The sequence below is a fragment of the Prevotella sp. P5-126 genome (assembly GCF_002251185.1).
Lineage (GTDB): Bacteria > Bacteroidota > Bacteroidia > Bacteroidales > Bacteroidaceae > Prevotella.
On record NZ_NPIZ01000055.1, the window covers coordinates 1 to 48210 of the forward strand.

At 45.7% G+C, this 48210-nt stretch carries 43 protein-coding genes; 36 read left to right on the plus strand and 7 right to left on the minus strand.

The genetic code is table 11. From position 1 onward, the window contains the following. Positions 1-823 precede the first annotated feature (823 nt). A complete protein-coding gene (gene htpG, locus CIK90_RS06520) occupies positions 824-2878 on the minus strand; it encodes a molecular chaperone HtpG (RefSeq protein WP_094389888.1) in 2055 nt (684 codons plus the stop codon). A 171-nt stretch (positions 2879-3049) separates the two neighbouring features. On the opposite strand from htpG, the gene CIK90_RS06525 reads away from it, so the two are divergent. Genes CIK90_RS06525 through CIK90_RS06535 form a run of 3 tightly spaced genes read left to right on the plus strand, consistent with a single transcriptional unit; the run spans position 3050 to position 5505 of the window. Further along, positions 3050-4291, plus strand: a complete 1242-nt coding sequence (locus CIK90_RS06525) for a hypothetical protein (RefSeq protein WP_094464647.1) — start codon at positions 3050-3052, stop codon at positions 4289-4291. A 45-nt stretch (positions 4292-4336) separates the two neighbouring features. Further along, entirely contained in the window at positions 4337-4825 is a 489-nt protein-coding gene (locus CIK90_RS06530) for a DUF4494 domain-containing protein (protein ID WP_094436156.1), read from the plus strand. A 5-nt stretch (positions 4826-4830) separates the two neighbouring features. Next, positions 4831-5505 (plus strand): YggS family pyridoxal phosphate-dependent enzyme, encoded by a 675-nt coding sequence (locus CIK90_RS06535; RefSeq protein WP_094464659.1) that lies wholly within the window; start codon positions 4831-4833, stop codon positions 5503-5505. Between the two features lie 21 nt (positions 5506-5526). Here the strand turns inward: CIK90_RS06535 and CIK90_RS06540 are convergent, their stop codons facing one another. Beyond that, positions 5527-6300 carry an EFR1 family ferrodoxin gene (locus tag CIK90_RS06540; protein ID WP_094389891.1) on the minus strand — a complete coding sequence of 258 codons (774 nt, stop codon included), beginning with the start codon at positions 6298-6300 and terminating at the stop codon, positions 5527-5529. A 450-nt stretch (positions 6301-6750) separates the two neighbouring features. Here CIK90_RS06540 and ftsY point away from each other — a divergent pair, with 450 nt between their 5' ends. The 5 genes from ftsY (at position 6751) to CIK90_RS06565 (ending at position 12798) form a co-directional block, all read left to right on the plus strand. Further along, positions 6751-7707, plus strand: coding sequence for a signal recognition particle-docking protein FtsY (gene ftsY / locus CIK90_RS06545; protein WP_094389893.1), 957 nt, complete (start codon positions 6751-6753; stop codon positions 7705-7707). Next, positions 7700-9001 carry a 30S ribosomal protein S12 methylthiotransferase RimO gene (rimO, locus tag CIK90_RS06550; RefSeq protein ID WP_094389894.1) on the plus strand — a complete coding sequence of 434 codons (1302 nt, stop codon included), beginning with the start codon at positions 7700-7702 and terminating at the stop codon, positions 8999-9001. The genes ftsY and rimO overlap by 8 nt, the downstream gene beginning before the upstream one ends. Beyond that, positions 8998-9282, plus strand: a complete 285-nt coding sequence (locus CIK90_RS06555) for an HU family DNA-binding protein (RefSeq protein ID WP_094389895.1) — start codon at positions 8998-9000, stop codon at positions 9280-9282. The genes rimO and CIK90_RS06555 overlap by 4 nt, the downstream gene beginning before the upstream one ends. Next, the gene (locus CIK90_RS06560; protein WP_094464648.1) at positions 9279-10511 is read left to right on the plus strand and encodes an HU family DNA-binding protein; all 1233 of its coding nucleotides are present in this window, start codon (positions 9279-9281) and stop codon (positions 10509-10511) included. Before CIK90_RS06555 ends, CIK90_RS06560 begins: the two co-directional genes overlap by 4 nt. 76 nt (positions 10512-10587) lie before the next feature. Beyond that, the gene (locus CIK90_RS06565; RefSeq protein WP_094464649.1) at positions 10588-12798 is read left to right on the plus strand and encodes a bifunctional (p)ppGpp synthetase/guanosine-3',5'-bis(diphosphate) 3'-pyrophosphohydrolase; all 2211 of its coding nucleotides are present in this window, start codon (positions 10588-10590) and stop codon (positions 12796-12798) included. A 27-nt stretch (positions 12799-12825) separates the two neighbouring features. On the opposite strand, the gene CIK90_RS06570 is transcribed toward CIK90_RS06565, so the two are convergent. Then, entirely contained in the window at positions 12826-13200 is a 375-nt protein-coding gene (locus CIK90_RS06570) for a hypothetical protein (protein WP_094436166.1), read from the minus strand. After that, positions 13197-14657: an aminoacyl-histidine dipeptidase gene (locus tag CIK90_RS06575; RefSeq protein ID WP_094389899.1), complete on the minus strand. Its 1461-nt coding sequence runs from the start codon at positions 14655-14657 to the stop codon at positions 13197-13199. Before CIK90_RS06575 ends, CIK90_RS06570 begins: the two co-directional genes overlap by 4 nt. 306 nt (positions 14658-14963) lie before the next feature. On the opposite strand from CIK90_RS06575, the gene CIK90_RS06585 reads away from it, so the two are divergent. From CIK90_RS06585 to CIK90_RS06660, 16 genes are all read left to right on the plus strand, one after another. Continuing rightward, on the plus strand, positions 14964-15581 hold the full coding sequence (locus CIK90_RS06585) for an OmpH family outer membrane protein (protein WP_094389901.1): 618 nt from the start codon (positions 14964-14966) through the stop codon (positions 15579-15581). Between the two features lie 59 nt (positions 15582-15640). Further along, on the plus strand, positions 15641-16960 hold the full coding sequence (locus CIK90_RS06590; RefSeq protein ID WP_094436204.1) for a DEAD/DEAH box helicase: 1320 nt from the start codon (positions 15641-15643) through the stop codon (positions 16958-16960). Between the two features lie 161 nt (positions 16961-17121). Then, positions 17122-18189 (plus strand): 3-phosphoserine/phosphohydroxythreonine transaminase, encoded by a 1068-nt coding sequence (serC, locus tag CIK90_RS06595; RefSeq protein ID WP_094436168.1) that lies wholly within the window; start codon positions 17122-17124, stop codon positions 18187-18189. Between the two features lie 11 nt (positions 18190-18200). Then, entirely contained in the window at positions 18201-19118 is a 918-nt protein-coding gene (locus tag CIK90_RS06600; RefSeq protein ID WP_094464650.1) for an NAD(P)-dependent oxidoreductase, read from the plus strand. Positions 19119-19466: 348 nt separating this feature from the next. Then, on the plus strand, positions 19467-20714 hold the full coding sequence (locus CIK90_RS06605) for a DUF1015 domain-containing protein (protein ID WP_094389904.1): 1248 nt from the start codon (positions 19467-19469) through the stop codon (positions 20712-20714). A gap of 49 nt (positions 20715-20763) precedes the next feature. Then, the gene (locus CIK90_RS06610; protein ID WP_094389905.1) at positions 20764-21342 is read left to right on the plus strand and encodes a YigZ family protein; all 579 of its coding nucleotides are present in this window, start codon (positions 20764-20766) and stop codon (positions 21340-21342) included. An 87-nt stretch (positions 21343-21429) separates the two neighbouring features. Next, positions 21430-24864, plus strand: a complete 3435-nt coding sequence (gene ileS, locus CIK90_RS06615; protein ID WP_094464651.1) for an isoleucine--tRNA ligase — start codon at positions 21430-21432, stop codon at positions 24862-24864. Between the two features lie 27 nt (positions 24865-24891). Continuing rightward, a complete protein-coding gene (locus CIK90_RS06620) occupies positions 24892-25275 on the plus strand; it encodes a molecular chaperone DnaK (protein WP_094389907.1) in 384 nt (127 codons plus the stop codon). A gap of 4 nt (positions 25276-25279) precedes the next feature. Further along, positions 25280-25912, plus strand: coding sequence for a lipoprotein signal peptidase (locus CIK90_RS06625; RefSeq protein ID WP_254046301.1), 633 nt, complete (start codon positions 25280-25282; stop codon positions 25910-25912). Positions 25913-25952: 40 nt separating this feature from the next. Further along, a complete protein-coding gene (locus tag CIK90_RS06630) occupies positions 25953-26921 on the plus strand; it encodes a DUF4296 domain-containing protein (protein WP_094389908.1) in 969 nt (322 codons plus the stop codon). A gap of 65 nt (positions 26922-26986) precedes the next feature. Beyond that, a complete protein-coding gene (locus CIK90_RS06635) occupies positions 26987-28282 on the plus strand; it encodes an MFS transporter (RefSeq protein WP_094464652.1) in 1296 nt (431 codons plus the stop codon). 17 nt (positions 28283-28299) lie between these two features. Further along, on the plus strand, positions 28300-29031 hold the full coding sequence (locus tag CIK90_RS06640) for a 16S rRNA (uracil(1498)-N(3))-methyltransferase (protein ID WP_094464653.1): 732 nt from the start codon (positions 28300-28302) through the stop codon (positions 29029-29031). Positions 29032-29033: 2 nt separating this feature from the next. Continuing rightward, on the plus strand, positions 29034-29678 hold the full coding sequence (locus CIK90_RS06645; protein ID WP_094447291.1) for an ATP-binding cassette domain-containing protein: 645 nt from the start codon (positions 29034-29036) through the stop codon (positions 29676-29678). A gap of 20 nt (positions 29679-29698) precedes the next feature. Further along, positions 29699-31009: a phenylacetate--CoA ligase family protein gene (locus tag CIK90_RS06650; RefSeq protein WP_094436180.1), complete on the plus strand. Its 1311-nt coding sequence runs from the start codon at positions 29699-29701 to the stop codon at positions 31007-31009. A 24-nt stretch (positions 31010-31033) separates the two neighbouring features. Continuing rightward, positions 31034-31591 carry a DUF3256 family protein gene (locus tag CIK90_RS06655; protein ID WP_094464654.1) on the plus strand — a complete coding sequence of 186 codons (558 nt, stop codon included), beginning with the start codon at positions 31034-31036 and terminating at the stop codon, positions 31589-31591. Positions 31592-31792: 201 nt separating this feature from the next. Continuing rightward, positions 31793-32989, plus strand: a complete 1197-nt coding sequence (locus tag CIK90_RS06660; RefSeq protein ID WP_094440060.1) for a uracil-xanthine permease family protein — start codon at positions 31793-31795, stop codon at positions 32987-32989. A gap of 252 nt (positions 32990-33241) precedes the next feature. On the opposite strand, the gene CIK90_RS06665 is transcribed toward CIK90_RS06660, so the two are convergent. Then, positions 33242-34132, minus strand: a complete 891-nt coding sequence (locus tag CIK90_RS06665) for a glycosyltransferase family 2 protein (RefSeq protein ID WP_094389915.1) — start codon at positions 34130-34132, stop codon at positions 33242-33244. Between the two features lie 126 nt (positions 34133-34258). On the opposite strand from CIK90_RS06665, the gene CIK90_RS06670 reads away from it, so the two are divergent. The 3 genes from CIK90_RS06670 to CIK90_RS06680 all read left to right on the plus strand — a co-directional run bounded on the left by CIK90_RS06670 (position 34259) and on the right by CIK90_RS06680 (position 36886). Next, entirely contained in the window at positions 34259-34897 is a 639-nt protein-coding gene (locus tag CIK90_RS06670; protein ID WP_094464655.1) for a lipocalin-like domain-containing protein, read from the plus strand. Positions 34898-35058: 161 nt separating this feature from the next. Then, positions 35059-35595 (plus strand): 30S ribosomal protein S16, encoded by a 537-nt coding sequence (locus tag CIK90_RS06675; RefSeq protein ID WP_094389916.1) that lies wholly within the window; start codon positions 35059-35061, stop codon positions 35593-35595. A gap of 133 nt (positions 35596-35728) precedes the next feature. Continuing rightward, the gene (locus CIK90_RS06680) at positions 35729-36886 is read left to right on the plus strand and encodes a glycosyltransferase family 4 protein (protein WP_094464656.1); all 1158 of its coding nucleotides are present in this window, start codon (positions 35729-35731) and stop codon (positions 36884-36886) included. Positions 36887-37044: 158 nt separating this feature from the next. Here CIK90_RS06680 and CIK90_RS06685 read toward each other — a convergent pair whose 3' ends face one another. Both CIK90_RS06685 and CIK90_RS06690 read right to left on the minus strand, forming a co-directional pair. Continuing rightward, the gene (locus CIK90_RS06685; protein WP_094464657.1) at positions 37045-38706 is read right to left on the minus strand and encodes an AMP-binding protein; all 1662 of its coding nucleotides are present in this window, start codon (positions 38704-38706) and stop codon (positions 37045-37047) included. A 30-nt stretch (positions 38707-38736) separates the two neighbouring features. Then, entirely contained in the window at positions 38737-40395 is a 1659-nt protein-coding gene (locus CIK90_RS06690) for an AMP-binding protein (protein ID WP_094446306.1), read from the minus strand. A gap of 368 nt (positions 40396-40763) precedes the next feature. Between CIK90_RS06690 and atpD the strand changes: the two genes are divergently transcribed. The 9 genes from atpD to CIK90_RS06735 all read left to right on the plus strand — a co-directional run bounded on the left by atpD (position 40764) and on the right by CIK90_RS06735 (position 48087). Then, positions 40764-42290, plus strand: a complete 1527-nt coding sequence (gene atpD, locus CIK90_RS06695; RefSeq protein ID WP_094464658.1) for a F0F1 ATP synthase subunit beta — start codon at positions 40764-40766, stop codon at positions 42288-42290. A 5-nt stretch (positions 42291-42295) separates the two neighbouring features. Continuing rightward, the gene (gene atpC, locus CIK90_RS06700) at positions 42296-42544 is read left to right on the plus strand and encodes an ATP synthase F1 subunit epsilon (RefSeq protein ID WP_094389921.1); all 249 of its coding nucleotides are present in this window, start codon (positions 42296-42298) and stop codon (positions 42542-42544) included. Between the two features lie 13 nt (positions 42545-42557). Then, positions 42558-42989 carry a hypothetical protein gene (locus CIK90_RS06705; protein WP_144007235.1) on the plus strand — a complete coding sequence of 144 codons (432 nt, stop codon included), beginning with the start codon at positions 42558-42560 and terminating at the stop codon, positions 42987-42989. Between the two features lie 10 nt (positions 42990-42999). Next, a complete protein-coding gene (gene atpB, locus CIK90_RS06710) occupies positions 43000-44061 on the plus strand; it encodes a F0F1 ATP synthase subunit A (protein ID WP_094464660.1) in 1062 nt (353 codons plus the stop codon). A gap of 66 nt (positions 44062-44127) precedes the next feature. After that, positions 44128-44382: an ATP synthase F0 subunit C gene (atpE, locus tag CIK90_RS06715; protein ID WP_094389923.1), complete on the plus strand. Its 255-nt coding sequence runs from the start codon at positions 44128-44130 to the stop codon at positions 44380-44382. Between the two features lie 22 nt (positions 44383-44404). Continuing rightward, positions 44405-44914 carry a F0F1 ATP synthase subunit B gene (gene atpF, locus CIK90_RS06720; RefSeq protein WP_094389924.1) on the plus strand — a complete coding sequence of 170 codons (510 nt, stop codon included), beginning with the start codon at positions 44405-44407 and terminating at the stop codon, positions 44912-44914. 23 nt (positions 44915-44937) lie between these two features. Then, complete coding sequence (locus CIK90_RS06725; RefSeq protein ID WP_094389925.1) at positions 44938-45474, plus strand: F0F1 ATP synthase subunit delta; 537 nt, start codon at positions 44938-44940, stop codon at positions 45472-45474. 51 nt (positions 45475-45525) lie between these two features. Beyond that, complete coding sequence (gene atpA / locus CIK90_RS06730; RefSeq protein WP_094389926.1) at positions 45526-47112, plus strand: F0F1 ATP synthase subunit alpha; 1587 nt, start codon at positions 45526-45528, stop codon at positions 47110-47112. 6 nt (positions 47113-47118) lie between these two features. Next, the gene (locus CIK90_RS06735; RefSeq protein ID WP_094389927.1) at positions 47119-48087 is read left to right on the plus strand and encodes a F0F1 ATP synthase subunit gamma; all 969 of its coding nucleotides are present in this window, start codon (positions 47119-47121) and stop codon (positions 48085-48087) included. The last annotated feature ends 123 nt before the right edge of the window (positions 48088-48210 follow it).

Below are 48210 nucleotides of genomic sequence, written 5' to 3' on the forward strand. Positions count from 1 at the left end.
CTCGAAATTTTGATTTTGGTTTTTCAAAACTGTTATATTGTTATATTGTAACGCTGTAACGCCATTTTTGCGTTTCACTGAAAAATACCGTTTTCGGCTCTTTTCTTTACAGCGTCTAATTCTCACCCATGATCTTACCACAGGTTCAAGCCCAATAAAAGTATAGTGCTCCACCTATCTTCCTTATATTCAGCAATATACAATAACCGCCAAGATTTATACTCCAAATTTCGGCTTTGTAACGCATTGATACACAGATAAATGTAACAAGCCGTGGGAAAAATGGTCACAAGTTGACGGACAAATGGGTGAACCTATTGTTTTTCTTTGTACCTTTGCACTGGCGTCCAAGATAGGCGGCACCGTGGTTCAAGAGAGAATCACTCATCGCACTGAACATTCCGTCCGCACACAGACGTGGGCAACTTCTAAGTAAGTCACCAGTGAATCCGCACTAAATCCCAAAATTAGGCGGACAACGATGGGACAAAATGGGAGGAACATGGGAACTGAAAAGGAGAAACCGACGATGTGGGAATGGGTGCGATATTGCTAATTTATTGCTACAACAAACTAATCGAAAAAACGGGAAAACGACTTGCCATTTTCCAATGGGACGCATCAAGGACATGTTAACGCAGTGTGACAATATAAGCGTGACAATATAACAGTATAACAGTTTTTGAAAAGCAAAAACGGGTGGCAATGGTAGGGGGGCGAGGTCGATAAAAAGATAAAAACCGACGGGAAGAAACAAAAAAAATCCCGACCACACCGGTTGAGAGCGGGTCGGGATTGTGATCATGGAGCGTATGAAAACGCTTTATTTGATGAGCTCAACGCTACGCTGCAAGAACTTGTCGAGCGCTTCGCCCTTGAGCATGCCGTTCTGCAGGAGTGCAAGGTCGATGAGCTGATGTACGACAGCGTTCTGCTTGCCAAAGTCGGCAAACAACTGCTGCTTCTTGTTTTTCTGCTCGGCGATGGCCTTCTCGGTGTTGGCTTTGTCGTCTTTCTCCTCCTGTGAGAGTTCTTCGGGCTTCTTGCCTTCTTGCGACTGGCGCAGGGCAGCCAAACGAGCCTCTTGTCCGCGCAATTCGCTCTCGATGGGTTTGAGGGCATCGGCAGTAGATGAACCACACTCGTCGAGTACGCGTTTCACAAGGGGATGGTCGCTGTTGAGCACGAGGTTGAACGAGTCGGGCATCTGGGCATAGAAATTCATGCCAGCCTGGAAGCGGCTCATCTCCTTCATACGACGCATGTATTCGTTCTGGGTGATCATGACAGGGCGGGCATTGGCACCGAGCGCCTGCACTTCGACCATAAACTCGGTCTTGTCGAGATGGGGAAGCTGAGAACGGAATACAGATGACAAATTGGCAGACTCGTCGTCGCTCAAGGTACTTTTTGGCGCATCGTCTTTCACGATGAGGCGGTCGATGATGTCAGCATCGACACGGGTGAAGCGACTCTTCTCAAACTTCTGTTCGAGCATCTGGATGGCAGGCACGTCAAGCTGTCCGTCGAGCAGGAGCACGCTGTAACCCTTGTCTTTGGCTGCCTGAATGTAGCTGTACTGCTCTTCGCGGTCGGTGGCATAGAGATAGACGAGGGTGTCATCCTTGTCTTTCTGAGTGCTCTCGATGAGTTGTTTGTATTCCTCGAAAGTGAAGTATTTGCCTTCGGTATCTTTGAGCAGGGCAAAGTCTTTGGCGCGGTCGTAGAAGTTTTCGTCGCTCAACATACCGTAGTTAATGAAGAGTTTCAGGTCGTCCCATTTCTCCTCATAGCCCTTGCGGTCTTCTTTGAAGATGGCTTGCAAGCGGTCGGAAACCTTCTTGGTGATATAGGTGGAAATCTTCTTCACCTCGCGGTCGCTCTGGAGGTAGCTGCGGCTGACGTTCAGAGGAATGTCGGGTGAGTCGATGACGCCATGGAGCAGGGTGAGAAACTCTGGCACGATGCCTTCCACCTGGTCGGTGACAAACACCTGGTTGCAGTAGAGCTGAATCTTGTTGCGCTGCAGTTCGATGTTGGACTTGATGCGTGGGAAATAGAGAATACCCGTGAGGTTGAAGGGGTAATCCACATTGAGGTGAATCCAGAAAAGGGGTTCGTCGTGCATGGGGTAGAGGGTGCGGTAGAACGACTTGTAGTCCTCATCCTTGAGGGTTGAGGGAGCCTTGGTCCAGAGGGGTTCTACGCTGTTGATGACATGGTCTTCATCGGTATCCTGCATCTTACCGTCTTTCCACTCCTGTTTCTTGCCGAATACCACGGGCACGGCCATGAACTTGCAGTATTTATTGAGCAATTCTTCAATCTTGTTCTTCTCCAGGAATTCCTTGCAGTCGTCATCTACATGGAGCACGATGTCGGAACCGCGGTCAGCCTTGTCTGCCTCGTCGATCTCGTAGGCAGGACTGCCGTCGCATGACCATTTGACAGCCTTTGCGCCATCTTTGTAGCTCTTGGTGATGATATCCACCCGCTTCGCCACCATGAACGAAGAGTAGAAACCGAGTCCGAAGTGTCCGATGATATTGTTGGCATTGTCCTTGTACTTCTCCAAGAAGTCGTTCACGCCAGAGAATGCAATCTGATTGATGTATTTGTCGATTTCCTCTTCGGTCATACCGATACCGCGGTCGCTGATGGTGATAGTGCCTTTCTCGGTATCGAGGCTGACACGCACGGCAAGGTCGCCCAGTTCTCCCTTGAACTCACCCTGCTGAGCGAGTGTCTTGAGCTTCTGAGTGGCATCGACAGCGTTGGACACCATTTCACGAAGGAAAATCTCATGATCGCTATAGAGAAACTTTTTGATGACGGGGAAGATGTTCTCTGTAGTAACCCCAATATTACCTTTTTGCATGATAGTATATCTTATGTTTTGTTTGCTATGACATACACTTTGCAAATTGCGTGCCAATCTTCTGATGCTGTCATCGATTTTTGAGAAAAGGGATGAAAAAAACAGCACTATTGTTGTTCGGTTCAGAAATTATGATTACTTTTGCGCCACATAATTCTAAAAGTATCAACGATGAACTACGAAGAACTTCTGGCCACACGCCGACAAGGACGACTCTATCAGACAGAACTGCCGATTGGCGAATTCTGCCGCATGCAGATCGACGGTAAGTATCGCAGTGTGGTCCATGTGCGAAAAGAAATGCTCGACAACATCAAGTTTGGTGAAGCTCTGAAAGCCGAGTGTGACCGCAACCTGTCACTTGCTGACAGTCACATCATACACTTCCGTCCTGTGGTGGAACAGGGGGAGATTACACGACTCGACTTGGAACCTGGTCAGTATGTGCCTTTGTGTCATGTGCTCAATGAGCATCCTGCCATTGTGGCTGAACCCCATTTCATGGAGCAGTTTACGCGCGGACTGCTGGAGGCTGCCGCCTTCCTGCACAGTCACGGACTGCACTATGTGTGCTTCTCGCCACAGACCGTATTCCTCCGAAAGGGCGATCAGGCCGTCATGCTCCTCTCGTGTGGTTCCTACTATCAGGCGCTGAGCGACCAGAAGGCTTTCTATGCCGACGGAAAAGCTGACTATGTGGCACCGGAGGTGCTCGAAGGGGGAACCGTGGACGAGCGTTGCGACATCTATTCGATAGGAAAACTGTTGGAGACGGTCTTTGCCGATGCACAACTGCCGTTGGCTTACCGGAAGGCTTTCAAAAAAGCCACCGCACAGATGCCGGAGGACCGCTATGCCTCGCCAGAAGACATGCTACGCAGCATAGACCGCAGACGGGGAACCTATCGGTCGCTGGTGACGCTGGCTGTGGCTGCCGTGGTGGCGTTGCTCGTGGTAGGGCTCTATTTCGACCTCATGCCCGAACAGGAGAATATCGAGTTTGTCAAACCAGCCCCACATACCGCCGTCGACGACTTGATAGACGATGGATTCAGACCGGAAGACCTCGGAGTGGTGCCTGCCGACTCGATGTCGGAAGAGGCTGTGGCTACCCAGCGTGAATACAATGCCAAGGCGGAAGAGATATTCCGCAAGCGCTATGAAAAGGAAGCCGACCGCATACTGTCCAAGATCTACAACAGCAAGAATATGGGCAATACGGAGAAAAACTTCAGAGCGATGAGCGAATCAAACGTGAAAGAACTGCTCAAAGCACAGGAGGAGCTGGCTGCCGATGCTGCCATCGACCCCGCCAGAAGTCACGCCATCGCTACGGAAATCATCGAACGGCTGACCAATCAGAAGAAAGCTGCCATTGGCATGGGATCTAATGCCAACGGGGTGCAGAAATAATAGAATTTTTCATACAATTACACATATAAATAATAATCAGAAAAAATGAGAAGCAGAACAGCAATTTGGTTTGAATGTAAGATTCAATACGAAAAAACCATGGAAGATGGACTTCAGAAGAAGGTGACCGAGTCGTACACCGTTGATGCACTCAGTTTCACCGAAGCTGAGAAACGCATCATGGAGGAAATGTCCTCATACATCAGTGGCGAGTTTACTATCAAAGACATCAAAATAGCTCCATATAAGGAAATCTTCTTCAGCGACGAGGAAATGGCTGACAGATGGTATAAGGCTAAACTGCAGTTTATCACCATCGACGAAAAAACGGAAAAGGAGAAGCGTACAGCTGTCAACTACCTGGTGCAGGCTGGAACGCTGAAAGGCGCTGTGGGCAACATAGATGCCGTGATGGGCGGAACCATGATCGACTACGTCATCGCATCGGTGGCTGAAACAACCCTGATGGATGTGTTTGAATACAACAAGACAAAGGTGGACGACAAACCCGAATACGAACAGCAAAACGCATAAGAATGATGGATTACGATGTGAAAGGTCATCTTCGCGAGGTGCGCTCACGACTGCCCGAAGGAGTGTGTCTGGTGGCTATCAGCAAGTACCATCCCGTGGAGTATCTCCAGGCTGCCTACGAAGAAGGACAGCGCGTGTTTGGCGAAAGCCATGAGCAGGAGCTCCGACAGAAGGTGGAGGTGCTGCCCAACGACATACAATGGCATTTCATCGGACATCTGCAGACCAACAAGGTGAAATATATCGCTCCGTATGTGTCGATGATAGAAGCGGTGGATTCGCTCAAACTGCTCATGGAAATAGAGAAGCAGGGTGCTAAAAACAACCGCGTGATTGACGTGCTGCTCGAACTCCATATTGCCGAAGAGGAAACTAAATACGGACTGACACTCGATGCCTGTCGCCAACTGCTCGAAGAGGACGAATGGCGCAATATGGCGCATGTGCGCATCTGCGGTCTCATGATGATGGCTTCCTATGTGGAGGACGAAGCGCAGATACGCCAGGAATTTCGTACCGCACACAACTTCTTCGATGAGGTGAAGCAACGCTATTTTGCTGAATCGCCATACTTCACACAGCGCTCATGGGGCATGAGCCACGACTATCCTATTGCCGTGGAAGAGGGAAGCACGATGGTGCGCGTGGGTACTGCTATTTTCGGTCCAAGGGTCTATTGACCACCTGGGAACAGCCCACGGTTATTGGTCGGACTTGAAATAATACTGGCCACGCTTCCGCGTAATGCTGCCGTAATTGATGGCATGCGTGGGACAATGGTGGTAACAAGACAAACAACAGGTGCATTGTCCGTTGTGCAACCACACGGGCGGTGCACCTTCTATATCTCCCACAGGACAAACCTTGGCACAAAGACCACACTGGATGCAGGACTGACTATCGACAGTAAATTTGCGGTCGGTTATCATCCAACGGTTGAAAAACGCACCAATCACATAGGAATAGAGGCGGGGAGTGGCACCACGCTCCAGTTCAACCACACCGGTCTCGCAACGCTTGACGGTCTCGGCAATACGCTCCACGACAGTGCGTGCCTCGGCAATCTTCTGATGCTCGCGCGCTGGTGTGTCGGTCAACATGAAAGGCAGGCAAACATAGGTTTCGGGCATGATGACCGAAAACAAGGTGGAGGCATGGAAACCCTTCTTCCGTAAGTCGTTGTTGAAGATGGTCATGGTCTCACCCGTGTCATCGCCACAGGTGGTGATGGCGTAGGTGTAAGTGTTTGGAGAACAGGTGATCGCGACTCTCTCGATAAAGTTGCGCATGATGTGGGGCGGTTGCCATCCATGAGTGGGAAAACAAAAGCCTAAACGCTCGTCGTGCTCCAACGTGTAGTGGAGAGCATTCTGTCTTAATGCTTGGGCAATATCCACCAAGCGCTCGCCCGTGGCTTGTGACAATTGTTGGGCAACCCATCGGGTGTTGCCTGTTCCGGAGAAATAGAATATCATGGGTGCAAAGGTAATGATTATTGATGTAAATGCGCACAATAATCGAATGTTTTTCTTGTATTTCGCTCGGTTTGCACTACCTATGACCTGCGGTCTTAGGTACTCTCGCTCGATAATAAAAAAGAAAATTGCTTTTTCTTTTTGTATTCTGCTCGCTTAATCGTACCTTTGACCTGCGGTCTTAGGTAGGCTGCACCTCGGAAATAAAAGAAAAAATGTGTTTTTCTTTGTATTTCGCTCGGTTTGCACTACCTATGACCTGCGGTCTTAGGTACTCTCGCTCGATAATAAAAAAGAAAATTGCTTTTTCTTTTTGTATTCTGCTCGCTTAATCGTACCTTTGAGCTGCGCTCTTAGGTAGGCTGCACCTCGGAAATAAAAGAAAAAATGTATTTTTCTTTGTATTTCGCTCGGTTTGCACTACCTTTGCAAAAAGAAAAATTAAAAATCATGGGAATATTTGGATTCTTTAATAAAGACAAAAAAGAAACACTGGACAAAGGTCTGCAGAAAACGAAAACAAGCGTGTTCGACAAACTGGCACGTGCAGTAGCTGGAAAATCAAAAGTCGATGACGATGTGTTGGACGACCTTGAAGAGGTGCTTATCACAAGCGACGTGGGAGTGGATACTACACTCAAAATCATTGAGCGAATCGAAGAAAGAGTCGCTCGGGATAAATATGTCAGCACAAGTGAACTCAATGGAATACTCCGTGAAGAAATTGCTGCACTTCTCGCTGAAAACAATACAGACGACAACGACTCGTGGGATCTGCCAACAGACCACAAACCCTATGTCATCCTCGTGGTGGGAGTCAATGGAGTGGGAAAAACCACTACCATCGGAAAACTAGCATGGCAATTCAAACAGGCGGGCAAGAAAGTGTATCTGGGAGCTGCGGATACCTTCCGCGCTGCTGCCGTAGAACAACTCTGCATCTGGGGAGAAAGAGTGGGAGTGCCCGTTGTCAAACAACAGATGGGAAGTGATCCTGCCAGTGTGGCGTTCGACACCATCAGTTCGGCTAAAGCCAATGGCGCAGACGTGGTACTGATAGACACCGCAGGAAGACTACACAATAAAGTGGGTCTCATGAATGAGCTCAAGAAAATCAAAGACGTGATGAAGAAAGTGATGCCTGAAGCACCTGACGAGGTGATGCTGGTGCTTGACGGTTCTACAGGACAAAATGCCTTCGAACAGGCTAAGCAGTTCTCGGCAGTCACTCAAATCTCGTCACTCGCCATTACCAAACTCGACGGAACAGCAAAAGGAGGAGTGGTAATAGGTATCAGCGACCAACTCAAAGTGCCTGTGAAATATATCGGACTCGGAGAAGGTATGACCGACCTCCAACTGTTTAATAAAACCCAGTTCGTAGATTCACTCTTTAAGCATGAATAAAAAGAAGAAAACCATAGATTTCATCACCATGGGGTGCTCGAAGAATCTTGTTGACAGCGAGAACCTCATAGGACTCTTCGAAGCCAAAGGCTACGAGGTGACTCACGATAGTGAGCAACCTCAAGGAGATATTGTGGTCATCAATACCTGTGGATTCATTGAAGATGCTAAGCAGGAAAGCATTGACGCAATACTCGAAATGGCACAGGCTAAAACGGAAGGACGACTCGAAAAACTCTTTGTCATGGGATGTCTTTCGGAACGATATCTGGCTGACCTTGAGGCGGAAATACCGGAAGTGGATGGATGGTATGGAAAATTCAACTACAAACAACTGTTGGCTGACCTGGAAGAGTCAATGCCGGATGGGGCACACAGACATCTTACTACTCCCAAACACTATGCGTATCTGAAAATAGCTGAGGGATGTGATAGAAACTGTGCATACTGCGCCATTCCCATTATCACGGGACGACACAAAAGCAGACCTATAGAGGAAATACTCGACGAGGTGAAATATCTCGTAAAACAAGGCGTGAAGGAGTTTCAGGTTATTGCACAGGAGTTGACCTACTATGGGGTGGATATTGACGGAAAGCAGCATATTGCCGAACTCGTGGAGAAAATGGCAGACATAGAAGGCGTGGAGTGGATCAGACTGCATTATGCCTATCCAGCACACTTCCCGTGGAAACTGCTGAAAGTGATGCGAGAGAAAAAGAATGTCTGCAACTACCTTGATATTGCTTTGCAACACATCAGCGACAATATGCTCGACAGAATGCATAGACACGTCAGCAAGGAGCAAACCTATGAACTCATCAGAAAAATGAGAGAGGAAGTGCCGGGAATACACATCAGAACAACACTCATGGTGGGATTCCCTGGGGAAACAGATGAGGACTTCCAGGAACTCATCGAGTTTACCAAATGGGCACGATTCGAAAGAATGGGGGCTTTTGCATACTCCGAAGAAGACGGAACATACTCGGCTAAACACTATAAAGACGATGTGCCAGACGACGTGAAGCAGAACCGACTCGATAGACTGATGCGCATTCAACAGAATATTAGCGCAGAGGTGGAGGCGGAAAAGGTGGGTAAAATCATGCGCGTCATCATCGACAGAACAGAAGGGGAATGGTATATTGCAAGAAGCGAATTCTGCTCACCAGAGGTTGACCCGGAGGTCCTGATACCAGTTAGCGAAACAGAATTGACAATCGGGGAGTTCTATGATGTTCGGATTACCGACGCAGAGGAATTTGACTTATATGCAACAACACGACTATGAACAATAAGGAATTTATCAGCATGCTGTCACAGCGCACTGGTTACGACCAGAGAATCACCCAGAAACTCGTGAGTAATATCGTTACTGCCATGAGCGACGCCTTCGTGGATGACAACAGCGTGGTGGTGCCCAATTTCGGACTCTTTGAAACGAAAAAGAAAATGGAGCGCATCATGGTCAATCCTGCATCGGGAGTACGTATGCTTGTACCACCTAAACTGGTGCTGACATTCAAGCCTACACAAACCTGGAAAGAAAAACTGAAAGGAGACAGACTATGAATAAACTCACACTCAACAATATTGCCAAGGTGTTGGTCGAAAAAAACGGATTGGAACCTAAAGAGGCCATGATGTTTACTACGGCTATGTTCGATCTGATTCACGACAGACTCAACGAAGAGGGAATTGTCAAGGTGAAGGGACTCGGCACATTCAAAATGATACGGGTAGAAGCAAGAGAGAGTATCAATGTCAGAACCGGTGAACGTGTGTTGATAGACAGTCATGCAAAAATTACATTCACACCCGATGCGGTGATGAAGGAACTGGTCAACAAACCTTTCTCGCAATTTGAAACCGTTGTGCTTAACGATGATGTTGAGTTTACCGACATGAAGAGTGAAGAAACTACCGACGAAACAAATAACTCTGAACAATCGGAATCCTTGGTTGATGTTGTAAGTGAAGGGGAAACGCCTGAACCTGCTCCCGAACCTGCTCCAGTAGTTGCTCCCGAGCCAGTTGCCGAAGTTGCTCCTGAACCTGCTCCAGTAGTTGCTCCCGAGCCAGTTGCCGAACCTACTCCTGAACCAGCTCCAGTAGTTGCTCCCGAGCCAGTTGCCGAAGTTGCTCCTGAACCAACTCCCGTAGTTGCTCCCGAGCCAACCCGAGAGGTTCCCGAACCTACAGTACCTTCTGCCGATGAGGAATCGGAAGAAAATACATCAGCTGTGCAGACATGCTACGAAGAAGATGAAGAAGAATCGCATTGGCATCGCAATATTGGTTGGGCATTCTTGGTCTTGGTGCTGATGGCAGCATCGGCAGTAGGCGGCTACTTATATGGTGTCGGACAAATTCCAAGTCAGACAGCAATGGCTGATACAGTTTCTGCGGTCAAGGTTAATCCTGTTGTGACAGACACATTGGTAAACGATAGTCTGAAAGCCGACTCGGTTGCCGTTAAGACCGAGGCAAAGCACGAAGATAAGGCAGCTTCAGAACAACAGCCTCAAGAGAAAACAAGTCAGAATCTGCACGACAAATATGCGGAGATGGACGCCCGTGTGCGTACAGGAGCATACAAAATAACCGGACTGGACAGAGAAGTCAAGGTACGCGCTGGAGATAACTTAAAACGCATAGCACGGCGTGAACTCGGAAGCGACGATATGGTGTGCTATATTGAGGTGTTCAACAAAATGAATGCAAGTGCTGAACTCAAAGAGGGGCAGACCATCAAGATTCCTGCTTTGAAACTGAAGAAAAAGAAACAGCGAGACGATTAAAAACAGGCCACAACACGAACATAGAATGTTGTCAGGCCTAAAAGGATAACGTTAACAAATAGAAAGGATTAGCCTTATGGGAGACAAAATCGATTTCACAACACAAGAGAAAGATACGTCAATGACGCTCTACAATTTGTTGCGCAAAGAAATAGCTACATCGCTCAAAGAGGGTGATGAAGAGAAAATGCGGCAAAAAATCACATGGCTGATAGAGTCGAAGGAACTGCAACGTGACGTGTTTGGATTGAATCCCGTAATGCTGGCCTTTCAGACCGCTAAACTGATAGTAGAGGAAATAGGACTGAAACGCGATGCGGTACTCGCTGTGTTGCTCAACCCGTGTGTGGAGTGTGGACTCATCACACCGGAAGAAACAGAAAAAGAGTTTGGGACTGCCGTGTTCCGCATTCTACGAGGACTGAAACGTATCAAAGAACTCTATCTGAAGAATCCTGTGATAGAAACAGAAAACTTCAGAAACCTCTTACTGTCCTTTGCGGAAGATATGCGCGTCATACTGATTATGATTGCCGACAGAGTGAACCTCATGAGGCAAATACGGGACGCTCAGGATAAAGAACTGCAACGAGAAGTCAGCGAAGAGGCCATATATCTCTATGCGCCACTCGCACATAAACTCGGTCTCTATAAACTCAAAAGTGAACTCGAAGACCTGTCGCTCAAATATCTTGAGCACGATGCGTATTATTATATTCGAGAAAAACTCAACGAAACGAAAGAAAAACGAGATGCGTATATTGCTGACTTCATCAAACCTATCAGCGATAAACTGAAAGAGGCGGGGATGAGCTTCCATATTAAAGGACGCACAAAATCCATACATTCTATTTGGCAAAAAATGAAGAAACAGCAGTGTGACTTCGAGGGTGTTTATGACCTCTTTGCCATACGCGTCATCCTTGACTCACCACTCGAAAAGGAGAAAATGCTTTGTTGGCAGGTCTATTCGATAGTGACGGATATGTATCAGCCAAACCCCAAAAGACTGCGTGACTGGCTGAGCGTGCCGAAGTCAAACGGATACGAAAGTCTGCATATCACCGTGCTCGGACCGGAAAAGAAATGGGTGGAGGTGCAGATTCGAACCGAACGCATGGATGAAGTGGCGGAACGTGGTGTGGCGGCACACTGGAGATACAAAGGAATAAAAGGGGAAAGCGGACTCGACGAATGGCTGACGAATGTCAGAAAGATGCTTGAGACAAGTGACGGAGTAGAGGCCATGGACCAGTTTAAAATGGATCTCTACGAAGATGAAGTCTTTGTCTTTACACCGAAAGGTGATCTCTATAAATTCCCGAAAGGGGCAACAGTTCTTGATTTCGCCTATCACATACACTCTAAGATAGGAAACGCATGTACTGGAGCACGCATCAATAATAGGGTGGTGACCATACGTCAGCAGCTGAGAAGCGGAGACCAGGTGGAAATCATCACATCGACGAATCAGAAACCAAGACAGGAGTGGCTCAATATTGTAAAAACATCAAGGGCCAAATCGAAAATCAGACTGGCGCTGAAAGAAACCCAGGTGAAAGAGGGACTCTTTGCCAAGGAGATGCTGGAAAGAAAGTTTAAAAACAGAAAACTGGAGTTGGAAGACTCTACCATGCAGCACCTCATCAAAAAACTGGGATTCAAAGAGGTTAGCGATTTTTACAAGCAGATTGCTGATGGGTTGCTTGATGTCAACTCCGTCATAGATAAATATGTGGAAATCCAGCAGGGAGAACAGCCTGTCACAGGAAATAATGTGGCACAGACTGCTGCCGACTTCGTGTTGGACAATACTCATCTGCATCAAGATGCCATACAAAGTGACGTGCTTGTTATCGACCGAAATCTCAAAGGAGTGGATTATCAGCTTGCACGCTGTTGTCAACCGATTTATGGAGACAAGGTGTTTGGTTTTGTAACCGTCACAGGAGGTATCAAGATTCACAGGGAGGATTGCCCCAATGCACCAGAGATGCGCAAACGTTTCGGATATCGTATCGTGAAAGCTAAATGGAGCGGAAAGGGGGCCTCGCAGTACACCATTACACTTCGGGTGATAGGAAACGATGATATTGGTATTGTGAACAATCTCACCAACATCATCTCGCGTGACGAGAAACTGGTGTTGAGAGGTATCAATATCGACTCACACGATGGTCTCTTTAGTGGAAGTCTGGTGGTCATGCTGGACGACACGACACGGTTGGAAACACTAATAAAAAAGCTTCGCACCGTGAAAGGTGTGAAGCAAGTGGAACGCATTTGACCGAAACAGCATCCTGGAAAACAAGGTTCAGTTTTCTTTGAATGCCACAATGTGTGTCAGGTCGGCGTTGAGATAATAAGTGTCGGAACATTCCAATGTGTCAACATAATATTTCACACGGGTGATGAATAATTTGCGGGTGGGATTGCCATCCGCATATTTTATGCCCTTCTTGTAGCGTTGACCTCCATCTGCCGCCTTGTTGCGCATCTTCTGGATGACGTCGTTGGTAAGTAGAAATGTAGAGTCAATGTCTGTGAAGCGACGGGCATTGATGCTGACCTCATCTTTCATGTTCTTATCCATGAAGTCCTCCACCAAGGCCTCAGCCTCGTGCTGTTGCCCACAAGATGTGAGTAACAGCACGAGTGAGACTATTGTAATGGATAATGACTTGATCATTTGGCAGGAATGTTTTTCAGTATATCAAGCAGATGATCCCATACCATCTGTACGGTAGGAATGTACAGACGCTCGTCGGGGGTGTGGACAAAACGCAGGGTGGGACCGAAGCTCACCATGTCGAGGTTGGGATAACGCTCAGAGAAAAGACCACACTCCAAACCTGCATGAATGCCGCGTACAACAGGTGTCTTGCCGAAGAGCTTCTCATACGATGCAACGACGATTTTCTGAAGGTCGCTGTCTGAACGCATCTTCCAAGCAGGATAACCGTCACCGGTATGTACTTCGGCTCCTGCCAGCATGAAGGCTGCACTTACGGTGTTGCACATGTTGTCGAGATTGGACATTACATTTGAACGTTGAGAGGTGACGATGTTGATTTCGTTTTCAGATGTTGCAACGCTGGCAAAGTTGCTGGAGGTTTCAACCATACCGCCCAAAGCCTCGTCTTGACAGATGGCTAAAATACCATTGTCAACGGCTTGTACGGCATAGATGAAATTGCGAGCAACCTGCTCCTCAATAACAGGCTCGGCATCGGCAGATTCCATGAACCATTCCATAGATGGGTCGGTCACGTGGAATTCGTCTTCTACATCGCTGGCAAAAATATTCCAGTCTGCGCGGATGTTCTCCTTCAAAGCATTGGGGACGGCAATGACAAAAGAACCGTCGCGGGGAATGGCATTGTGAAGTTTGCCGGAGTTGAACTGGGCCAAACGGATGCCTTCGTATTTCATCATCTCGGCAAAGAGAAAACGTCCCAACAGTTTAATAGCGTTTGCACGCTTCTTGTTGATGTCGTCGCCAGAGTGACCGCCTACCAAACCCTTGACTTGGGCGCGGAGGAAAAAGCTGCCCTCAGGAGCTGCTTCACGCTTGAAGGTGAATTTTACTGTGGTGTTGCGACCACCTGCGCATGATACAAAAATCTCGCCCTCATCTTCTGAGTCAAGATTGATGAGATAATCGCCTGTCATGAATCCGGACTTCATACCCACAGCGCCGCTCAGACCAGTCTCTTCATCACGGGTAAAGACACACTCCACTGGACCATGCTCAATATCATTGCTCTCCAAAATGGCGAGTTCAATGGCGCAACCAATACCGTCGTCGGCACCAAGAGTGGTGCCCTCAGCAGTAAGCCATTCGCCATCAATATAGGTCTTGATGGGGTCTTTGTCGAAATCAAACTCTACATCGACAAGTTTATCGCAAACCATGTCCATGTGGCTTTGCAGTACGACCGTCTTGCGGTTTTCATAGCCAGGAGTGGCTCCCTTGCGGATAATGACGTTGCCGACTTCATCGACATGAGTGTCCAGACTATGGCTTTTACCCCAGTTAGTCAAGTACTCAATCATTTTCTCTTCACGTTTTGATGGACGTGGAATTTCGTTGATCTTCGCGAATTGTTCGAAGACAACAGCAGGTTTTAACTCACTTTTATTCATTATTAATGTTTATTATTGTGGATTTCAGAATTATTTGTTTAACTTTGCAGCGACAAAAGTAAGAAAAATGATTGAAATATTGCTATCGACAGCGTTAATAATTGCTATCAGCGTCACTTTTTTATGTGTGAAGTTGATATTTCGGAAAAATGGCCGCTTTGAGTCGCAACATATTCACGACAGTAAGGCCATGAAAGATCGGGGAATCCATTGTGTCATGGATCAAGATCGCGAAATGCGTCGGAAAAGTCGGTTTGCAGTTTCTGAGCGAATAGAAAAATAATAAAATAAAAATAGAAAAAAACAATGAAAAAGTACGTTTTCAGCACAATGGCCTTTGCTGCCATTGTTGCACTCGCTTCTTGTAATAACGCTGCACCAAAGATGGATGAGCAGCCTGCAAATGAAGCTAATGGTAGTGAGTCAGGAATTAAAATCGCCTACGTTGAGGTTGATTCTCTGATGACACAGTATGATTTCTGCAAGGATTTCACTCTTGTGCTTCAGAAAAAAAGCAATAACGCACGCAATACCCTTAATCAAAAGGGACAGCAGTTGCAGAATGCAATGAACAATTTCCAGCAGAAACTTAACAATAATGGATTTGCAAGCCGAGAACAGGCAGAAAGCCAGCAGTTGGCCATTCAGCGTCAACAGAATGACTTGCAACAGTTGCAGGCTCGCCTGGAAAACGAACTGGCCAACGAGACCCAAACCTATAATGACGGTCTTCGTGACAGTTTGCAGCATTTCCTTGCCGCTTACAACAAGGATAAGAAATACGATATTATTCTGACCAAGCAGGGTGACAATATCCTGTACGCAGCAAAACGTTATGATATTACGCAAGACGTGATAAACGGTTTGAATAAGCATTATAAGTCAACGTTTAAAAAGGCTGACAAGAAAGAAGATAAGAAATAATAAACTGATTAAAATGGGCGTGTCTTGTTGTGGCACGCCTGTTTTGATTTATGCTCAAGATGGACATTCAGAAGATATTCCGGGAATTGCATATCGAAGAGGCTAACGAAATGCAAAAGCAGGTGGGGGAAGTTATCCTTCACGAGAAAAATGATGTGGTAGTGCTCTCGCCCACAGGTTCGGGTAAGACATTAGCATATCTTCTGCCTTTGGTTCAGATGATCGATAGCTCATCGGAAGACGTGCAGGCCTTGGTCGTGGTGCCTGGCCGAGAATTGGCCCTGCAGTCTGACCAGGTGCTTCGAAGTATGAGATGTGGAATCCGTTCTGCCAGTTGTTATGGGGGACGTACTGCCATGGAAGAACACCGGATGCTGAAGGATGTTAAGCCACAAGTGGTATTTGGAACACCTGGACGCCTGAACGATCATCTTGGTAAGGAAAATATCTCTCGCTATGGTGTGCGTTGGCTCATTATAGATGAGTTTGACAAATGCTTGCAGATGGGATTTCAGGATGAAATGCAACGGCTTATTCAATCTTTACCAGGTTTGCGTCGCCGCATTTTATTGTCTGCAACAGATGCCGAAGAAATCCCTGCTTTTGTTTCATTGGCGAAAGCCCATACACTCTCTTTCCTCGATAATCAGGAACAAACCTCGGACCGTGTAACACTTTACGAAGTCAAGAGTCCTGTCAAAGATAAGTTGGAAACGTTGCGGCAATTGTTGCTGGGATTTGGAGATAGTAGTACCATCGTATTCCTTAATTACCGTGATAGTGTAGAACGTGTGGATGGATTCTTGAAAAACAACGGATTTGTTACAAGTTGTTTCCATGGCGGGTTGGAACAAAAGGAGCGTGAGGCTGCACTCTACCGATTCTCTAACGGTTCGGCTAATGTGTTGGTAAGTACGGATCTTGCCTCGCGTGGACTTGATATTCCTGATATTGCCAATATCGTTCATTATCACATGCCAGAGAGCGAAGAAGGTTATGTTCATCGGGTGGGGCGTACTGCCCGTTGGGATGCGAAAGGCAAAGCATTCTTTATTACTGGACCTGAAGAACATATTCCAGACTATGTGAAAGGAAACGTAGAGTCGTATGTCCCGAGCAACGAGAAAAAAAACGTGCCTGTGCCTCGGATGGCTACTATATATATAGGTAAAGGAAAAAAAGATAAGGTGAGCCGTGGGGATATTGTCGGATTCCTCTGCAAGAAGGGAGGACTTGAAGCTGCTGAAATCGGCAAGATCGATGTGAATGACCGTTATACATATGTGGCGGTTAGTCGGGCAAAAATGAATCAGGTTCTGCGTCAGACCCAAGGCGAAAAAATTAAAGGAATTAAGACGGTAATAGAGCCTGTAAGATAGAAATTTGCTACTTCTGAGTGGCAAAATGTAAGAAAATAACTAAAAATGCTTGATTTTTGTGCAAAAATTTGTCCAATTCAAATTAAAAGTGTAACTTCGCGCTGTCTAACAAAACAGTGACAGAATAATAAAATAAATACTAACTCAAATTCACAATCAAAATGAAGAAGTACAACTTTAACGCCGGTCCCTCAATGCTCCCACGTGAGGTGATTGAAAAGACCGCTCAACAGTGTTTAGACTTCAATGGTTCAGGTCTCTCTCTGATGGAGATCAGCCATCGTGCCAAAGATTTCCAGCCTGTAGTGGATGAAGCTGTGGCTCTTGTCAAGGAGCTGCTGCAAGTTCCAGAGGGCTATTCTGTGATTTTCCTCGGCGGTGGTGCTTCGCTGGAGTTTTGTATGATTCCATACAACTTCCTTATTAAGAAGGCTGCTTATTTGAACACAGGTGTTTGGGCAAAGAAAGCCATGAAGGAAGCAAAATTGTTTGGCGAAGTAGTAGAGGTGGCTTCTTCAGCAGATGCCAACTATACTTTCATTCCAAAGGATTGGACTGTGCCCGCTGATGTTGATTATCTCCATATTACAACCAACAATACCATCTATGGTACTGAGATGCGTAAGGATCTGGATGTAAATGTACCTTTAATTGCAGACATGTCTTCTGATATTTTCAGCCGTCCTATTGACGTTAAGAAGTATGATGCAATCTACGCTGGAGCACAGAAAAATCTGGCTATGGCTGGTGTAACAATTGTAATCGTGAAAGACGAGAAATTGGGTAAAGCTCCTCGTGAGATTCCTACCATGCTTGACTATCGTACACACGTAGAAAAGGGGTCTATGTTTAACACTCCTCCTGTGGTCCCCATCTATTCTGCTCTTGAAACTCTCCGTTGGATTAAGAAAAACGGCGGCGTAGAGGTAATGGATAAGCTGGCTCAGAAGCGCGCAGAAATCGTTTACGGAGAAATCGACCGCAACAAGTTGTTCCGTGGAACTGCAGCAACAGAGGATCGCTCGCTGATGAATATCTGTTTCGTAATGAACGACGAGTACAAAGAACTGGAGAAAGAATTCCTTGACTTCGCTGTATCTAAGGGTATGGTAGGTGTGAAGGGACACCGTTCTGTAGGAGGTTTCCGTGCATCATGCTACAATGCTCAGACCATTGAAGGTTGCGAGGCTCTTGTAGCTTGTATGAAAGAATTTGAAGCTAAACATTAATTCTGACAACAATGAAAGTATTAGTAGCAACAGAAAAACCATTTGCAGCAGCTGCTGTCAATGGTATCAAGGCCGAAGTAGAGGCTGCCGGCAACGAACTCGTGTTGCTGGAGAAATATACAGAAAAAGCGCAATTGCTTGATGCAGTGAAAGATGCCGATGCAATGATTATCCGTTCTGATAAGGTTGATGCAGAGGTGCTTGATGCGGCAAAACAATTGAAAATTGTGGTTCGTGCAGGAGCTGGTTATGATAATATTGACCTTGCAGCTGCCACAGCTCATCAGGTAGTGGCTGAGAATACACCAGGCCAAAACTCAAATGCAGTTGCTGAACTTGTATTTGGCATGTTGGTAATGGCTGTTCGTGGTTTCTACAACGGTAAGAGCGGTTCGGAACTGTTTGGTAAGAAACTCGGTATACTGGCTTTTGGTAACGTTGGTCGTAACGTAGCCCGTATCGCCAAAGGATTTGGAATGGATGTTTATGCCTATGATGCTTTCTGCCCAGCAGAAGTCATTGAACAGGCTGGCGTGCATGCAGTAGCCAATCAGGATGCTCTCTTTGAAACTTGCGATGTTGTTTCGTTGCACATTCCTGCTACTCCGGAAACCAAGCAGAGCATTAAATATGCATTGGTAAACAAACTGAAGAAGGGTGGCGTGCTCGTAAATACAGCTCGTAAGGAAGTTATCAACGAACCCGAACTCTTGAAACTCATGGCAGAAAGAGAAGACCTGAAATATGTAACAGACATTATGCCTGAAGCTGATGCGGAATTCCGTAAATTTGAAGGTCGTTACTTCTCTACTCCGAAAAAAATGGGTGCACAGACTGCTGAGGCTAATATCAATGCTGGTATTGCTGCTGCAAAGCAAATCAATGCATTCTTTAAGGATGGTTGCACAAAATTCCAGGTAAACAAATAATTTTTCTAAACTGATATTACCATCGTGATATGTGGTTTCAGCCGTATGTCACGATGGTTCTTTTTTGTCTTTTATCGGACATAGCTAACTCAAGAATAAGGGCAATCTGGCGTGAGGCTTTTGAGGCTTCTGGCGGCTCTTTTTTTTTGTTTTAGGTTATTTCTTTTTCTTTTTTTGTAAACTGGTAAATAATGTTTGGTGTACAGTATGCAATACGAAAAAATAGCAACAAAATAGAAACTCCTGATATAAAGCTCGGATAAACAAGAGAAATGATGCGAAACATTTTGCATTCTCGTATCTTTTGTGTACTTTTGCATCAAGTATTACTCAAAAACAAAAACAACTATGGCAACAATCAAACCGTTCAAGGGTGTACGCCCTCCCAAAGAACTTGTAGAACAAGTGGAGAGTCGTCCGTACGATGTTCTCGATTCTGAAGAAGCACGTGCTGAAGCAGGAGACAATGAGAAGAGTCTTTACCATATTATCAAACCGGAAATTGATTTTCCTGTAGGTACTTCAGAGTATGATCCGCGTGTTTATGAAAAGGCTGCAGAAAACTTCAAGAAGTTCCAAGATAAGGGATGGCTTGTGCAAGATGCCGATGAACACTATTATATCTATGCTCAGACTATGAACGGCAAAACTCAATATGGTCTTGTCGTTGGTGCTTATGTAGATGACTACATAAATGGCAATATCAAGAAACATGAACTGACCCGTCGAGATAAGGAAGAGGATCGTATGAAGCATGTACGTGTCAACGATGCTAATATTGAACCGGTGTTCTTTGCATATCCAGACAATGATGTGCTCGATAAACTTATTGCACGCTACGCAGCAACAGAGCCTGAATATGATTTCATAGCTCCGATAGACGGATTCCGACATCAGTTCTGGGTAATTGCTGATGAGGCTGATATTCAGACCATCACCGAGGAATTTGCCAAGATGCCCAGCCTTTATATTGCTGACGGTCACCACCGCTCTGCGGCTGCTGCACTTGTGGGAGCTGAGAAGCAAAAGCAGAATCCTAACCACAAAGGAACTGAAGAGTATAATTATTTTATGGCTGTTTGTTTCCAAGCCAGCCAACTCACCATCCTTGATTACAACCGAGTTGTTAAAGATCTCAATGGATTGACTTCGGAAGAGTTTCTTGCTGCCTTACAGGTTAATTTCATCGTTGAAGACAAAGGAGAAGAAATCTACAAACCGCAACGTTTGCATGAATTCTCACTCTATCTTGACGGACACTGGTTTGCTTTGACAGCAAAAGAGGGTACTTACGACAATACTGACCCAATCGGGGTGCTTGATGTGGATATCTCCAGTCGTTTGATTCTCGACGAGATTCTCAACATTGGTGACCTCCGTTCTTCTAAGCGTATTGACTTTGTGGGGGGCCTTCGTGGACTTGGTGAGCTCAAACGCCGTGTTGACAGTGGAGAAATGCGTGCAGCTTTAGCACTTTATCCTGTAACAATGCAGCAAATCATGGATATTGCCGATAGTGGAAAAATTATGCCGCCAAAGGCAACTTGGTTTGAACCAAAATTGCGCTCAGGACTTGTAATCCATAAACTGTCATAAACATACGGTTAATAATGGCGTCTTTTGGGACGTCCTTGAAAAACGTTAGATGACAGACGAATTTAAAACAATATCAGCGACAAGCGAGGGATACTACACCGAAAAACGGAGCAAGTTCCTCGCTTTCGCTCATCATGTGGAAAATCATGATGAAATAAAACTTATCTTGGCAGGGTATCGAAAAAAGTACTACGATGCTCGCCATGTTTGTTATGCGTATATGCTTGGTGCCGAACGTGCTGATTTTCGTGCAAATGATGATGGCGAACCAAGTAGTACAGCAGGAAAACCTATCTTGGGACAAATCAATTCAAACGAACTGACAGATATCCTTATTGTTGTCGTTAGATATTATGGCGGTGTCAATCTCGGAACTTCAGGACTTATTGTGGCTTACCGTGAAGCAGCAGCAGATGCTTTGGCGCATGCGAAGATGGAGTTGCGACAGGTGGAAGAAGAAGTCAGCTATACCTTTACCTATCCACAAATGAACGATGTAATGCGTATAGTCAAAGATATGAATCCACGTATTATTTCACAAACATATGATAATACCTGTGTCATCCGTATGGCTATCCGTAAAAGTGAGGCGCAACAATTACGTGACAGATTGGCGAAATTGTTGTAATACAGCGTATAATTTTGGATATTTCAGAAAAAAAAGTTACCTTTGCACATTATTTAATAAAGGAAACAAAAAAAACAAAATAAAACTATGGCAAAGAGATTCGCCGAACACGGCGGTTTGAACTTGACGCAGGTTAACAATGATATCCTGCAGATGTGGAAAGATAAGAACGTTTTCTTACGCTCTATTGACGAACGAGAGGGATGCCCACAATTCGTATTCTTTGAGGGACCTCCCTCAGCAAACGGACATCCTGGAATCCATCATGTACTTGCCCGTTCTATAAAAGATACTTTCAATAGATACAAGACCATGCAGGGCTATCAAGTACATCGTAAAGCAGGGTGGGATACTCATGGACTGCCTGTGGAGCTTGGAGTGGAGAAAGAACTCGGAATTACTAAGGCAGATATTGATAATAAAGAGAGCGAACGCTATATTTCTACAGAAGATTACAACCGTAAATGCCGTGAAAATGTGATGATGTACACCGCAGAATGGCGTGATCTTACTGAACGTATGGGTTACTTTGTGGATCTTGACCATCCCTATATCACTTACGACAATAAGTATATTGAAACCCTGTGGTGGCTTCTTAAGCAATTCTACCAGAAGAACCTTCTCTATAAGGGATACACTATACAGCCTTATTCGCCAGCAGCAGGAACGGGACTCTCGTCACATGAGTTGAACCAACCTGGTTGCTATCGTGATGTAAAGGATACTACTTGTACAGGAATGTTCAAAATCAAAGAGGCAGAAGGAAATGCTGTCGTTGATGCACTCAAACAAAAAGGATGGGGCGAGCTTTATTTCCTTGCTTGGACAACTACGCCTTGGACTCTTGCGGCTAACTCAGCACTCTGCGTAGGTCCTAAAATAGATTATGTGGCTGTTGAAACCTTTAATCCCTATACAGCAGCTCCCGTTACTGTCGTAATGGCAGAAGCACGCTTGAACGCATACTTTAAGCAAGAAGGTAAAAATGCTGATTTTGAAGCGTATAAGGCTGGTGACAAAATTATTCCTTGGCGTGTTGTAGAACATTATAAAGGAACCGATCTCGAGAATATTCATTATGAGCAGTTGCTGCCCATGATTTCGCCAATCGGTGAAGGCGCATTCCGTGTTATCCTTGGTGATTATGTGACCACTGAGGATGGTACAGGTATCGTACATATTGCACCAAACTTTGGTGCTGATGATGCTTTTGTTGCCAAAAAAGCTGGTGTTCCTGCCATTGTCTTGATCGATAAGAAAGGCGCAGAGCGTCCTGTAGTCGATCTCGAAGGTAAATACTATTTGGTTGAAGATCTCGATGCTGATTTTGTTAGCAAGTATGTTAATCTGGAAGAGTGGGGTAAATATAGTGGTCGTTATGTCAAAAATGCCTACGATGACACACTTACCGATAAAGACGAAACGCTCGACATCAGTATTTGTATGGACCTAAAAGCTGCTGGCAAGGTTTTCAGAATTGAGAAACATGTCCATAGCTATCCACATTGTTGGCGTACCGACAAACCAGTACTTTATTATCCACTCGATTCTTGGTTTATCCGTAGCTCGGCTTGCAAGGAGAGAATGAGCGAACTTAACAAAACCATCAACTGGCAACCAGAATCAACAGGAAGTGGACGTTTTGGCAACTGGCTTGACAACCTCAATGACTGGAACCTGTCACGTTCACGCTTCTGGGGTACTCCTTTGCCTATTTGGCGTTCAGAAGAAGGAGAAGAAATCTGTATCGGAAGTGTAGAAGAACTCTACAATGAAATAGAAAAATCAGTGGCTGCAGGCTTCATGAAGTCAAATCCATTGAAAGACCAAGGCTTTGTGCCAGGAAATATGTCGCAGGAAAACTACGACAAAATAGACTTGCACCGTCCTTACGTTGATTATATTATTCTGGTTAGCCAATCTGGTAAGCCAATGAAGCGTGAAGCAGACTTGATCGACGTTTGGTTCGATTCTGGTTCTATGCCTTATGCACAGATTCACTATCCATTTGAAAATCAAGATGCTATTGATAAGAAGAAAGCTTTCCCCGCTGACTTTATCAACGAGGGAGTCGATCAGACACGTGGTTGGTTCTTCACACTGCATGCAATCGCTACGATGATTTTCGATTCGGTAGCTTTCAAGAATGTAATATCATCAGGTCTTGTGTTGGACGCAAAAGGAAACAAAATGTCGAAACACGTCGGCAATGTGGTGAATCCTTTCGATATGATAGAGAAATATGGTACAGATGCCGTACGTCTTTACATGATGACCAATTCAGAACCTTGGGACAACTTGAAGTTTGACCCAGAGGGAGTGGATGAAGTGCGTCGCAAGTTCTTTGGAACACTTTACAATACATACAGCTTCTTTGCTTTGTATGCAAACGTAGATGGTTTTGAACCAGGCCAGCAGCAGATAGACTTTGCAAAACGTCCAGAAATTGACCGTTGGATTCTGTCTTGCTTGAATACATTGATTAAGAAAGTAACTGCAGAACTCGAAAACTATGATCCAACACGTGCAGGTCGTCTAATAGATGCATTTGTAAACAACGACCTTTCCAACTGGTACGTACGTCTTAATCGTAAACGTTTCTGGGGTAAGGAAATGAGTGACGACAAACGTTCAGCCTACGAGACTCTTTATACCTGTCTGATGAATGTAAGCCGCTTGTTGGCTCCATTTGCACCGTTCTATTCTGATCAGTTGTATCGTGACCTTGGTGGAGAGAAAGACAGCGTACACCTTGATGCTTATCCTACTGCAGATGAAGCATTGATAGACGCTGACCTTGAAGCAAGAATGGAAATGGCACAACAGATTACGTCTATGGTTCTTGCCTTGCGTCGTAAGGTCAATATCAAGGTGCGTCAACCGCTACAGAGCATCATGATTCCTGCCACTGCAGAACAAAAGCGTCACATAGAGGCTGTCAAAGATCTTATACTTAATGAAGTTAATGTCAAGGAGCTTAACTTTGTTGAAGGTGCAGGTATCCTTGTCAAGAAAGTGAAATGCAATTTCCGTACAATGGGTAAGAAGTATGGTAAACTCATGAAAGGTGTTGCAGCACAGATGAGTGGACTCTCTCAGGAGCAGATTGCTGATTTGGAGAATAAAGGTACTATTGCCATACAGGTTGACGGACAGAATCTTGATGTCGAACTGGCAGACGTAGAAATCATTAGTGAAGATATTCCCGGATGGCTTGTTGCTAACGAGGGTTCATTGACCGTTGCCCTTGAGGTCGAACTTACCGATGAGCTCAAGCAAGAGGGTATGGCTCGTGAAATTATCAACCGTGTGCAGAATATCCGTAAGGATAGCGGTTTGGAAATCACAGACCGTATTCACATCGTTCTTGCACCAAATGCAGAAATTGAGCAGGCTGTTAAGGGATTTGGTGATTATATCAAGACACAGGTTCTCGCCGATGATATTACTATCAGCCCCAATGATGGCATAGAAGTGGAATTTGATGATTTCAAACTGAATATACAAGTAACAAAATCCTGATTATAACAAATCCTAAATTTAAGTATTATGGCAACAGAAAAGACCAGATACACAGATGAAGAACTGGAAGAGTTCCGTCAGATTATCAACGAAAAGTTGGCATTGGCCAAACGTGATTACGATCAGATGATGCGAGTTCTGATGAATCAAGACTCTAATGATGTTGATGATACATCACCAACATATAAGGCTCTTGAAGAAGGAAGTGCTGCCCAGTCGAAAGAAGAAATTATCTCGCTTGCAGCTCGTCAGCAGAAGTTCATTCAAGGACTGAAGGCAGCATTGGTTCGTATTGAGAACAAAACTTATGGTATAGACCGGATTACCGGGAAACTCATACCAAAAGAACGCCTGCGTGCCGTTCCTCATGCCACCTTAAGTGTGGAGTCGAAAATGGCTGGCAAAAAATAGGTAAATGGCACTGAATCTTAAGATGAAACGCGGATGGATGGCAGCACTTATAGTGACCGCCATCCTCTTGATTGACCAAATTATCAAGATATTGGTCAAAACGAATATGGCACTCCACGAGCAGATAGAAATCTTCTCGTGGTTTAAAATCGTGTTCATTGAAAACAATGGTATGGCTTATGGAATGGAGATTGGCAGTAAACTGATACTTTCAATCTTTCGTATCATTGCCGTTGCCATACTCGGCTGGTATATTGTTCGACAGGTCAAGAAGAATGCACGTTGGGGATATATTGCCTGTTTGTCCATGGTAATGGCAGGTGCGGCAGGAAATATTTTTGATTCGATGTTCTATGGTCTGATATTCAACGCATCGTCCAATTATTATGTCTCATACTTCGTGCCCTTTGGAACAGGCTATGCTCCGTTTCTGATGGGTAAGGTGGTTGACATGTTCTATTTCCCACTTATCGTTACTACCTGGCCTGAGTGGATACCAAGAGTAGGTGGAAATCCATTTGTTTTCTTCAGCCCTGTCTTTAACTTTGCGGATGCGGCTATTTCAGTAGGTGCTGTTCTGTTGTTGCTTTTCTATAGGAAAGAAATTGGTGAGATTGAATTTAGAAGAAGCAAATGAAAATTGGCGCAACGAGGTATGCGCTCTAAAAAACGTGAATATGAAACATATAATAGTCATAATTCTGCTTCTGTCAGTTACGTTCTCCTGCAAACCCACAGTACCGGCTGACTATATTCAACCCAGCGACATGGAAGACATCCTTTATGATTACCATGTTGCTCAAGCTATGGGGCGTGAAGGACAAAAGAACAGCCTACCGTATGATGAGAATGGCTATTTTCAAGCTGTTTTACGTAAATATCAGGTTACCGAAGCTGAATTTGACTCTTCATTGGTGTACTATTACTCTCATGCTGAGAGACTGAAGAAAATATACCAGAATGTTAGTGAACGTCTCAATAACGAAGCTTCTGCCCTTGGTGTGACAAGTGGCTCTTTCGGACTTTCTACTTATGGTACAACAGGTGATACTGCCAATGTTTGGCGCGGTCCTTCGGAAGTGATGTTAATGCCATTGCCCACAGCCAATCGTTTTGACTTCTCCCTGAAAGCAGATTCCAGTTATCATAAAGGTGACAGTTTCATGTTCCAGTTTAACTCCGATTACATCTACGAGGCGGGCTCTCGTGATGCTGTAGTGTGCCTCTTATCTACATATGAAGGCGACAGTATCGTACAGACCGTTTATCATATCACGATGTCTGGACTTTCACAAATTCGTGTTCCTGTCAATCGTGACTATCGATTGAAGGAAATGACAGGCTTTGTTTATCTTGCTTCAGACCATCAAGATCGCAATGTACGTCGTATGATGTTTATTAACGACTTGCAACTGATTCGATTCCATCAGAGAAAAGAAGAACAAAACGACAAACCATTATCTGTAGAACCTATTAAAGATGAAACCAAGAAGGATAGCATGCTTAGAATTAAAGATGCCAGACCATTGTCTGCTGACACGGCAGGTCGTAATGATACAAAACGGAATCATACGCGAAGTATTCCCGTTAAACAAAGAATACCCATACACGGAATGGGTGCCCAAACGTCTGGAAGTAAGAAATGACGCACAGGGCAGACCAACCCTTTGGGATGATAACAAACCAATAACATAAAATAAAACAGAACAATATGAACATCAAAGTACGTTTGGCACTGATGAACTTTATCGAGTTTGCCGTTTGGGGAGCATACCTCACATCTATGGGCAATTATCTTGGTAAAGCGGGTATGGGAGCAGAAATCTCATGGTTCTATGCCATTCAAGGTGTTGTCTCAATCTTTATGCCTACACTTATAGGTATTGTGGCTGACAAATATATCCAGCCTCAACGTCTGTTGGGTTTGTGTCATCTTCTTGCAGGAGTTTCGATGTGTGGTTTGTTCTGGATGGGACAGACCGCTGGTCAGCCAGATGAATCCCTGTTTATGGCTGTTTATACCTTTAGTGTTGCTTTCTATATGCCTACCTTGGCATTGTCCAATACGGTGGCATTTACAATATTGAAGAACAATGGCCTTGATACGGTAAAAGATTTCCCACCCATTCGCGTGTTTGGAACAGTTGGTTTCATTGTCATGATGTGGCTTGTGAACTGTGCTGCATGGGATAATGGATCCTTGCTCTTTGTCTTGGGTGACAACAACAATAAGTTCCAATATACTCATTTCCAGTTCTTGGTTTCTGGCCTGATGAGTTTGGTACTTTTCTTGTATTGTTTCACATTCCCAGAGTGCAAATTAGTGAAGAAGGAAAAACAATCGCTTTCAGAAGCATGGGGACTTGACGCTTTCCGGTTATTCAAGAGCAAGCAGATGGCCCTTTTCTTTATTTTCTCCGCCATGTTGGGCATGTCTTTGCAGGTTACCAATGGTTATGCAACTCCATTTATCACATCATTCAAAGGTGATCCTGCCTTGATAAATACGTTTGCTGCCAACAACGCAACGCTGTTGGTGTCAATATCCCAGGTGGCCGAAGCACTTTGCATCCTGTTGATACCGTTTGTCCTTAAACGTTATGGTATCAAGATTGTCATGCTCATTGCCATGTTTGCATGGGTTTTACGCTTTGGATTCTTTGGATTGGGAAATCCTGCTTTCCCTGGAGTTATCCTGTTTGTGTTGTCGTGTATTGTATATGGTGTGGCTTTCGATTTCTTCAATGTGTCTGGCGGACTTTTTGTCGATCAGAAATGCGACATCAAGGTGCGCGCCTCTGCACAAGGACTGTTTATGCTGATGACGAATGGCCTTGGTGCCACCATTGGTACGTTATTGGCAGGTAAGATCATCAATCATTATTGTGCGTTCACTCCAGATGGTTATCTGATGGGTGATTGGCGCATTTGTTGGTTGATATTTGCGGGTTATGCACTTGTGGTGGGAATCCTTTTCGCCATTCTGTTCAAACCTAAGAATCTGTAAATTCGAAATGTAAAAGAATGAAAGAAGTTCGGTATTTCTATGTTCCAAAGGCTGGTGAGTGCGACGCCTTACCATCCGAAGAAGCACAACATGCTGTTCGGGTGTTGCGTTTGCAACCAGGCGATGAGATGATGTTAATGGATGGAGAGGGAACTTTCTATAAGGCGGAGGTCTCTGTTGCGTCCAATCATCATTGCTTATACCGCATCCTTGAGACATTACCACAACAGCGTCCTTGGAGTGGACGTATTCATTTGGCTATTGCACCGACAAAGATGCTTGACCGTATGGAATGGTTGTTGGAAAAAGCTGTGGAAGTGGGAGTCGATGATATTTCATTTTTGGATTGTCGCTTTTCGGAACGTCGGCAAATCAAACTTCCACGAATGGAAAAAATCGTGATTTCGGCCATGAAACAGAGCCGAAAGGCATGGAAAACGAATCTTGATGAAATGCAATCTTTCAGCCAGTTTGTCGCTGCAGAACGACCTGGTGACAAGTTTATTGCCCATTGCTATGAAGAAGTCGAACGCACTTATCTTTTTGACGAATTGAATCATCTGCCTGCAGACACACCTGTTACCATACTTGTTGGTCCTGAAGGTGATTTCTCTATAGAAGAGGTGCGACAGGCTATCAGTCAGGGGTACAAATCCGTACATTTGGGAAAGAGTCGTCTGCGTACGGAAACAGCAGGATTGTCTGCTGTAATGATGGCTCAGTTGTGCAAACCTTATAAAACAGATTAGACATGCATAGCATTTCTTTTAATCAAGTGACTCCACAGGTGTTTGCAGAGGTTACAGATTTGCATTCAGAAGTGTGGAAGTCACAGGTAACCTTTGAACGTGGCAAGAAATACCTTGTCGCAGCAGATAGTGGCTGTGGTAAAAGTACGTTCTGTAGTTATCTTCAGGGTTATAGAAATGATTATACAGGACAGATTCTTTTCGACAAGACGGATATTAAATCTTATGCTATTAGGCAATGGGTAGAAGTTCGCCAACGTCATATCGCTATGCTCTTTCAGGAAATGCGCCTTTTCGCGGAACTTACTGCGTATGAAAACGTAATGATAAAGAATCGCCTGACTTCTTCAGCGTCGGCGGTTGAAGTCAAAGACTGGTTTTCGCGGCTTGGACTTTCTGACAAACTTGATGTGAAGGCAGGTCAACTTTCACAAGGTCAACAGCAAAGGGTAGCCTTGCTGCGCTCTCTTGTACAGCCTTTTGATTTTCTCGTAGCTGACGAACCCATTTCTCACCTTGATGACACGAATTCCTATGAAATGGCTCATATCATCAGAGAAATAATAGATAAAAATGGAGCTGGTCTTATAGTAACAAGTATAGGTCGCGATCTTCCATTTGATTATGATAAAACATTAAAACTATAAAACATAAATACAGAGCAAAAATGAAAAACGTAGAATACTGGCAACCGGAGCTTGAGACCATGCCCCGTCAGCAATTAGAGGCACTTCAGGTAGAAAAACTCCGTCGAACTATTGATATATGCCTTCAATCCCCCTTTTACAAACGGGTGTTGGGCGAACGAGGTATTACATCAGATACTATCAAGACCATTGATGATGTAAGACGCTTGCCTTTTACCACTAAACAGGACTTGCGCGAAAACTATCCTTTCGGACTTGTTGGAGGCAATATGAAAGATGCAATCCGCATCCATTCTTCCAGTGGTACAACAGGAAATCCGACAGTTGTGACATATTCTCGCCATGATATAGAGTCATGGGCAAATATGATTGCTCGTAGTATGTATATGGTTGGTTGCAGAGATACTGATGTCTTCCAAAATTCCAGTGGCTACGGCATGTTTACTGGCGGATTAGGTTTCCAGTATGGTGCAGAAAAACTTGGAGCCACTACGGTACCTGCTGCTGCTGGTAACTCTAAGCGTCAGATTATGTTCATCCGTGATTTTGGCACTACTTGTCTTCATGCCATTCCGTCTTATGCCATTCGTCTTGCGGAAGTTTTTCATGAAGAAGGTATAGATCCACGAAGCACAAAGTTGCATACTCTGTTTATAGGGGCAGAGCCACATACAGATGAGCAACGACGTCGCATCGAGCGATTGTTGGGGGTGAAAGCCTATAATTCTTTTGGAATGACCGAGATGAATGGTCCTGGTGTAGCTTTTGAGTGTCAGGAACAAAACGGTATGCACCTCTGGGAAGATAACTACATCTTGGAAATCATAGATCCCGATACTTTAGAACCCGTTCCTGATGGAGAAATCGGAGAAATGGTTCTTACCACTCTCGACCGTACTATGATGCCCATTTTGCGTTATCGCACTCATGATTTGACTCGTATTCTGCCTGGCGATTGCCCGTGCGGACGCACTCATAGACGCATTGACCGTATCAAAGGTCGTACAGATGACATGTTCATCATTAAGGGAGTTAATGTGTTCCCCATGCAAGTGGAAAAGATACTTGTCAAATATCCCGGTTTGGGAAGCAATTATCTTATTACGCTTGATTCAGAAGGCGATAATGATGTAATGACTGTTGATGTGGAACTCGATGGATTGAATACAGACGTCTATCCCGAACTTCAGAGAATGACCAAAGACATTCAGCGTGCATTGAAAGACGAAATACTTCTTACGCCTCGTGTACGTTTGGTAAAGAAGGGGTCTCTTCCGCAGAGTGAAGGTAAGGCGGTTCGTGTAAAAGATCTTCGTCCCGGACGTGGATAAGACAGGGATAAAAATGAACCGAACATGAGAAAGATAATAATCCTTGGAATATTGATATTGACGACTTTCGCAGCTGAGGCACAAAATACGATGAAAGATGTATTTCTCAGCATGCCGAAATCGTTAACACCTGAATTGACAGAAAACAACAGACTTGACATGGTGGATTTCATAGAATCGAAAATGAAAGCTCGTGTAGATAATCTGTTGGATGGACATAGCGAATTGCTGATGCTTAACGATAAAGCGTTCTCTTTGCAAATAAGTGAAACCTTGCGGTATGATGTCCGCTTGCTGTTGGCAGATGGAGACAGTATCATCTGTTTGGTAGCTACTTATGGAAAAGATGCTCCAGAAAGTAATGTAACATTTTATAAGGCCAGTTGGGAACCGATTCCATCCAGCCAGTTGATCACTCTTCCTCAACAGATGTATGTGGCCTCATTTGTTTCTCCAGATAATTCCGATTTGCAGATAATATATTCTCAGGCTCTTAATCCTGTTGCTATGGAAGGACAAAAAAATGAAAAAGAAACAGCTGTGATGTTGAAGTGGAATGGTAAAAGGTTTAATGAAAGTTAAAATTTTAAAGAAATATACGAAAACTCTTGCAGGTATAAAAAAAAACGTCTATATTTGCAACGTGTTTTTCATGGTATTAGATTATTAAGGTTAATTGAAAATTGCTTGTCGTGAGACAAGCAATTTTTTTTGAAATGTATTATACCTTAAAACCAATTACTACAATCTTGATTAAATCATTCAATACTAATAATAACTATTATGGAAACAGAACAACTATCGACAGTTAAGAAAACCATCGTAGGCGTACAATTTCTCTTTGTGGCTTTCGGTGCAACTGTTCTTGTGCCACTACTGATTGGCATTGATCCTGCAACGGCTTTATTTACCGCAGGTCTGGGAACATTTCTCTTTCATTTTCTTACCAAAGGGAAAGTCCCGATTTTTCTGGGAAGTTCATTTGCTTTTATTGCCCCAATTATCGCTGCTTCCAAACAGTGGGGGCTTCCAGGGACAATAGCGGGACTAACCAGTGTGTCATTAGTCTATTTTGTGATGAGTGCTCTTGTCAAGTGGCAAGGAAAACGTCTTCTTGACCGTATCTTTCCTCCTATTGTCATTGGGCCTGCTATTATTCTGATAGGTCTGTCGTTATCAGGAAGTGCTGTGAATATGGCAAAGACCAATTGGATCTTGGCTTTTGCTGCGCTTATCACAGCTATTCTCGTTTTGACCTTTTGCCGTGGACTTATGAAACTTGTTCCTATTATAACAGGTGTGGTAGTTGGTTATGTGTTGGCCATTGCAATGGGTGAGGTCGATTTCTCTGGAGTAATCGCTGCGCCTTGGATATCCTGCCCTGTGTCGTTTGACACGTTGAGTCATTTCTCTTGGGGACCTTTCATCTATATGTTGCCAGTGGCAATAGCTCCGGTTCTTGAGCACATTGGAGATGTTTACGTTGTAAGTGCGGTTGCTGACAAGGATTTTGTCAAGGAGCCAGGCCTTCATCGGACAATGCTGGGAGACGGAGCTGCCTGTTTGGCATCTGCCGTACTTGGTGGTCCTCCCGAAACAACCTATTCTGAAGTGACTGGTGCAATGTCTATCACAAAAGTCACCAGTCCGGTTGTTATCCGGATTGCAGCAGCCACAGCCATCTGCTTTTCTATTGTAGGCAAACTTAGTGCATTGCTTCAGAGTATTCCTCAGGCTGTTTTGGGCGGCATCATGCTTCTTCTGTTTGGAACGATTGCAAGTGTTGGTGTTCAGAATCTGATGCATAATAAGGTTGATTTAAACAAAACGCGCAATGTCATCATCATGTCTGTCATGTTGACCATGGGATTGGGTGGGGCAGTGCTCTCGTCAGGTTCATTTACCATTTCTGGCATTGGCCTCTCAGCAGTTGTTGGTGTAGTGTTGAATTTGATTCTTCCAGACAAGAAAGCTGAGTGAAAACTCACCAATATCAATGGCCCCCTGAAATTATTAACGAAGTTCCCAACGATATAAATACTAATCCGCAATGCCTAATTTAGGTGTTGCGGATTTTTATAGGTATGCTCGGCATAATTCTAAATAGGCAATAAAACAACAAAGGGCATAACTAATCCCAAAAATATTGTTGTTCAATTTACATTGCGTCCATTCTTCCGTCCTTATGAGTAGAAAGAATAGCAAACGAAGAATGAAATTTCCCCTTCGATATTATGGTTTCAATGATGCGAAGAACATGAGTTTGTATAGATTGTACAGTTGTGAGACAGGTCTCTCGCCATTTAGGTTGCGCATGAGATAATAGCCGATGGAACTTCTATATATTAAGCGTAAAACAGGCAAGAGTCCAATCTTCTTAAGAACTTCCACATGCTGGAGTAACCGAGAGTAGGGGACAATGTCTTTACGGAATTTATACAAAGTATGCATAGCTTCTTCCGTCTTGATCATGAAATAAGTGTTTGATTCAAAACGGGTGAGATATACAGGATTCTCAATGTGTGAGATGATGATTCCGTTTTGTTTCAATGTCTTTCCGAAAATCACATCCTCGTAGCCGTATTGGCGAAAGCGTTCATCAAAACGGCAACCTTCCATTACTTTGTGTTCGATGAGAAAATTGGTGGTTCTGAAATTCTTGTATGGGTTGCGTTTCCGTTGTTTTGCAGTATATTCTTTCTCATGCGTTTTCTCGTAATGGTAGCGCAAACTGTGACGCAGTTTATTTGCATCTCCACCAATGCATAAGCCACCACAAACCACCGAAGCCTTGTTGTCAAGATAGCGTTTCAGATAGTCTGGGTCAAGGATGTCCACATCGCAGTCAAGAAATAGTAATGTGTCATATTCTGCCTTGTCTGCCAACCAGTTGCGGATGATTGCACGCCCCATGTTTTCTTCATGGATGATATAACGCACATGGTCGATTGCTGCCACTGGTCTGTTCTGATCAACGTATTTGGGATTGGTAGAACCATCTTCGACAACGATAATTTCGAAGTCGATGCCACAATTGACAGCTTGAATGTGTAGTTCTTGGACCAACGCACAGCAGTTTCTGTTGAATACAGGTATAAGTATGGATAATCCTTGCTTGTACATGATTGCAAAAGTAGTAAAAAATGTTTGTATGGTGAAATTTTGTCGATATTATTTTGCATTTTTCTTGAATTATAGTACTTTTGCGCGACATTTTAATAATATATTAATGATATAGGCATAAGAACAATGAAAAAGTTATCTTTGAAATCAGTTATTATGGGCTTCATGCTCATGATGTGTGCAATCGCAAATGCACAGTCAATCAGTGGCGTACTTGATAGCGTACTTGGCAATAATACCACCAGTAGCGGAGGTTCGAATCTTATTTCTAATCTTACTGCTATCTTCTCAGGTAAGAAACAGGCCAGTGCAGCAAATATTGTCGGAACATGGGTTTATGAAGAACCAGCCATCGTTCTTAAATCAGACAATGTGTTGACGAATGCTGCGGCCAAGATTGCGGCCAACAAGATGGAAAGTATTCTTCAGACCAAACTGACAACCGTAGGCATCAAACCAGGTGCAATGACGATGACTTTCCAACAAGATGGTACTTTCACTTCAACATTAAAGGGAAAGACCACCCAAGGAAAATGGAGTGTCAAGGACTCCAAGTTGCAGCTTACCACGTTGGGTGTTAAGTCAGTCAGCATCACCACTCAGTTGGAAGGCAAGAAACTCATGTTTGTTGCAAACTCAACCAAGTTGCTCAATCTCTTCAAGGCATTTGGTTCCAAGTCGGGTAACGCAAACCTCCAGACCGTTTCCAAATTGATGAAAAATGTGAATGGAATGGAAGTCGGTGTGACGATGAAAAAGAAGTAAAATGCGGCGTAATACCCGTAATTGGTTAAAAAAACGAAAACAAAAGGATAAAACTTTTCAAAAAACGCTGATATTCCGAAAAATAGCAGTACCTTTGCATCCGCTATTACGAGATAGTAGCACGAAATTCAATTATTAAACATTAAAAGTTATTTAAAACAATGGCAACAAAAATCAGATTGCAACGTCGCGGTCGTAAGAGCTATGCTTTCTATAGCATCGTAATCGCAGACGCAAGAGCACCACGTGATGGTAAATTTACTGAGAAGATTGGAACTTTCAATCCTAACACCAATCCTGCCACAGTAGATTTGAATTTCGAACGCGCACTTTACTGGGTAGAGGCAGGCGCACAGCCCACCGATACCGTTCGCAACATCCTCAGCGGTGAGGGCGTTTACCTGATGAAGCACCTCCGTGGTGGTATTAAGAAGGGCGCTTTCGACGAGGCTGCTGCTCAGAAGAAGTTCGACGCATGGAAGGCTGACAAGCAGAAGGGTCTCGACAAGGTTCGTGAAGACGAGGTCAAAGCCAAGAAAGAGGCTGCTGCTCAGGAGCTCGCTCAGGAAAAGAAACTGAATGAGGAAATGGCCAAGAAGGTAGCTGAGAAGAAGGCTGCTGCTGAGGCTGCAAAGGCAGAGGAAGAGGCCGCAAAGGCTGCTGCTGAAGCAGAGACAGAAGCTCCTGCTGAAGCTTAATTTCCCTTCACACAACGAAACAAAGGAGAGGACGGATGGCAATATTCCGTTCTCTTTTTTTGTTCTATATATTTCCAACGCGGTTTTCTCCTTATTATATTACTACCAACAAACTTACGATCTTCCTTTTTTTATGCACATTCTTGAAATTCCATCATTCTTCCCTCCTTATGGTGGCGAGTTCTGTCTTGAGCAGTCCAAGGCTTTACAGCAGCTCGGCCATGAAGTTCGGATATTGAGTCGCGTTCAACTTGGTATTACTAAAGGTTGGAAAGACTATCTCTTTCTCCCATATACTATGGGTGTAGAAACCATGGATGGGGTAGAGGTGTGGCGTGATTTTCAACGTGGAATCCCCAAGGTGGTGCGTCCCAATGTTGATAGATGGCTGAAAGGAGTGTTGAAATTGTCAGAAGAGTATTTCCGTCAATATGGTTGTCCCGACGTCATCCATGCCCATTGCGTGAAATGGGCAGGTCGTGCCGCCATGTTGATAGCGCAGCACCACCGCATCCCTTTTGTGATTACCGAACATCTTCCTTCCATGATTTATGAAGAAGAGTTCCGTAGAGCGTCTCTGGGACAATGGGAAATCCCCCTGTTGCGTGAAGCGTTGGAAAAAGCGGATAGGGTAGTGGTCGTTTCCGAGGAGTTAGTGGATGAACTCGCACCGTATTTTGGTAAGCGTTACTCCCATCAGGTCGTTTCTAATATGATAGACACTCGCTTCTTTCATTATGCCAAACGTCAACCTTCTGATACGTTTCGTTTTTGTGCCATAGGCAATTTCATTCCGCGTAAGGGTTACGATATTTTAGCAGGAGCATTTCGGAGATTGAAGAGTCAAGGGGTGAATGCCAGTCTGACGTTGGTTGGTCCTGATACCGATTCTGCCTCTTGCCGCCGCCTTTATGCGAATATTCCAGATGTGCGTTTCGTGGGAACCACAGATAAGATTGGTGTTCGCGACATCCTTTACTCTGCTGATGCTTTAGTGCTTCCCACTCGTAGCGAATCACAGGGCTTGGTTTTGTTGGAGGCTATGAGTACGGGTATTCCCGTCATTACCACCGATGTTGTTCCGCAGAGCGTCCGTCAGCATGATGGTTGTGTGACCGTGCCTACCGAAGATGCGGTTTCGTTGAGCCATGCAATGGTTCGCTTAATCAGTGAACATTTTTCATCCGAACACATTTCTTCTGCCATTTCCGAAAGTTATTCTCCACATATCATCGGAAACCAATTGCAACAGTTGTTTTTCTCGCTGTTAGAGCGTCAAGTGAAACAATGAGCGTGGTGACATAAAAATGCAGACGGACATGCTGACCTGTTGGCGTAAAAAAAAACTTTGCGTTTCCAAAACACGGGAGCGCAAAGTTTTTTTATCTACCGATTAGCTTTCAAATCCGCTTTACACACGCAGACTTGTGCGTAAACTCTTTCATCGTCTTATTTGTAGAGGTATCGTTTGATGCTCTTTTTAGGAGTTTTCTCAAATTCTTCCTTCTGTATTTCTATTTCGGTGATTTTCTCGTAAGCGGGGAGTAGTTCGTTGAGTTGCTGACGGTTCTGCTCCATGACATTGTAGATGTCCTCCTCGTTGAAGTTCATATTCTTCGCTTCATCGTAATCAGGATAAACCAGACCGACAAGCTTGTTGTTGCGCTGAACAACCACAGTTTCCACCACCATAGCCATAGAGTTGAACTTATCTTCTATCTCTTCGGGGTAGATGTTCTGTCCGCTGGGTCCCAGAAGCATGTTTTTCGATCTTCCGTTGATAAACACGTTTTTGTCGTCGTCCATGGTACCAAGGTCTCCCGTATGATACCATCCGTCTTTATCAATAGTTTCTTTGGTAGCTTCATCGTTCTTGTAGTAGCCCAACATGACATTGAGTCCGCGTGCCAAGATTTCACCAGGTTTTGTACTGGGACTGTCTGAGTCAATTTTCACCTCCATGTGAACTACAGGTTGTCCGCAAGAACCCAGTCTGAAGGTATGCCAGTCGCGGTAGCAGATGATAGGTGCACATTCAGTGGCTCCGTATCCTACGGTGTATGGGAATTCTATTTTGCGGAGGAACGTTTCGATTTCGCGGTTAAACGCAGCACCTCCGATGATTACTTCATAGAGTTCACCTCCAAAAGCCTTCACCACTTCCTGACAGATCATCTGTTTTACCTTTTTGGAGATGACAGGCATTGCCATGAGGAGACGCATGCGGTTGTTTTGTATTTTGGGGAATACCTTCTTTCTGATAATCTTTTCGATGATCAGCGGAACAGCGATGATGATTCTTGGTTTGATGTCGGCAAATGCTTGTGCAATGATGGCAGGCGATGGTACGCGGTTAAGATAATAGACGTGGCATCCGTAGAGGAATTCAAATAGAAATTCGAAAGCCATTCCATACATGTGTGCCATGGGGAGAATGGAGATGATGCGGTCGCCCGTTTTGATGGTGTTGCCCAGTACGTTCACGGCAAAGTCGAAGTTCGACCACAGTGCGCGGTAGGGAATCATCACACCTTTAGAGAATCCCGTAGTACCACTGGTATAGTTGATCAGCGCCAGTTGTTCTCCGTTGTCTTCATATTCGTAGTGTACGTGTTCTTTGCGGAAATATTTTGGAAATTTCTTACCGTAAAGTTCGTTAAGATGTTCGCGTGCGTATGTCAGTTTGTCTGTTCTTGAAAGCATGAGAGAGTAGTCGGGGTTGTTGACAATACCCTCAAGATGTGGCATTTGCACAGGGTCAATCTGTGTAGCCACATGGTCGCCCACGAAAAGCAGTTTTGCATCAGAGTGGTTGACAATGTTGTGGATTTGTTCCGGCATGAATTCGTGCAGGATAGGCACGGCAATAGCTCCGTAGGTCAGCGTGGCAAGAAAAGCCACTGCCCATTGGTTTGAGTTTCTTCCGCAGAGTGCGACTTTATCGCCTTTCTGTACACCACAGTTTTCAAAGAGAATATGCAGTTTCTCTATCTTACGTGCCACATCGTGATATTGTAGCGTGGCTCCCTTGTAATCGGTCAAGGCATCAAGATCCCAATTGGTCTTGATGCTTTGCTCGATGAGTTGTATGAAACTTGGTACGTTTTCCATCTTCTACGATTGTTTAGTTTAGTATGATTCTTATTTATACAAGTAGCGCTTGATACTTTTCTTTGGAGTTTTTGCAAATTCCTCATATCGGATTTCGATACTCTGTATGCGGCTGTATGCAGGCATCATATCGTTGAGTTGCTGACGGTTTTGCTCCATGATGTTTTGTAGATCCGTCTCGGTGAATCCCATCTCTTTGGCCTCGTCCATGTCAGGATGTACGAGTGCCACAAGGTGTTGGTTGCGCTGTACGATAATACATTCGCTGACAACTGCCATTGATGCGAGTTTGTCTTCTATTTCCTCTGGATATACGTTTTGTCCGCTGGCTCCGATGAGGATGTTCTTTGAGCGTCCTTTGATAAACACATGTCCGTCTTCCGACATGGTTGCAAGGTCTCCGGTATGATACCATCCCTCCTTGTCGAGTGCGGCATCTGTTGCCTCTTGGTTTTTGTAGTAGCCCAACATGACATTGGTGCCTCGTGCCAGAATTTCGCCTGCCGTGTTCCGTGGATCAGGTGAGTCAATCTTCACTTCCATGTAGTCAACGGGCGTACCGCATGATCCTTTTTCAAAATCGTGGAAATCGCTGTAGGTAATAAGTGGCGCACATTCAGTAGCACCATAGCCTACGGTGATAGGGAAGTCGATGTCAACGAGGAATTTCTCTATTTCCTTGTTAAGTGGAGCACCTCCTACAATGACTTCATAGGCTCTGCCTCCAAAAGCCTCACATACCTCTTTACAGATATGCTCTTTGACTTTCTTCGAAACCACGGGCATCTGCCAAAGCAGTTTGATAGCGTTGTTCTGTATCTTGGGGAATACTCTCTTGCGTATGATTTTCTCGATGATGAGTGGCACCGCCACTACCAGGTGTGGTCTTACTTCCTTAAAAGCCTCTGCAATAATGGCAGGTGATGGCAGTCGGGTGAGGAAGAAGAGATGGTAGCCTGAACAGAATGAAAACAAGAACTCGATGGCTTGTCCATACATGTGTGCCATGGGGAGGATAGAGAGAATCTTGCTGAACTTAGGCAGTCTTGGTGCCAATGCATTCATGCAGAAACTCACATTGCCCCACACTGCGCGGTAGGGCAGCATTACACCCTTTGAGAACCCGGTAGTACCACTGGTGTAGTTGAGCATGCAGAGTTCTTCGGGTGAATCCACGTGCCAATGAATATCCTCCTTGCGAAATGCCATCGGATATTTCTTTCCAAAAAGTTCATTAAGGTGTTCGCGGGCGTAGGCCAGTTTTTCATTTCTGCATGTGTGGAGTGAGAAATCCGGCAGATTCAGAATACCGCTCAGGTTTGGCATTTCCTTTTCGTCAATGGTCTTGACGATGTAGTCGCCTACGAAAAGCAGTTTTGATTCCGAGTGGTTAACGATGTTGTGAATCTGTTCGGCATTGAATTCATGGAGAATAGGAACGATGACAGCTCCGTAGGCGAATGTAGCAAGGTAAGCCACAGCCCAGTGAGCTGAGTTGCGTCCGCACACAGCGATGCGGTCACCTTTCTCTACTCCTGCTGCTTCCATGAGAATGTGGAGCTTTTCTATTTTGCGTGCCACATCGTGATATTGTAGTGTGGCTCCTTTGTAATCAGTCAGTGCATCGAGCAACCAGTTGTCTTTGATGGTTTTTTCGATGTAAGAGTTGAAGCTTGGTATGTTGTCCATTGCACAAATAACGAAATTTTGTGCAAAGGTAATGCTTTTTTTGCACATTCACAAAAAAAATGTGCAATAATTTTATAATATGTCCATTCCCTTATACCATACCTTATTAAATATAAGGTAAAAAGTAAACTGGATGATGTGTTTTAGTTTTCCAAGGGCTATTTTAAGGGCTATTTTATGTGTACTTTTGTCGTCTGTGACGGGTGGTGATTGTTCAATGTTGCTGCAAAGGTGTTGCAAAGGTGTTGCAATAAACAAATAGTTGCATTAAAGTTTGTGAATTTTTTCTTTTTTATTAAAAAACTTAGTAATTTTGCGTTCAAAATATCTAAGCAAATAAAGTTAACTAAAATATAAAAATACTGCTTATGTCACAGATTAATGGACACATTTCGCAGATCATCGGCCCGGTAATTGACGTCTATTTCAATACCGAAGGCCAAGACGCAGAGAAAGTGCTTCCCCGTATTCATGAAGCGCTGACCATTAAGCGTCAGGATGGTACGCAACTTGTGATTGAGGTACAGCAGCACATCGGTGAGGATACCGTGCGCTGTGTTGCCATGGACAATACCGACGGTTTACAGCGTGGACTGGAAGCCGTACCGATGGGTTCTCCTATTTTGATGCCTTCGGGCGAACAGATCAAAGGCCGAATGCTCAATGTTATCGGCCAGCCGATTGATGGTATGAAACAGCTCGCGATGGAGGGTGCTTACCCCATTCACCGTGAGGCTCCTAAGTTTGAAGAACTTTCTACCACCAAGGAGATACTTGCCACGGGTATCAAGGTCATCGACCTGTTGGAACCCTACCTTAAAGGTGGTAAGATTGGACTTTTCGGTGGTGCTGGTGTAGGTAAGACCGTGCTGATCATGGAGCTCATCAACAATATCGCCAAGGGGCACAACGGATTCTCTGTATTCGCCGGAGTAGGAGAGCGTACCCGTGAGGGTAACGACCTGATCCGCGAGATGATTGAGTCTGGCGTTATCCGTTACGGCGACAAGTTCCGCAAGGCCATGGACGAAGGCAAATGGGATCTCTCGCTGGTTGACCCTGAAGAACTGAAAAAGAGTCAGGCCACCCTTGTGTATGGTCAGATGAACGAACCACCGGGTGCCCGTGCATCCGTAGCCCTTTCTGGTCTGACCGTTGCAGAAGGCTTCCGCGATGGCGGCAGTAAGGATGGCGGTGCAAGCGATATTTTGTTCTTTATCGACAATATCTTCCGTTTCACTCAGGCTGGTTCCGAGGTGTCTGCCCTGTTGGGCCGTATGCCTTCAGCCGTAGGTTATCAGCCTACGCTTGCCTCTGAAATGGGATCCATGCAGGAGCGCATCACCTCTACCAAGAAAGGTTCTATCACTTCCGTACAGGCTGTTTACGTGCCTGCCGACGACTTGACCGACCCTGCTCCAGCAACTACGTTTACCCACCTTGACGCCACAACCGTGCTTGACCGTAAGATTGCCGAACTTGGTATCTATCCTGCCGTAGATCCTCTGGGAAGTACCTCACGAATCCTCGACCCACTCGTTGTGGGCAAAGAGCATTATGAGTGTGCCCAGCGCGTGAAGGAGATCCTGCAGCGCTATAAAGAATTGCAAGACATCATCGCCATCCTTGGTATGGACGAACTCTCCGACGAGGATAAGCAGACCGTAAACCGCGCACGTCGCGTGCAGCGTTTCCTCTCTCAGCCATTCTCAGTAGCCGAGCAGTTCACTGGTCTGCCAGGTGTGATGGTGCCCATCGAAGAGACCATCAAGGGTTTCAATGCCATTCTTGACGGTGAGGTTGACGATCTTCCAGAGCAGGCCTTCCTCAATGTAGGAACTATTGAAGATGCGAAGGCAAAGGCCAAAAAACTGTTGGAAGCTGCTAAAGGATAATTCGTATGTTGAAGTTGAAAATAGTTTCTCCCCAGAAAATCGAGTTTGAGGGCGATGTTCAGAGCGTTCTCGTTCCTGGTGTCTTGGGCCAGTTTGAAATACTGACCAACCACGCCCCGATTATCTCTGCGCTGACAGAAGGAACCGTAGTCTATGCGAAGTCAGACGGTGTGAAAAGCCAACTGGCTGTTGCCGGCGGTTTTGTTGAAGTGCAGAAGAATGAGGTGGCACTTTGTGTAGAACTCAATGCATAAGGAAAACAGACCAATGACGGAAGTACAAGAAAATCACATGATGCGTAAAGCTGCAGTCACCTATATCATTCAGAGCCTGACAATCATCGCAGTGATGACTGTTCTGGCCCTGTTGAGTGCCGGTGTATGGGGAAGCCTTTCGATGATAGGCGTGCCCCTTGCCGTTGCTGCAGGTTTCCAAGTGTTCGCCAGCCTGACCTACGGTTTGGCTTGGCGTGCGGTGGCATCCAGTTCATCAGCCAGTCTGCCGACGTTCTATCTTGCAGCATCTGGCTTGCGTATGATAGCAGGCATTGCCACCGTGCTGATCTATCTGTTTCTTGCCGACGACGAGATGCAGATTCGCTTCTTCGTCTTCCTCTTCCTTGTCTATTACCTTGTGCTGCTCATTTACGATACCCTTTACTTTGTGAGGGTGGAGAAAAAGATTCATCGAAATGCATAAAATAAAGAAAATGAAATATTTACTCGTAAGTCTTCTACTGTTACTTGGGCTTTCGTCCCCTGTCAATGCGACAGCGTCTAATAGCGTTGACGTGAAGGAAATCGTGTTGGGCCACATGGCAGACGCCTACGAATGGCACATTACCACATTCGGGAAGACCCATGTCAGCATTCCCCTGCCGGTCATTGTGAGAAGTGAGGCAACGGGAGCATGGCATTGTTTCAGTTCCTCTCGCATCGAAGAGGCTGCCGAAGAAGGTCACGATTACCAAGGCTTCTATTTCAACGAGGCGAAGAACGGTAAGATTTATGAGCGGCTTTCCGACGGTAGTAGCGTGCGTCCTTGGGATTTGAGCATCACCAAGAGTGTGCTTCAGATATGGATTGTAGTATTTGTCATGCTCGCCATCTTCCTCAGTTGCGCCCGTTGGTACAAGAAGCACGATGTGACGCGTGAGAGCCCCAGAGGCTTTGTCGGCATGATGGAAATGCTGGTCATGACCATCCACGACGACCTCATCAAGGACTCCATCGGCGAGAAGCACTATCGTCCCTATGCCCCTTATCTGCTGACAGCGTTCTTCTTCATTCTGATCACCAACCTGTTGGGCTTGTTGCCGGTATTCCCCGGTGGCGCCAATGTGACGGGAAATATCAACGTCACCTTCTTCCTGGCCCTGTGCACCATGTTGGCAATCAACCTGTTTGGCAATAAGGAATACTGGAAGGAAATCTTCTGGCCCGACGTGCCTGCATTCCTCAAGGCTTATCCCGTGGCTATTATGCCAGTCATCGAACTCTTCGGCATTCTCACCAAGCCCTTCGCGCTGATGATCCGTTTGTTTGCCAACATGATGGCAGGCCACGCCATTATCCTCTCCTTCACAGCCATCATCTTCATCGGATGGTCACTCAATGCTGTTTTGGGAAGTGGACTTACCCTGCTGAGCTTCGTCATGATGCTCTTCATGAACTGCCTTGAGTTTCTTGTGGCATTCATCCAGGCATACGTGTTCACCATGTTGAGTGCAGTATTTATCGGACTGGCTCACCCCGAACACCATGAAGGATAAACACATTCTCTAAAGAAAAAAAGTAAACAATAAAAAAATAAGTATAACCCATTTAAAAAATTTAAGATTATGTTATCATTGATTTTACAGGCAGCCGCAGGTGCTGGTCTCGCTAAGTTTGGTGCCGGTCTCGGCGCAGGTATTGCAGCTATTGGAGCCGGTCTCGGTATCGGTCGTATTGGTGGAAGCGCTATGGACGCTATTGCCCGTCAGCCCGAAGCAGCAGGTACTATCCGTACAAACATGATTCTGACAGCAGCCTTCGTAGAGGGTGTTGCCCTGTTTGCCGTTGTAGTTTGCGCACTTTGCGTGTTCATGTAATCCATAAAAAACTTCAAAGCAAATGGATATGAATTTACCATCAATACTGACGCCCGACTTCGGACTCTTCTTCTGGATGCTCGTCGCGTTTTTGGTGGTCTTCCTTCTGCTCGCTAAGTTCGGTTTCCCCGTCATCACCAAATCGGTAGAGGAGCGTAAGAACTTCATCGACGAGAGTCTCCGCAAGGCCCATGAGGCACAGGAGCGACTCGCCAACATCGAGAAAGAAGGAGAATCCATCTTGCAGGAGGCTCGCGAGAAGCAGACACAGATACTCCGTGAGGCAGCCCAGACCCGCGACGCCATCGTGGAGCAGGCCCAGGAAAAAGCCCGTCAGGAAGGTTCACGCTTGTTGGATGAGGCAAAGACTGCCATTGCCCAGGAGAAGAATGCCGCAATCGCCGACATTCGTCGTCAGGTAGCAGCCTTGAGTGTCGATATTGCCGGAAAGGTTCTTCGCGAGAATCTGAAAGACGACAAGTCGCAGATGGATTTGATTGACCGTATGCTGGATGAAGTTTCTGCTAAATGACAATAAGTAATTGATGATTGCGTATGGATATTGGAGCAATATCGATCAGATATGCACGGGCCCTGTTGAAGGCAGCCACCGCTGAAGGTCTCGAAGACAAGGTCTATCAGGACATGATGACCTTGGCGAAGAGCTACCTGGAGGTAGATCAGCTGCGGCAGACCGTCGAAAATCCCATGCTTTCGAAAGAAAAGAAGGAGGGCATACTGGCGGTTGCCGCCGGTGAGCAGCCTTCTGTTCTCACTCGAAACTTCATCAATCTCGTATTGAAAGAAGGCCGCGAGAACGTGATGCAGTTCATTGCGAATTCATATATCACGCTCTACCGCAAGCAGAAGAACATCATCCGTGGAAAACTCACCACCGCAGCGCGTGTGTCCGCTCAGACCGAGCAGAAGATGCGCCAGATGGTAGAGAGTAAGACTAATGGCACTGTGGAGTTTGAGACAGAGGTAAATCCCGATATCATCGGCGGCTTTATCCTTGAGTACGACACCTATCGCATGGATGCGAGCGTGAAGTCGAAGCTCAACACCATTCTCACACAGTTAAGTAAATAAGCAATAGTGTCCCCCCGTGGCACTTGTATCAAGCATTATTATTAAAAACAAATGTCAGACAAAATAAAACCAAGCGAAGTCTCGCAGGTGCTGCTCGAACAGCTCAAGGGCGTCAACGACTCTGCCAGTTTCGATGAAGTGGGCACCGTCCTCACCGTCGGCGATGGTGTGGCACGCATCTATGGACTCCGCAATGCAGAAGCCAACGAGTTGCTCGAGTTCGAGAATGGCACTATGGCCATTGTGATGAACCTCGAGGAAGACAACGTGGGTTGTGTGCTTCTCGGTCCAACGGCAGGCATTAAAGAGGGACAGGTCGTGAAGCGCACCAAGCGCATCGCATCTATCCGCGTCAACGACAATATGTTGGGACGCGTCATCAACCCCCTCGGACAGGCTGTGGATGGAAAGGGAGACATCGACCTGACAGGAGCATTTGAGATGCCGCTCGACCGTAAGGCTCCTGGTGTGATCTACCGTCAGCCGGTAAAGGAACCGCTCCAGACCGGATTGAAGGCTGTCGATTCCATGATTCCTATCGGTCGCGGACAGCGTGAGCTCATCATCGGCGACCGCCAGACGGGAAAGACCGCCATTGCCGTAGATACCATCATCAACCAGAAGAGTTTCTATGAAGCAGGCAAACCCGTCTATTGTATTTACGTGGCAATCGGACAGAAAGCCTCTACCGTAGCCACACTGGTACAGTCGCTCAAAGAGCACGGCGCCATGCCCTATACCATCGTAGTAGCCGCCACAGCAGCCGATCCTGCTGCCATGCAGTATTACGCTCCGTTTGCAGGAGCTGCCATCGGTGAGTACTTCCGCGACCGCGGTTATGCCGCCCTTGTGGTTTACGACGACCTCTCCAAGCAGGCTGTTGCCTATCGTGAGGTATCCCTCATCCTTCGCCGCCCGTCAGGACGTGAAGCCTATCCTGGTGACGTGTTCTACCTCCACTCTCGTTTGTTGGAGCGCGCAGCAAAGATGAACGAACAGCAGGAGGTGGCAGAACAGATGAACGACCTGCCTGCATGCATGAAGGGTCATGTACGCGGTGGTGGTTCGCTCACCGCACTTCCTATCATCGAGACCCAGGCAGGCGACGTGTCAGCGTATATTCCTACCAACGTCATCTCCATCACCGACGGACAGATCTTCCTGGAGAGCGACCTCTTCAACCAAGGATTCCGTCCAGCCATCAACGTAGGTATCTCCGTATCCCGTGTGGGTGGTTCGGCACAGATCAAGTCGATGAAGAAGGTGGCAGGAACATTGAAGATCGACCAGGCACAGTATCGTGAACTGGAGTCCTTCTCTAAGTTCTCCAGCGATATGGATGCCGTGACCGCCATGACCCTCGACCGTGGTCGTAAAAACAACCAGTTGCTCATCCAACCACAATACAGCCCCATGCCCGTAGGCGAGCAGGTGGCAATCCTCTATTGTGGTGTACACGGACTGATGCGCGAGGTACCCATCGAGAAAGTACGCGAGTGTCAGGATGCCTTCCTCGACAAACTGCGCACCTCCGCTCCCGAAGTCATCGAGACCTTGGGCAGTGGCAAGATCGACGACGCCACCACACAGCGTATCGAACAAGTCATGGCAGACATCGCCGGAACCTATAAAGCCTGATAGCCTATGCCGAGTCTGAAAGAAATCAAGGGACGTATAGCAAGTGTCCAGAGCACCCGTAAGATTACGAGTGCCATGAAGATGGTAGCTTCTTCCAAGCTCCATCATGCCCAGGTGGCCATCCAGAACATGCTGCCCTACGAGACCTTGCTGGAGCATATCCTGAAGTCGTTTCTTGCGGCAGAGGCCGAGGCACAGACTGTGTTCAACGAAGAGCGTCCCTTGAAGCGTGTGGCACTGGTGGTCTATTCCAGCAGTTCATCGCTTTGTGGCGGATTCAATGCCAATATCATCCGTTTGCTCAAGCATCGTGTTGATGACCTCTCTGCCCAACTTGGCGCCGGTCAGGTTGAGATCTATCCCATCGGACGTAAAGTGGCTGATGCAGCCGCCAAGATGGGGTGTAAGGTCCATACCGACTATGCCGACATGGTGGAACATCCCGATGTTGCCCAGTGCATCGCATTGGCGCGCGAGCTCGGAGGCCGTTTCATGCACGGTGAGATAGACAAGGTCGATTTGATCTACCACCACTTCAAGAGTGCAGGATCGCAGGTGCTCACCACCAAGACCTTCCTCCCCATCGATTTGGAGAGCGAGCTCCAGCGTGACCATGAGCGCGACCTCACCACTACTGTTGTCACGCGTGAGGCACAGGACTATCTCAAGCGCAACGCCCGCAACGAGCAGAAGCGCGAGGAGAAAGCAGTACCTCTGAACGACAACTTCATCGTCGAGCCCGACATGAAGAGCGTTCTCACGTTGCTCATCCCCAAGCTCGCACATCTGATGCTCTACACAGCCCTGCTCGACAGCATTGCCTCAGAGCATGCAGCGCGCATGGTAGCCATGCAGACAGCGACCGACAATGCCGATGAGCTATTGCGTCAGCTGAACCTGCAGTACAACAAGAGTCGTCAGCAAGCCATTACCAATGAGTTGCTCGACATTGTAGGTGGTTCGATAAACAGTTGATTTTATATCGTTTTTAGAGATAAATGGGTGTTCACTTGGTCGGACACCCATTTTTCTTTATGCGCACACGGAGTGTTTAGTTTATAGGTTAAAGTTTATAGGTTATAGGTTAAAGGTTAAAGG

Excerpts from the sequence above, each read along its gene's own strand:
- htpG (WP_094389888.1), bottom strand. The coding sequence starts at position 2,878 with ATGCAAAAAGGTAATATTGGGGTTACTACAGAGAACATCTTCCCCGTC.
- CIK90_RS06525 (WP_094464647.1), top strand. The coding sequence starts at position 3,050 with ATGAACTACGAAGAACTTCTGGCCACACGCCGACAAGGACGACTCTAT.
- CIK90_RS06530 (WP_094436156.1), top strand. The coding sequence starts at position 4,337 with ATGAGAAGCAGAACAGCAATTTGGTTTGAATGTAAGATTCAATACGAA.
- CIK90_RS06535 (WP_094464659.1), top strand. The coding sequence starts at position 4,831 with ATGGATTACGATGTGAAAGGTCATCTTCGCGAGGTGCGCTCACGACTG.
- CIK90_RS06540 (WP_094389891.1), bottom strand. The coding sequence starts at position 6,300 with ATGATATTCTATTTCTCCGGAACAGGCAACACCCGATGGGTTGCCCAA.
- ftsY (WP_094389893.1), top strand. The coding sequence starts at position 6,751 with ATGGGAATATTTGGATTCTTTAATAAAGACAAAAAAGAAACACTGGAC.
- rimO (WP_094389894.1), top strand. The coding sequence starts at position 7,700 with ATGAATAAAAAGAAGAAAACCATAGATTTCATCACCATGGGGTGCTCG.
- CIK90_RS06555 (WP_094389895.1), top strand. The coding sequence starts at position 8,998 with ATGAACAATAAGGAATTTATCAGCATGCTGTCACAGCGCACTGGTTAC.
- CIK90_RS06560 (WP_094464648.1), top strand. The coding sequence starts at position 9,279 with ATGAATAAACTCACACTCAACAATATTGCCAAGGTGTTGGTCGAAAAA.
- CIK90_RS06565 (WP_094464649.1), top strand. The coding sequence starts at position 10,588 with ATGGGAGACAAAATCGATTTCACAACACAAGAGAAAGATACGTCAATG.
- CIK90_RS06570 (WP_094436166.1), bottom strand. The coding sequence starts at position 13,200 with ATGATCAAGTCATTATCCATTACAATAGTCTCACTCGTGCTGTTACTC.
- CIK90_RS06575 (WP_094389899.1), bottom strand. The coding sequence starts at position 14,657 with ATGAATAAAAGTGAGTTAAAACCTGCTGTTGTCTTCGAACAATTCGCG.
- CIK90_RS06585 (WP_094389901.1), top strand. The coding sequence starts at position 14,964 with ATGAAAAAGTACGTTTTCAGCACAATGGCCTTTGCTGCCATTGTTGCA.
- CIK90_RS06590 (WP_094436204.1), top strand. The coding sequence starts at position 15,641 with ATGGACATTCAGAAGATATTCCGGGAATTGCATATCGAAGAGGCTAAC.
- serC (WP_094436168.1), top strand. The coding sequence starts at position 17,122 with ATGAAGAAGTACAACTTTAACGCCGGTCCCTCAATGCTCCCACGTGAG.
- CIK90_RS06600 (WP_094464650.1), top strand. The coding sequence starts at position 18,201 with ATGAAAGTATTAGTAGCAACAGAAAAACCATTTGCAGCAGCTGCTGTC.
- CIK90_RS06605 (WP_094389904.1), top strand. The coding sequence starts at position 19,467 with ATGGCAACAATCAAACCGTTCAAGGGTGTACGCCCTCCCAAAGAACTT.
- CIK90_RS06610 (WP_094389905.1), top strand. The coding sequence starts at position 20,764 with ATGACAGACGAATTTAAAACAATATCAGCGACAAGCGAGGGATACTAC.
- ileS (WP_094464651.1), top strand. The coding sequence starts at position 21,430 with ATGGCAAAGAGATTCGCCGAACACGGCGGTTTGAACTTGACGCAGGTT.
- CIK90_RS06620 (WP_094389907.1), top strand. The coding sequence starts at position 24,892 with ATGGCAACAGAAAAGACCAGATACACAGATGAAGAACTGGAAGAGTTC.
- CIK90_RS06625 (WP_254046301.1), top strand. The coding sequence starts at position 25,280 with ATGGCACTGAATCTTAAGATGAAACGCGGATGGATGGCAGCACTTATA.
- CIK90_RS06630 (WP_094389908.1), top strand. The coding sequence starts at position 25,953 with ATGAAACATATAATAGTCATAATTCTGCTTCTGTCAGTTACGTTCTCC.
- CIK90_RS06635 (WP_094464652.1), top strand. The coding sequence starts at position 26,987 with ATGAACATCAAAGTACGTTTGGCACTGATGAACTTTATCGAGTTTGCC.
- CIK90_RS06640 (WP_094464653.1), top strand. The coding sequence starts at position 28,300 with ATGAAAGAAGTTCGGTATTTCTATGTTCCAAAGGCTGGTGAGTGCGAC.
- CIK90_RS06645 (WP_094447291.1), top strand. The coding sequence starts at position 29,034 with ATGCATAGCATTTCTTTTAATCAAGTGACTCCACAGGTGTTTGCAGAG.
- CIK90_RS06650 (WP_094436180.1), top strand. The coding sequence starts at position 29,699 with ATGAAAAACGTAGAATACTGGCAACCGGAGCTTGAGACCATGCCCCGT.
- CIK90_RS06655 (WP_094464654.1), top strand. The coding sequence starts at position 31,034 with ATGAGAAAGATAATAATCCTTGGAATATTGATATTGACGACTTTCGCA.
- CIK90_RS06660 (WP_094440060.1), top strand. The coding sequence starts at position 31,793 with ATGGAAACAGAACAACTATCGACAGTTAAGAAAACCATCGTAGGCGTA.
- CIK90_RS06665 (WP_094389915.1), bottom strand. The coding sequence starts at position 34,132 with ATGTACAAGCAAGGATTATCCATACTTATACCTGTATTCAACAGAAAC.
- CIK90_RS06670 (WP_094464655.1), top strand. The coding sequence starts at position 34,259 with ATGAAAAAGTTATCTTTGAAATCAGTTATTATGGGCTTCATGCTCATG.
- CIK90_RS06675 (WP_094389916.1), top strand. The coding sequence starts at position 35,059 with ATGGCAACAAAAATCAGATTGCAACGTCGCGGTCGTAAGAGCTATGCT.
- CIK90_RS06680 (WP_094464656.1), top strand. The coding sequence starts at position 35,729 with ATGCACATTCTTGAAATTCCATCATTCTTCCCTCCTTATGGTGGCGAG.
- CIK90_RS06685 (WP_094464657.1), bottom strand. The coding sequence starts at position 38,706 with ATGGAAAACGTACCAAGTTTCATACAACTCATCGAGCAAAGCATCAAG.
- CIK90_RS06690 (WP_094446306.1), bottom strand. The coding sequence starts at position 40,395 with ATGGACAACATACCAAGCTTCAACTCTTACATCGAAAAAACCATCAAA.
- atpD (WP_094464658.1), top strand. The coding sequence starts at position 40,764 with ATGTCACAGATTAATGGACACATTTCGCAGATCATCGGCCCGGTAATT.
- atpC (WP_094389921.1), top strand. The coding sequence starts at position 42,296 with ATGTTGAAGTTGAAAATAGTTTCTCCCCAGAAAATCGAGTTTGAGGGC.
- CIK90_RS06705 (WP_144007235.1), top strand. The coding sequence starts at position 42,558 with ATGACGGAAGTACAAGAAAATCACATGATGCGTAAAGCTGCAGTCACC.
- atpB (WP_094464660.1), top strand. The coding sequence starts at position 43,000 with ATGAAATATTTACTCGTAAGTCTTCTACTGTTACTTGGGCTTTCGTCC.
- atpF (WP_094389924.1), top strand. The coding sequence starts at position 44,405 with ATGGATATGAATTTACCATCAATACTGACGCCCGACTTCGGACTCTTC.
- CIK90_RS06725 (WP_094389925.1), top strand. The coding sequence starts at position 44,938 with ATGGATATTGGAGCAATATCGATCAGATATGCACGGGCCCTGTTGAAG.
- atpA (WP_094389926.1), top strand. The coding sequence starts at position 45,526 with ATGTCAGACAAAATAAAACCAAGCGAAGTCTCGCAGGTGCTGCTCGAA.
- CIK90_RS06735 (WP_094389927.1), top strand. The coding sequence starts at position 47,119 with ATGCCGAGTCTGAAAGAAATCAAGGGACGTATAGCAAGTGTCCAGAGC.